At 65.0% G+C, this 55,246-nt stretch carries 55 protein-coding genes and 2 pseudogenes (2 of these 57 cut by a window edge); 20 read left to right on the top strand and 37 right to left on the bottom strand.

Features of this window, described 5'->3' with window-relative positions; translation table 11 throughout:
* The 6 genes from ACVWY3_RS38425 to ACVWY3_RS38400 form a co-directional block, all read right to left on the bottom strand.
* Positions 1 to 2,342, bottom strand: the 5' portion of a protein-coding gene (locus ACVWY3_RS38425; protein WP_456843100.1) for a DUF4118 domain-containing protein. Its footprint begins 382 nt before the window's first position; the window shows 2,342 of its 2,724 coding nt (coding positions 1-2,342); it begins with the start codon at positions 2,340 to 2,342; its stop codon lies off the left edge, out of view.
* A 40-nt stretch (positions 2,343 to 2,382) separates the two neighbouring features.
* Positions 2,383 to 2,988: a K(+)-transporting ATPase subunit C gene (locus tag ACVWY3_RS38420; RefSeq protein WP_456843099.1), complete on the bottom strand. Its 606-nt coding sequence runs from the start codon at positions 2,986 to 2,988 to the stop codon at positions 2,383 to 2,385.
* A gap of 175 nt (positions 2,989 to 3,163) precedes the next feature.
* Complete coding sequence (kdpB, locus tag ACVWY3_RS38415; protein ID WP_456843098.1) at positions 3,164 to 5,278, bottom strand: potassium-transporting ATPase subunit KdpB; 2,115 nt, start codon at positions 5,276 to 5,278, stop codon at positions 3,164 to 3,166.
* Between the two features lie 19 nt (positions 5,279 to 5,297).
* On the bottom strand, positions 5,298 to 7,001 hold the full coding sequence (gene kdpA, locus ACVWY3_RS38410; RefSeq protein ID WP_456843097.1) for a potassium-transporting ATPase subunit KdpA: 1,704 nt from the start codon (positions 6,999 to 7,001) through the stop codon (positions 5,298 to 5,300).
* A 112-nt stretch (positions 7,002 to 7,113) separates the two neighbouring features.
* Positions 7,114 to 7,203, bottom strand: coding sequence for a K(+)-transporting ATPase subunit F (locus ACVWY3_RS38405; protein ID WP_456843096.1), 90 nt, complete (start codon positions 7,201 to 7,203; stop codon positions 7,114 to 7,116).
* A gap of 11 nt (positions 7,204 to 7,214) precedes the next feature.
* Positions 7,215 to 7,367 (bottom strand): hypothetical protein, encoded by a 153-nt coding sequence (locus tag ACVWY3_RS38400; protein ID WP_456843095.1) that lies wholly within the window; start codon positions 7,365 to 7,367, stop codon positions 7,215 to 7,217.
* A gap of 311 nt (positions 7,368 to 7,678) precedes the next feature.
* Between ACVWY3_RS38400 and ACVWY3_RS38395 the strand changes: the two genes are divergently transcribed.
* The 6 genes from ACVWY3_RS38395 to ACVWY3_RS38370 all read left to right on the top strand — a co-directional run bounded on the left by ACVWY3_RS38395 (position 7,679) and on the right by ACVWY3_RS38370 (position 11,258).
* Entirely contained in the window at positions 7,679 to 8,146 is a 468-nt protein-coding gene (locus tag ACVWY3_RS38395) for a hypothetical protein (protein WP_456843094.1), read from the top strand.
* A 176-nt stretch (positions 8,147 to 8,322) separates the two neighbouring features.
* A complete protein-coding gene (locus ACVWY3_RS38390; RefSeq protein ID WP_456843093.1) occupies positions 8,323 to 8,511 on the top strand; it encodes a hypothetical protein in 189 nt (62 codons plus the stop codon).
* A gap of 17 nt (positions 8,512 to 8,528) precedes the next feature.
* On the top strand, positions 8,529 to 8,660 hold the full coding sequence (locus ACVWY3_RS38385; protein WP_456843092.1) for a hypothetical protein: 132 nt from the start codon (positions 8,529 to 8,531) through the stop codon (positions 8,658 to 8,660).
* An 84-nt stretch (positions 8,661 to 8,744) separates the two neighbouring features.
* Positions 8,745 to 8,873, top strand: a complete 129-nt coding sequence (locus ACVWY3_RS38380; protein WP_265441509.1) for a hypothetical protein — start codon at positions 8,745 to 8,747, stop codon at positions 8,871 to 8,873.
* Between the two features lie 147 nt (positions 8,874 to 9,020).
* On the top strand, positions 9,021 to 9,653 hold the full coding sequence (gene upp / locus ACVWY3_RS38375) for a uracil phosphoribosyltransferase (RefSeq protein ID WP_456843091.1): 633 nt from the start codon (positions 9,021 to 9,023) through the stop codon (positions 9,651 to 9,653).
* A 33-nt stretch (positions 9,654 to 9,686) separates the two neighbouring features.
* The gene (locus ACVWY3_RS38370) at positions 9,687 to 11,258 is read left to right on the top strand and encodes an AMP-binding protein (RefSeq protein ID WP_456843090.1); all 1,572 of its coding nucleotides are present in this window, start codon (positions 9,687 to 9,689) and stop codon (positions 11,256 to 11,258) included.
* A gap of 56 nt (positions 11,259 to 11,314) precedes the next feature.
* Here ACVWY3_RS38370 and ACVWY3_RS38365 read toward each other — a convergent pair whose 3' ends face one another.
* The 5 genes from ACVWY3_RS38365 to ACVWY3_RS38345 form a co-directional block, all read right to left on the bottom strand.
* Positions 11,315 to 12,559, bottom strand: a complete 1,245-nt coding sequence (locus tag ACVWY3_RS38365; protein ID WP_456843089.1) for an acetyl-CoA hydrolase/transferase family protein — start codon at positions 12,557 to 12,559, stop codon at positions 11,315 to 11,317.
* Between the two features lie 7 nt (positions 12,560 to 12,566).
* Positions 12,567 to 13,733, bottom strand: coding sequence for an acyl-CoA dehydrogenase family protein (locus ACVWY3_RS38360; protein ID WP_456843088.1), 1,167 nt, complete (start codon positions 13,731 to 13,733; stop codon positions 12,567 to 12,569).
* A gap of 133 nt (positions 13,734 to 13,866) precedes the next feature.
* A complete protein-coding gene (locus tag ACVWY3_RS38355) occupies positions 13,867 to 15,156 on the bottom strand; it encodes a TRAP transporter large permease (protein WP_456843087.1) in 1,290 nt (429 codons plus the stop codon).
* A gap of 12 nt (positions 15,157 to 15,168) precedes the next feature.
* Positions 15,169 to 15,723, bottom strand: a complete 555-nt coding sequence (locus tag ACVWY3_RS38350) for a TRAP transporter small permease (RefSeq protein WP_456843086.1) — start codon at positions 15,721 to 15,723, stop codon at positions 15,169 to 15,171.
* Positions 15,724 to 15,749: 26 nt separating this feature from the next.
* Entirely contained in the window at positions 15,750 to 16,775 is a 1,026-nt protein-coding gene (locus ACVWY3_RS38345) for a TRAP transporter substrate-binding protein (RefSeq protein ID WP_456843085.1), read from the bottom strand.
* A 230-nt stretch (positions 16,776 to 17,005) separates the two neighbouring features.
* Here ACVWY3_RS38345 and ACVWY3_RS38340 point away from each other — a divergent pair, with 230 nt between their 5' ends.
* From ACVWY3_RS38340 to ACVWY3_RS38325, 4 genes are read left to right on the top strand one after another with little or no spacing between them, the layout of a single operon-like run.
* Positions 17,006 to 18,208, top strand: a complete 1,203-nt coding sequence (locus ACVWY3_RS38340) for a CaiB/BaiF CoA transferase family protein (protein ID WP_456843084.1) — start codon at positions 17,006 to 17,008, stop codon at positions 18,206 to 18,208.
* 17 nt (positions 18,209 to 18,225) lie between these two features.
* Complete coding sequence (locus ACVWY3_RS38335; RefSeq protein WP_456843557.1) at positions 18,226 to 18,705, top strand: MaoC family dehydratase; 480 nt, start codon at positions 18,226 to 18,228, stop codon at positions 18,703 to 18,705.
* On the top strand, positions 18,705 to 19,556 hold the full coding sequence (locus ACVWY3_RS38330) for an HpcH/HpaI aldolase/citrate lyase family protein (protein ID WP_456843083.1): 852 nt from the start codon (positions 18,705 to 18,707) through the stop codon (positions 19,554 to 19,556). The genes ACVWY3_RS38335 and ACVWY3_RS38330 overlap by 1 nt, the downstream gene beginning before the upstream one ends.
* A gap of 14 nt (positions 19,557 to 19,570) precedes the next feature.
* A complete protein-coding gene (locus ACVWY3_RS38325) occupies positions 19,571 to 20,314 on the top strand; it encodes an IclR family transcriptional regulator (RefSeq protein WP_456843082.1) in 744 nt (247 codons plus the stop codon).
* A 10-nt stretch (positions 20,315 to 20,324) separates the two neighbouring features.
* On the opposite strand, the gene ACVWY3_RS38320 is transcribed toward ACVWY3_RS38325, so the two are convergent.
* From ACVWY3_RS38320 to ACVWY3_RS38300, 5 genes are all read right to left on the bottom strand, one after another.
* Complete coding sequence (locus ACVWY3_RS38320) at positions 20,325 to 20,741, bottom strand: hypothetical protein (RefSeq protein WP_456843081.1); 417 nt, start codon at positions 20,739 to 20,741, stop codon at positions 20,325 to 20,327.
* Between the two features lie 193 nt (positions 20,742 to 20,934).
* On the bottom strand, positions 20,935 to 22,050 hold the full coding sequence (locus tag ACVWY3_RS38315) for a trypsin-like peptidase domain-containing protein (RefSeq protein ID WP_456843080.1): 1,116 nt from the start codon (positions 22,048 to 22,050) through the stop codon (positions 20,935 to 20,937).
* A 156-nt stretch (positions 22,051 to 22,206) separates the two neighbouring features.
* Positions 22,207 to 22,542 carry a hypothetical protein gene (locus tag ACVWY3_RS38310; RefSeq protein ID WP_456843079.1) on the bottom strand — a complete coding sequence of 112 codons (336 nt, stop codon included), beginning with the start codon at positions 22,540 to 22,542 and terminating at the stop codon, positions 22,207 to 22,209.
* 86 nt (positions 22,543 to 22,628) lie between these two features.
* On the bottom strand, positions 22,629 to 23,120 hold the full coding sequence (locus ACVWY3_RS38305; RefSeq protein ID WP_456843078.1) for an Hsp20/alpha crystallin family protein: 492 nt from the start codon (positions 23,118 to 23,120) through the stop codon (positions 22,629 to 22,631).
* Positions 23,121 to 23,195: 75 nt separating this feature from the next.
* Entirely contained in the window at positions 23,196 to 23,657 is a 462-nt protein-coding gene (locus tag ACVWY3_RS38300) for an Hsp20 family protein (RefSeq protein ID WP_456843077.1), read from the bottom strand.
* A gap of 338 nt (positions 23,658 to 23,995) precedes the next feature.
* On the opposite strand from ACVWY3_RS38300, the gene ACVWY3_RS38295 reads away from it, so the two are divergent.
* The gene (locus ACVWY3_RS38295; RefSeq protein ID WP_456843076.1) at positions 23,996 to 25,543 is read left to right on the top strand and encodes a hypothetical protein; all 1,548 of its coding nucleotides are present in this window, start codon (positions 23,996 to 23,998) and stop codon (positions 25,541 to 25,543) included.
* Between the two features lie 7 nt (positions 25,544 to 25,550).
* Here ACVWY3_RS38295 and ACVWY3_RS38290 read toward each other — a convergent pair whose 3' ends face one another.
* On the bottom strand, positions 25,551 to 26,852 hold the full coding sequence (locus ACVWY3_RS38290; protein ID WP_456843075.1) for an MFS transporter: 1,302 nt from the start codon (positions 26,850 to 26,852) through the stop codon (positions 25,551 to 25,553).
* A gap of 476 nt (positions 26,853 to 27,328) precedes the next feature.
* Here ACVWY3_RS38290 and ACVWY3_RS38285 point away from each other — a divergent pair, with 476 nt between their 5' ends.
* From ACVWY3_RS38285 to ACVWY3_RS38275, 3 genes are read left to right on the top strand one after another with little or no spacing between them, the layout of a single operon-like run.
* A complete protein-coding gene (locus tag ACVWY3_RS38285; RefSeq protein WP_456843074.1) occupies positions 27,329 to 28,543 on the top strand; it encodes an ABC transporter substrate-binding protein in 1,215 nt (404 codons plus the stop codon).
* Between the two features lie 8 nt (positions 28,544 to 28,551).
* Positions 28,552 to 30,285 (top strand): FAD-dependent oxidoreductase, encoded by a 1,734-nt coding sequence (locus tag ACVWY3_RS38280; protein ID WP_456843073.1) that lies wholly within the window; start codon positions 28,552 to 28,554, stop codon positions 30,283 to 30,285.
* Positions 30,286 to 30,306: 21 nt separating this feature from the next.
* On the top strand, positions 30,307 to 31,101 hold the full coding sequence (locus ACVWY3_RS38275; protein WP_456843072.1) for an IclR family transcriptional regulator: 795 nt from the start codon (positions 30,307 to 30,309) through the stop codon (positions 31,099 to 31,101).
* 157 nt (positions 31,102 to 31,258) lie between these two features.
* Here ACVWY3_RS38275 and ACVWY3_RS38270 read toward each other — a convergent pair whose 3' ends face one another.
* The 6 genes and pseudogenes from ACVWY3_RS38270 to ACVWY3_RS38245 form a co-directional block, all read right to left on the bottom strand.
* On the bottom strand, positions 31,259 to 32,038 hold the full coding sequence (locus ACVWY3_RS38270; protein ID WP_456843071.1) for an SDR family NAD(P)-dependent oxidoreductase: 780 nt from the start codon (positions 32,036 to 32,038) through the stop codon (positions 31,259 to 31,261).
* Positions 32,039 to 32,249: 211 nt separating this feature from the next.
* Positions 32,250 to 32,954, bottom strand: a complete 705-nt coding sequence (locus tag ACVWY3_RS38265) for a GntR family transcriptional regulator (protein ID WP_456843070.1) — start codon at positions 32,952 to 32,954, stop codon at positions 32,250 to 32,252.
* Between the two features lie 109 nt (positions 32,955 to 33,063).
* On the bottom strand, positions 33,064 to 33,807 hold the full coding sequence (locus ACVWY3_RS38260) for an aspartate/glutamate racemase family protein (protein WP_456843069.1): 744 nt from the start codon (positions 33,805 to 33,807) through the stop codon (positions 33,064 to 33,066).
* Between the two features lie 10 nt (positions 33,808 to 33,817).
* Positions 33,818 to 35,084, bottom strand: a pseudogene (locus ACVWY3_RS38255) (NAD(P)/FAD-dependent oxidoreductase).
* Positions 35,085 to 35,087: 3 nt separating this feature from the next.
* Positions 35,088 to 36,749, bottom strand: coding sequence for a thiamine pyrophosphate-binding protein (locus tag ACVWY3_RS38250; protein WP_456843068.1), 1,662 nt, complete (start codon positions 36,747 to 36,749; stop codon positions 35,088 to 35,090).
* Between the two features lie 156 nt (positions 36,750 to 36,905).
* Entirely contained in the window at positions 36,906 to 37,823 is a 918-nt protein-coding gene (locus tag ACVWY3_RS38245) for an NAD(P)-dependent oxidoreductase (protein ID WP_456843067.1), read from the bottom strand.
* 116 nt (positions 37,824 to 37,939) lie between these two features.
* Between ACVWY3_RS38245 and ACVWY3_RS38240 the strand changes: the two genes are divergently transcribed.
* Positions 37,940 to 38,776, top strand: coding sequence for a transporter substrate-binding domain-containing protein (locus tag ACVWY3_RS38240; protein WP_456843066.1), 837 nt, complete (start codon positions 37,940 to 37,942; stop codon positions 38,774 to 38,776).
* A 73-nt stretch (positions 38,777 to 38,849) separates the two neighbouring features.
* Here the strand turns inward: ACVWY3_RS38240 and uxuA are convergent, their stop codons facing one another.
* The 6 genes and pseudogenes from uxuA to ACVWY3_RS38210 form a co-directional block, all read right to left on the bottom strand.
* Positions 38,850 to 40,040 carry a mannonate dehydratase gene (gene uxuA / locus ACVWY3_RS38235; protein ID WP_456843065.1) on the bottom strand — a complete coding sequence of 397 codons (1,191 nt, stop codon included), beginning with the start codon at positions 40,038 to 40,040 and terminating at the stop codon, positions 38,850 to 38,852.
* A 72-nt stretch (positions 40,041 to 40,112) separates the two neighbouring features.
* Positions 40,113 to 41,162, bottom strand: a complete 1,050-nt coding sequence (locus ACVWY3_RS38230; protein ID WP_456843064.1) for an L-idonate 5-dehydrogenase — start codon at positions 41,160 to 41,162, stop codon at positions 40,113 to 40,115.
* A pseudogene (locus ACVWY3_RS38225) lies at positions 41,159 to 42,564 on the bottom strand (TRAP transporter large permease). Before ACVWY3_RS38225 ends, ACVWY3_RS38230 begins: the two are co-directional and overlap by 4 nt.
* Before the next feature lie 4 nt (positions 42,565 to 42,568).
* A complete protein-coding gene (locus ACVWY3_RS38220; protein ID WP_456843063.1) occupies positions 42,569 to 43,147 on the bottom strand; it encodes a TRAP transporter small permease in 579 nt (192 codons plus the stop codon).
* A 133-nt stretch (positions 43,148 to 43,280) separates the two neighbouring features.
* Positions 43,281 to 44,243 (bottom strand): sialic acid TRAP transporter substrate-binding protein SiaP, encoded by a 963-nt coding sequence (locus ACVWY3_RS38215; RefSeq protein ID WP_456843556.1) that lies wholly within the window; start codon positions 44,241 to 44,243, stop codon positions 43,281 to 43,283.
* A gap of 90 nt (positions 44,244 to 44,333) precedes the next feature.
* Complete coding sequence (locus ACVWY3_RS38210) at positions 44,334 to 45,158, bottom strand: FadR/GntR family transcriptional regulator (protein WP_456843062.1); 825 nt, start codon at positions 45,156 to 45,158, stop codon at positions 44,334 to 44,336.
* A 143-nt stretch (positions 45,159 to 45,301) separates the two neighbouring features.
* Between ACVWY3_RS38210 and ACVWY3_RS38205 the strand changes: the two genes are divergently transcribed.
* Both ACVWY3_RS38205 and ACVWY3_RS38200 read left to right on the top strand, forming a co-directional pair.
* Positions 45,302 to 46,786 carry a mannitol dehydrogenase family protein gene (locus ACVWY3_RS38205; protein WP_456843061.1) on the top strand — a complete coding sequence of 495 codons (1,485 nt, stop codon included), beginning with the start codon at positions 45,302 to 45,304 and terminating at the stop codon, positions 46,784 to 46,786.
* A gap of 93 nt (positions 46,787 to 46,879) precedes the next feature.
* Positions 46,880 to 47,287, top strand: coding sequence for a nuclear transport factor 2 family protein (locus ACVWY3_RS38200; RefSeq protein WP_456843060.1), 408 nt, complete (start codon positions 46,880 to 46,882; stop codon positions 47,285 to 47,287).
* A 52-nt stretch (positions 47,288 to 47,339) separates the two neighbouring features.
* Here the strand turns inward: ACVWY3_RS38200 and ACVWY3_RS38195 are convergent, their stop codons facing one another.
* Positions 47,340 to 48,065 (bottom strand): HAD family hydrolase, encoded by a 726-nt coding sequence (locus ACVWY3_RS38195; RefSeq protein ID WP_456843059.1) that lies wholly within the window; start codon positions 48,063 to 48,065, stop codon positions 47,340 to 47,342.
* 142 nt (positions 48,066 to 48,207) lie between these two features.
* On the opposite strand from ACVWY3_RS38195, the gene ACVWY3_RS38190 reads away from it, so the two are divergent.
* Positions 48,208 to 49,056, top strand: coding sequence for an SDR family oxidoreductase (locus ACVWY3_RS38190; RefSeq protein ID WP_456843058.1), 849 nt, complete (start codon positions 48,208 to 48,210; stop codon positions 49,054 to 49,056).
* A 32-nt stretch (positions 49,057 to 49,088) separates the two neighbouring features.
* Here ACVWY3_RS38190 and ACVWY3_RS38185 read toward each other — a convergent pair whose 3' ends face one another.
* Positions 49,089 to 49,331, bottom strand: a complete 243-nt coding sequence (locus ACVWY3_RS38185; protein WP_456843057.1) for a hypothetical protein — start codon at positions 49,329 to 49,331, stop codon at positions 49,089 to 49,091.
* A 187-nt stretch (positions 49,332 to 49,518) separates the two neighbouring features.
* Between ACVWY3_RS38185 and ACVWY3_RS38180 the strand changes: the two genes are divergently transcribed.
* Positions 49,519 to 50,094: a MarR family winged helix-turn-helix transcriptional regulator gene (locus ACVWY3_RS38180; RefSeq protein WP_456843056.1), complete on the top strand. Its 576-nt coding sequence runs from the start codon at positions 49,519 to 49,521 to the stop codon at positions 50,092 to 50,094.
* Positions 50,095 to 50,108: 14 nt separating this feature from the next.
* Here ACVWY3_RS38180 and ACVWY3_RS38175 read toward each other — a convergent pair whose 3' ends face one another.
* Positions 50,109 to 51,083 carry a hypothetical protein gene (locus tag ACVWY3_RS38175; RefSeq protein ID WP_456843055.1) on the bottom strand — a complete coding sequence of 325 codons (975 nt, stop codon included), beginning with the start codon at positions 51,081 to 51,083 and terminating at the stop codon, positions 50,109 to 50,111.
* A gap of 818 nt (positions 51,084 to 51,901) precedes the next feature.
* Between ACVWY3_RS38175 and ACVWY3_RS38170 the strand changes: the two genes are divergently transcribed.
* On the top strand, positions 51,902 to 52,678 hold the full coding sequence (locus ACVWY3_RS38170) for a response regulator transcription factor (protein WP_456843054.1): 777 nt from the start codon (positions 51,902 to 51,904) through the stop codon (positions 52,676 to 52,678).
* Between the two features lie 147 nt (positions 52,679 to 52,825).
* On the opposite strand, the gene ACVWY3_RS38165 is transcribed toward ACVWY3_RS38170, so the two are convergent.
* The 5 genes in view from ACVWY3_RS38165 to fliR are tightly spaced (at most 39 nt apart) and all read right to left on the bottom strand, a layout consistent with a single transcriptional unit that may run on beyond the window.
* Entirely contained in the window at positions 52,826 to 53,281 is a 456-nt protein-coding gene (locus ACVWY3_RS38165) for a hypothetical protein (protein WP_456843053.1), read from the bottom strand.
* Positions 53,278 to 53,790 (bottom strand): flagellar biosynthesis protein FlgN, encoded by a 513-nt coding sequence (locus ACVWY3_RS38160; RefSeq protein WP_456843052.1) that lies wholly within the window; start codon positions 53,788 to 53,790, stop codon positions 53,278 to 53,280. The genes ACVWY3_RS38165 and ACVWY3_RS38160 overlap by 4 nt, the downstream gene beginning before the upstream one ends.
* 39 nt (positions 53,791 to 53,829) lie before the next feature.
* Complete coding sequence (locus ACVWY3_RS38155; protein WP_456843051.1) at positions 53,830 to 54,312, bottom strand: rod-binding protein; 483 nt, start codon at positions 54,310 to 54,312, stop codon at positions 53,830 to 53,832.
* Positions 54,309 to 54,728 (bottom strand): hypothetical protein, encoded by a 420-nt coding sequence (locus ACVWY3_RS38150; RefSeq protein WP_456843050.1) that lies wholly within the window; start codon positions 54,726 to 54,728, stop codon positions 54,309 to 54,311. The genes ACVWY3_RS38155 and ACVWY3_RS38150 overlap by 4 nt, the downstream gene beginning before the upstream one ends.
* Before the next feature lie 6 nt (positions 54,729 to 54,734).
* Positions 54,735 to 55,246: the 3' portion of a flagellar biosynthesis protein FliR gene (gene fliR / locus ACVWY3_RS38145; protein ID WP_456843049.1), read on the bottom strand. It continues 241 nt past the right edge of the window; the window shows 512 of its 753 coding nt (coding positions 242-753); the start codon falls outside the window, past its right edge — the gene reads right to left on this strand; its stop codon occupies positions 54,735 to 54,737.

The following is a 55,246-nucleotide window of genomic DNA, read 5'->3' as shown; positions in this document are numbered from 1 at the left end:
AAATCGGCGGCCAGCACCAGCTCCACCTTGTGGGCGGTCAATATCTTGCTCGCGCGCCTGAGCGCGCTGCCGACGATCTCGCCGAGATCGTGCAATGCAGTGTTCGGCACGATGGCGCCAGACTCGAGCTTGGTCATATCGAGCAGGTTGGCGATGAAGCGGTTGAGCCGCTCGGATTCGTCGATCACGGTCGCGAGCAAATCGCGCTTCTCGGTGTCGGACAGCGCGCCGGCGAGATCGCGCATGGTCGAGGCCGCGCCCAGCACGGAGGCGAGCGGCGTCTTCAAATCGTGCGAGATCGATGTCAGGAGCGCGGAGCGCAAGCGCTCGGACTCGACGGTGCGCCTGACGCGGTCCATGTCCTCGACCAGCAGCACGCGCTCGATCGCGAGCGCGCCCTGGTCGACCAGTGCATCCAACAGCCGGCGCTGGTCCGGCGTCAGCAGCGGGCCGGTGCGATCGTTGTCGATGCCGATGACCCCGATCGGACCGCGCCCGGTGCGCATCGGCAGGAACAGCCGCTTGGCGCCCGGCAATGTGTCCGAGCCGCGGCCTGCCGGGCGATCATTGCTCCAGGCCCAGTTGGCGGCGGCGAGGTCGGCCTGGTCGAGCTGGTCCTCTGGCGGATAGCCTGACTTCACCGTGAGCAGGCCGTCCTCCGGCAACAGCAGCACGACGCGGACCTTCAGCATCAGCGCGATCTGATAAGCCGTTGCCCACAGCACGTCGTCGAGCGTGGCCGTGCCGGCGAGCTTGCGGCTGAAGGCATAGAGCTGCTCGGTGGTCCTGATGCGGCCGATCGCGGTATCGGCCTGCGTACGCACCCGTCCCGCGACGTTCGAGACCACGAACGCAATCAGCATGAAGAAGAAGAAGGCCGCGACATTGGTTGGATCGGTGATGGTGAAGGTGTAGACCGGCGGAAGGAAAAAGAAGTTATAGGCCAGCGACGCCGCGATGCTCGCAAGCAGCGACGGCCACAGCCCGTAGCGCACGGCGACGGCCACCACCGCCGTGAGGAACATCAGGTCGACGTTCTCGACACCGAAATACGGCTTGATGACCACCGCTGCGGCGAGGCCAAGCGCGGTAATCCCGAGCGCCTTCAGATAGGGACGCGCGTCGAACGGCTCCGAGCGCGCCGCGGTCTGCACCGCAGTCTTCGGTGGCGGCTCACTCGCGAGCTCATCGCCCGGAATGACGTGGACACTGATATTGCCGGCCCGGCGCACCAGATCATGCACGACGGAGCCGCGCGTGATCTCGAACCAGCGCGAGCGCGTGGATTTGCCGATCACGATCTGGGTGACGTTGTTGCCTTGCGCAAAATTGACGACATCGTCGGCGATGCGGCGGCCGACGGCTGGAATGGTCAGTGCCTCGCCGCCGAGCGATTCCGCGAGTCGCAGCGTATCGGCGAGCCGGTCGCGCTCCTCGTCGGACAATTGCAGGGACCGCCGCGTCTCGATCGAAACCGCGGTGAACGGTGCATGCAGCCGGTCGGCCAGCCGCTTGGTGTAGCGCACGAGGCCGGCCGCGCGCGGATCCTCGCTGACGCAGACGAGGATGCGCTCGCCCGCGGCCCAGGGGCCGGCGATGGCGTTCGCCTGCATATGGTTGAGCAGCTGCTCGTCGACCCGTTCGGCGGTGCGCCGCAACGCGAGCTCGCGCAGCGCGGTCAAATTGCCAGGCGAGAAATAGTGCTCCAGCGCCCGCTCGGCTTGCTTGGGGACGTAGACCTTGCCCTCCTTCAGGCGCTGGATCAGGTCGTCCGGGGTGAGATCGATCAGCTCGATCGCATCGGCGCGGTCGAAGATGGAATCCGGCACGGTCTCGCGCACGCGGACATGCGTGATCTGGGCGACGACGTCGTTCAGGCTCTCGATGTGCTGGATGTTGACGGCGGTGTAGACGTCAATGCCGTGCGAGAGCAGCTCCTCGACGTCGAGATGGCGCTTGGGATGACGGCTGCCTGCGGCATTGGTATGGGCGAGCTCGTCGACCAGCGCGATTTGCGGGCGGCGCGCGATCACGGCGTCGAGATCCATCTCCTCGACCGTCTGGCCGCGGTAATCGAGCCGCTTGCGCGGGACGACCTCGAGGTCGCGCACCAGGGCCTCGGTCTCGGCGCGGCCATGGGTCTCGACGAAGCCGACCACGACGTCGATGCCGGCCTTGCGCCGGGCATGGGCGCTTTGCAGCATCTCGTAGGTCTTGCCGACGCCGGGAGCGGCACCGACGAAGATCTTCAGCTTGCCGCTCGCGCTCTCCTCCCGCCGCGCTGCCTCCAGCAGCGCCTCGGGCGAGGGACGTTGTTCGGAATCGCGGCGCTCTCGGACCATCAGGGCAATATAATCATCCTGATGCCACGGGCATAGACTGCTACTTCGCCGTCGCGCGATCGAGTGCGAGGTTCAGCGCGAGAACGTTAACCCGGGGTTCGCCGAGCAGGCCGAGCAGGCGGCCCTGGGTGTTGGCGGACACGAGCTGCTTGAGCTGGTCTTCCGGCATATTCCTGGCCTTGGCGACGCGCGGCACCTGGAATTGCGCGGCCTCGGGCGAGATGTCGGGATCGAGGCCGCTGGCCGAGGTCGTAACCAGATCGACCGGCACGGCGGCATTCGGATTCTCCGCCTTGAGCTTGTCGACATCCTCCTTCATCCGGTCGGCCAGCGCCTTGCTGGTCGGGCCGAGGTTGGAGCCGCCGGAGTTGGCGGCGTTGTAGGGCGCGGGGACCGTCTTGGTCGAATCATTGGGGTCCGGCGCCAGCGTCGCCGAAGGGCGGCCGTGGAAATATTGGTCGTCCCTAAACTCCTGCCCGATCAGGGCGGAGCCGATCACCTTGCCGTCCTTCTCGATAAGGCTTCCGTTCGCCTGCGCGGGGAAGATAGCGCCGGCAATGGCGGTCATCGCGAGCGGATAGGCCAGACCCGTGATGGCGGTGAGCACCAGCAACAGGACGATCGCGGGGCGGATTTCTCTGAGCATGTGATTTCTCCGATTACGTTCGTCATTGCGAGCGAACCATCCCTGCCGTCGTTCCTGGGCGATGCGCAGCATCGAACCTGGTGCGCACTTGCGCACCTGAGAACCTCGAGATTTCGGGTTCGCCTCTCCGAGGCGCCCCGGAATGACGGAGAGATTTGCTCCTCGCAGTGAGCGGTTAGGCCAGATGCAAGGCGACCACGACGAGATCGATCGCCTTGATGCCGATGAAGGGAATGACGATGCCGCCGAGGCCGTAGATCAACAGATTGCGGCGGAGCAGCGCGCCGGCGCCGACGGCGCGATAGGCGACGCCCTTCAGCGCCAGCGGGATCAGCGCGATGATGATCAGGGCGTTGAAGATGATCGCCGACAGGATGGCGCTCTGCGGGCTCGACAGGTTCATGATGTTGAGCACGTTGAGCTGCGGGTAGAACGCCAGGAACATCGCCGGGATGATCGCAAAGTACTTGGCGACGTCGTTGGCGATCGAGAACGTCGTCAGCGCACCGCGCGTCATCAAGAGCTGCTTGCCGATCTCGACCACCTCGATCAGCTTGGTCGGGTTGGAGTCGAGATCGACCATGTTGCCGGCCTCGCGGGCCGCTTGCGTGCCGGTGTTCATGGCGACACCGACGTCGGCCTGCGCGAGCGCCGGCGCATCGTTGGTGCCGTCGCCGCACATGGCGACCAGCTTGCCCTTGGCCTGCTCGTCGCGGATCAGCTTGAGCTTGTCCTCGGGCGTTGCCTGCGCCAGGAAGTCGTCGACGCCAGCCTCCGCCGCGATCGCAGCTGCGGTCATCGGGTTGTCGCCGGTGATCATGATGGTGCGGATGCCCATGCGGCGCAGTTCGGCAAAGCGCTCGCGGATGCCGCCCTTGACGATGTCCTTGAGCTGGATGACGCCGAGCAGCTTGCCGTCCTTCGCGACCGCGAGCGGCGTGCCGCCGGCTTTCGAGATCTCGTCGGCAATGGCCTGGATCTCGCGGCCAACCTCCGAAAGCGGCGCGGGCTGGATGACACGGGCCGCATTGCCCGAGGCGACGGCCAGCGGCGCGCCGCCGCTGACGTAGTTGAGCATGGCATCGACCGCGCCCTTGCGCACCGACGAGCCACCGGCATCGACGCCGCTCATGCGGGTCTGCGCCGTAAACGGGATGAAGGTGGCACCAAGCTCGGCCATGTCGCGACCGCGGATGCTGTATTTCTCTTTGGCGAGCACGACGATGGAACGGCCCTCCGGGGTCTCGTCGGCAAGCGAGGCGAGCTGGGCTGCGTCGGCGAGCTCCTGCTCGGTGACGCCGCGCACGGGGCGGAACGCGGTGGCCTGGCGGTTGCCCAGGGTGATGGTGCCGGTCTTGTCCAGCAGCAGCGTGTCCACGTCGCCGGCGGCCTCGACTGCGCGGCCCGACATTGCCAGCACGTTGAACCGCACCAGGCGATCCATGCCGGCGATGCCGATCGCCGACAAGAGCGCACCGATGGTGGTCGGGATCAGCGTCACGAACAGCGCGACCAGCACGATCACCGAGATCGAGCCGCCGGCATAGGCTGCATAGCTCGGGATCGTGACGGTTGCGAACACGAAGATGATGGTGAGGCCGGCGAGCAGGATGTTGAGCGCGATCTCGTTCGGCGTCTTCGCGCGCTCGGCGCCCTCGACCAGCTTGATCATGCGATCGATGAAGGTGGAGCCCTGCGCCGCCGTGATGCGCACGCGGATCCAGTCGGACAGCACCTGCGTGCCGCCCGTCACCGCCGAGCGGTCACCGCCGGATTCGCGGATGACGGGCGCGGACTCACCGGTGATGGCGGCCTCGTTGACGGAGGCGACGCCCTCGATCACCTCACCGTCGGAGGGGATGGTATCGCCGGCTTCGACCAACACGACGTCGCCGACCTTCAGGCTGGTGCCGGGCACCAGCTTGAAGGCCTCGCCTGCACCGGTCAGCAGCTTGGCCTGGCTCTCGGTGCGCGTCTTGCGCAGCGAGTCGGCCTGCGCCTTGCCGCGGCCTTCGGCGACCGCTTCGGCGAAGTTGGCGAACAGCACCGTGAACCAGAGCCAGAGGATGATCTGGAAGGTGAAGCCGAGGCCGGCACCTCCCGTCGCGACATCGCGCAGGAAGATCACGGTGGTCAGCGCGGCCACGATCTCGACCATGAACATCACCGGGTTCTTCACCATCAGCCGCGGATCGAGCTTGGTGAAGGAGGCGCGGATCGCCGGGAGCACGATCTTGGGATCGAGCATCGCCGACATCGGGGCGCGCTTTTGCAGTTTCATCGTTTCCATGGAGGTCACTCCGAACCAATCAGAAGACGTTGCCGGCGTTCATCGCGAGGTGCTCGACGATCGGGCCGAGCGCGAGCGCCGGGAAGAAGGTCAGGCCGCCGATGATCAGGATCACGCCGACGACGAGACCGACGAACAGCCCGCCCGTGGTCGGGAAGGTACCTGCCGACGGCGGGATCGATTTCTTGGCCGCGAGCGAGCCCGCGATCGCCATCGCCGGCACGATCATGAAGAAGCGGCCGACGAACATCGCGGATGCGAGCGTGAGGTTGTAGAAGAAGGTGTTGCCGGTGAGGCCCGCAAACGCCGAGCCGTTGTTCCCCGTTGCCGAGGTGAACGCGTAGAGCACCTCGGTGAAACCGTGCGGGCCGGCATTGGCCATCGAGGCCACCGCTGCCGGGTAGACCACGCCGACCGCGGTCCAGCCGAGATACATCAGCGGCAGCACCAGGATCGCCAGCATCGCCATCTTGACCTCACGCGCCTCGATCTTCTTGCCGACATATTCCGGCGTGCGGCCAACCATCAGGCCTGCGACGAAGATCGCGAGCACGACGAACAGCAGCATGCCGTAGAGACCGGCGCCAACGCCGCCAATGATGATCTCGCCGAGCTGCATGTTGATCAGCGGGATCATGCCGCCGAGCGCGGTGAAGCTGTCATGCATGGCGTTGACCGCGCCGCAGGAGGCTGCTGTCGTGATCACCGCGAACAACGAGGACGCGACGATGCCGAAGCGCACCTCCTTGCCTTCCATGTTGCCGCCGGTCAGACCCAGCGCCTGCATGGTCGAGGTGCCGTGCGCTTCCGCCCAATAGGTCACGGCGACGCCGGCCACGAACAGCACGCCCATCACGGCCAAAATCGCCCAGCCCTGGCGCTGGTTGCCGACCATGCGGCCGAACACGTTGGTCATGGCGGCGCCGATCAGGAAGATCGACAGCATCTGTACGAAATTCGACAGCGCGGTCGGGTTCTCGAAGGGATGCGCAGCGTTGGCGTTGAAGAAGCCACCGCCATTGGTTCCCAGCATCTTGATCGCAACCTGCGAGGCAACGGGACCGACCGCGATGGTCTGCTTGGCGCCTTCGAGCGTCGTCGCCTCGACATACGGGCCGAGCGTCTGCGGCATGCCCTGCCAGACGAGAAACAACGCGTAGACTACGCAGATCGGCAGCAGCACGTAGAGCGTGATGCGGGTGACGTCGACCCAGAAATTGCCGACGGTGCGCACCGAGGCGCGCGAGAAGCCGCGGATCAGGGCCACCGCGAGCGCGATGCCGGTTGCGGCCGACAGGAAGTTCTGGTGCGTCAGGCCGAGCATCTGCACGAGATAGGACAGCGTGCTCTCGCCGCCGTAGTTCTGCCAGTTGGTGTTGGTGATGAAGGAGATCGCCGTGTTGAAGGAGAGATCCTCGGCAACCGCGCCCTGGCCTGCCGGATTGAACGGCAGCATCGCCTGAAGCCGCATCACGCCGTAGATGATCAGGAAGCCGCCGACATGGAACAGCAGCATGGCGACCGTGTAGGTCAGCCAATGCTGCTCGCGCCTCTCGTCGACGCCGGAGATCCAGTAGATGCCGGCCTCGATCGGGCGCAGCACCGGCGACAGGAAGGTCCGCTCGCCATTGAAAACGCGCGTCATGTAGCCGCCCAGCGGCTTCGTGAGCGCGACGATGATGAGGCAGAAGAGTATAATCTGGAGCCAACCGATCATGGTCATGGAATCAACCTTTCAGGCTTTCCGTCCTGCGCAGCAGCGGCAGGAACAGCACGAGCAGGCCGGCGACGAGGAGGACGTCGGCCAGCAGCAATTCGACAAGCAGCAACACGGCTCAGAACCGTTCCGGCTGCAGCAGCGCATAGGTGAGATAGACCAGGAGGCCGAACGAGACGGCGCCGGCGAGGATATAGTCGAAGATCATGGTCCGCTCCCTCACAGCCGTTCGCAGGAATAGGTGTAGCCGATCGCAAGGGCGAAGAAGACGAAGCCCAGCGCCAGCATGAGAATGTCCATCATGGGATTGCTCCTCGTTGCGCGACGAATATCCGGCCCTCTCTGGATCCGGCCGGCGCCGCGCCAATGCAATGCATGACTCCGGCGATCGGCCGGAGCTTTCACCGCATCGAGGTGCCATCACGCGCATAGGTTTTCGAGATGAGCCTTCTCGCGACCTTATAGGAATCCCATAAAGACCGGCCGTGGCTGAGCTGGCCGAAATGACACTGGCGAGGCACTCCGGTATTGGCCGGAGACGGCCGCGCGCCCGGTCCGGCGGTCCCCGTGCCTTTATGAAATGCCTATATCTCTCGCCTCCTCCTCATCTCGTTTTCAAATGCCGTTCCAGCCATCTTGGAGAGGCCGGCCGACTGACCGACGCCCATTCCAGGAGGCCTGACATGATCGCCGCTTCCCGCCATTACGACCCGCCGTCGCTCGGCAAGCGTCTGGGCAATGCACATGCGATGACGCGGCTGTTGATGCTCGACATCATTGACCACGCCTGCAGGCAGCTTCCTTCGCTCGGCCGGAGCCAGCGTACCGCGCGCCTCATGCGCCTGATCGACGCGGAGGCCTGGACCGATGCCGCGCTCGCACTGATGGAGATCGAGCTGCCGCTTTGGCAGGTCCGCCGCATCGCCTATGATGAAGGTGAATGGCATTGCGCGCTCTCGCGCGAACGCGTGCTGCCTGACTGGCTGGACGCGGCCGTCGAGGGACGCCACGGCGATCTTGCGATCGCCCTCCTGTCCGCGTTCGTCGAGGTCCAGGCGCTGCAACTCGAATCGTCCCGGCCGAGCGTTCCCTCGGTGCGCCAGACCCTCGATCCGGTCTACGTGCCGGCCGCGTGTGAAAACTTCGGCTAGACCGACGGGTTCAAGCTTGCCGCAATCCCCGAACACGCCGCGGCGGCGGTCGGCGTCTTTATGCGATTCCTATGCCGGCACCCCGGCGGTCATCTCGCAATCCTACGCAGCGCTGGACATCATAAGCGGCAGATTGGAGCGGCCGTCTCGCCGCGCCAAGGACAAGGACTTCCAACATGTCGATGCTGACACATGGCCTTGACCGGCCCTTCCACGTCGAACGCCCGGCGCGGCTGTCAACCGAACGCAAGGCGCAGCTCAAGCGCCTCGCACTCGGCGCGCTGACCCTGCTCTCGATGGCTAGCGTGCTCACCGCGCTGATTGCGCTGAAGACGGCAATCTACGTCTGGCACCTGCACGCCTGAGCCGCGGGGAGGTCTCCATGACCTTGCAAATGTGTGAGCCCACCGAGACGATCGAGCTCGACGTCGAGAACCGCGGCAATCTGCTGATCGCGCTGGCGCAGGGAGCCATGCGGCACCTGGCGCGCATGACCAGGAGGCAGCCGACATGATCGAACTCAAGATCGCCATCCTGGTTGCGCTGATGAGTGCGCTGCTGCTCGGTGTGCGCCTCACCGCGGTGGCGGACGGCTAGCATGCAGCTCCTCAAGGGAAATCTCGAGCACGCGGTCACGACGACGATCCTGACCATGACCCTGAGCCTGATCTGGGGCGCGGTCCTGACGCTCGTGATCACGCTTCTGGCCCGCGGGCTCGGGGTCTAGGATCTCGACCGCGAATTGACCATGGCTGCCTACGAGGCAAGCAGCCGCGCCTGCATGGCGGCTGCGATGCCCGCCTGGGGCCGCGTATCCCGCGGAAAAAACCCGGCCGATCTGGCGCAATTTCACGGAACCGTGTAGAGCGGTTTCATGAGCAGCAACGTCCATGTCGTCGCCCACCCCCTGGTCCAGCACAAGCTCTCCCTGATGCGGGAGAAGGACCGCTCGACCAAAAGCTTTCGCGAGATCCTGAACGAGATCGGGATGCTGCTGTGCTACGAGGTGACGCGCGATCTGCCGCTGGAGCTGGTCGAGATCGAGACGCCGATCGCGCCGATGCGGGCGCCGAAGATCGCCGGCAAGAAGCTCACGCTGGCGCCGATCCTGCGTGCCGGCGTCGGCTTCCTCGATGGCATGCTGGCGCTGATGCCATCGGCGCGCATCGCCCATATTGGGCTGTATCGCGACCCCGAGACATTGCAGGCCGTGGAATATTACTTCAAGGCGCCGCAGGACCTGTCCGACCGTACCGTGATCCTGATGGATCCGATGCTGGCGACCGGCAACTCGGCCTGCGCCGGCGCCTCCCTGCTCAAGGCGCGCGGCGCCCGCGACATCCGCTTCGTCTGCCTTCTGGCGGCGCCCGAGGGCATCGCGCAGTTCCAGAGCGAGCATCCCGACGTGCCGGTCTGGACCGCCGCGATCGACGAGCGGCTCAACGACCACGGCTACATCGTGCCGGGCCTGGGCGACGCCGGCGACCGGATGTTCGGCACCAAGTAGACAGCTGCACCCCGCCGGGTTACTCCGGTTGCCATGAGCGCCAACGATTTTTCGCTGCAATCGCTGATCCGCCCTGCGGCTGCCGAGCCCGCCATCGTGTTCGACGACACACCGATCTCGCGCGCGGAATTCTCGGCGAAGGTCGAGCAGGCCGCTGCGTGGCTTGCCGCGCAAGGCATCGGCAAGGGCGATGTCGTTGCGGTCTGGCTGGTCAACCGGGTCGAATGGATCGCGCTTTTGTTCGCCGCCGCGCGGCTCGGCGCAATCGTCGCCGCCGTCAATACGCGCTACCGCAGCGCGGAGGTCGCGCATCTGCTCAACGTCTCCGGCGCGAAGCTAATGGTGGTCGAGGCCGCGTTTCGCTCGATCGATTTCGCCGCCATCCTCGCCGGCATCGCCAAGGACGAGGTCCCCGCGCTGCAACAGCTTGCCGTGGTCGGTGCGGACAGGATTCCCGCGCAGTGGCCGTGCGTGCGCTTCGATGCCTTCGATAAGGTCCATCCACCTGCCCCGCCGGCTCAGGACAACGTCGACCTACCGGTGCTGCTCTACACCACATCGGGCACGACCAAGGGGCCAAAGCTCGTTGCACATTCGCAGCGGACGCTGGCGAGCCACGCCGTCTCCGTTGCCAATGCGCTCCAGCTCGATCCGCAGCGCCATTCGCTGCTGGCCATGTTGCCGTTCTGCGGCACCTTCGGCATGACGAGCCTGCTCGGCTTCATCGCCGCGGGCGCGACCATCCATGTGCTCGACGCTTTCGAAGCGGCACCGGCGCTGAAGATCCTCAGTGAGCACAAGATCACACATTCATTCGGCTCGGACGAGATGTTCCGCCGCATCCTCGCGCTGACCGAGGCACCGCGGCCGTTCCCGCATCTCGAAATCTGCGGCTTCGCCGCATTCCAGCCCGGCTGGCGCGAGCTGGCCACAGAGGCCGAAGCGCGCGGCATGAAGCTGTTCGGCCTCTACGGCTCGAGCGAGGTACAGGCGCTGTTCTCGATTGCCCGCGGCAGCGATACCTTCGCCGACCGCATCGAAGGCGGCGGCTGGCCAATGTCGCCTGACGCAAAAGTGCGCGTGCGCGACACCGAGACGGGCGAGCTCGCCGCCCACGGCGTGTCCGGCGAAATCGAGATCAGCGCGCCCTCGCGCTTCCTCGGCTATTTCAACAATCCCGAGGCCACGGCGGATGCGATCACCGCGGACGGCTTCTTCCGCACTGGCGACATCGGCCGCCTGCGCGGCCACGGTGCCTTCGTCTATGAGACCCGCGCGGGCGACGCGATGCGGCTCGGCGGCTTTCTCGTCGCGCCCGGCGAGATCGAGGACGAGCTCAAATCCTGCCCAGGCGTGGCCGATGCCCAGGTCGTCGCGGTGGATCTGAAGGGCCAGGCGCGCTGCGTCGCCTTCGTGATTGCGGCTGCAGAGCCGCCGCAGCAGGCGGCGCTGGCCGCGCGGCTACGCGAGCGGCTCGCCGGCTACAAGGTGCCGGCCCGGATCTATCTCGTCGACGCATTCCCGGTCACCGACAGCGCCAATGGCGTGAAGATCCAGCGCGCCCGGCTTCGTGCCATGGCGATGGAACGGATCGCGGCCGAATAGGCGGTCACCTCCTCGACGATCTCGTCTTGGACTCTCGCCATACTCAAGTGAGGCGCCTAGCCCGCGGCGCGAAGCAGTGCCGACAACGCGTCCCGGTGCCCGGGCGCCGCGATTGCGATCAGGCGGCGCGCACGCTCGGCAAGGTCGCAGCCGCGCAACTCCGCGATGCCCCATTCGGTGACGATGGCGTCGACATCGGCACGGGGTGTCGTTACCGTCTCGACATGGGCGACGATACGGCTGGTGCCGTCGGACGCCCTCGCCGGCAGCGCGATGATGGCTCTGCCGCCGGGAGACGCATTGGCTCCGCGCACGAAATCGAGCTGGCCGCCGATCGCCCCGATCGCAACGCCGTTGAGCGTCTCGGAATTCACGGCGCCATCCAGCCCGACTTGAAGTGCCGAATTGATCGCGACCAGCCTGTTGACCCGCGCCAGCACGATCTGGCCGTGCGTGTAGGACGTCGGCCGCACCGAAACGAACTTGTTTTCGTGAACGAAGCGATAGAGTCGCTGCGTGCCGATCACCTGGTTGGTGACCGTGGTCCCGGCATCGATCCCCTTCTCCGCATTCGTCACCGCGCCGCACTCGACGAGGTCGACAACGGCGTCGTTGATCAGCCCGGAATGGATGCCGAGATGGCGCGCATGGGTTAGCGAGGACAGGATCGCATCCGGAATCCGGCCGACGCCGAACTGGAGCGTGCTGCCGTCGGCGATCAAGCTCGCGGCATGGGTGGCGATGCGCCGCGAGACGTCATCCGGAGGCGGTGAGGCCAATTCCACCGGCGGACGGCGAGCAGGCACACGCACATGGATCGGCACGTCCTCCGGCCAGTCCGCGCCGAACGTGAAGGGTGCATCCGGATTGATCTCGGCGATGACGAGGCGCGCGCCGCGCGCGGCATCGATGACGTAATCGTTGGAGAGGCTGGCGCTGAGCCGTCCCCCGGACTCCGCAAGTTGCACCAGAACGACATCGGCTTGATGGCGGCGCGCGGCGAAGTCAGCACAGAAGGCGCTGTAGTTGCTCGGAATCACGTCGAGGCGCCCAGCCTTCGCGAGCCGCCGCGCATTGCCGATCACGCCATAGCTCCGGAACGAGATGTTCGGCGCGCAAGCCGCGGAGAACGTCTCCGAGAAGATCGGTCCGACCATCACGCGGAAGGCGGGCAGATGCCCGGCCTGCGCAACCAGCGCCTCTGTCAGAGTGGTCGGCTCCGCCGTCGCCTGTCCGCATACCACGAGATCGCCTTCGCGGATCAGGCCGATAAAGTCGATCGGCGACGCCTTCTCGGGCATCGTAGCCTCAATACGACTTCGCCAGCCCCAGCACCTTTTCCGCAATGAAGCTGAGCGCGAGCTGCGGGCTGACGGGCGCGATGCGTGGGATCAGCACTTCACGCAAATAGCGCTCGACGTGGAATTCCTTGGCATAGCCAAAACCGCCATGAGTCATCACCGCCTGCTCGCAGGCCGAGAAGCCCGCTTCGCCCGCCAGATATTTCGCGGCATTGGCCGCGGCGCCGCAGGGCATGCCCTTGTCGTATTGCCACGCTGCCGACATCACCATCAGCCAGGCCGCCTCGAGCTCGACCCAGTTCACCGCGAGCGGATGCTGGATGCCTTGGTTCTTGCCGATCGGACGGCTGAACACGATGCGCGTCTTGGCATATTCGGTCGCGCGCGAGAGCGCGAGCTTGCCGAGCCCGACGGCTTCCGCCGCGATCAGGATCCGCTCGGGGTTCATGCCTTCGAGGATGTACTGGAAACCCTTGCCCTCCTCGCCGATGCGGTCCTCCATCGGAATTTCAAAGTCTTCGAAGAACAGCTCGTTGGAATCGACGATCTTGCGGCCCATCTTCTCGATCTCGTGGACCTTGATCCTGTTTCGGTCGAAATCGGTGTAGAACAGGCTGAGGCCATGGGTTGGCGAGCGCACCTCCTCCAGCGGCGTGGTGCGCGCCAGCAGCAGGATCTTGTGCGCGACCTGCGCGGTCGAGATCCACACCTTCTGGCCGTTGACGATGTAGCGGTCGTTCTTGGCAACAGCGCGGGTCTTGAGCTGGGTGGTGTTGAGGCCGGTGTTGGGCTCCGTGACGGCGAAGCACGCCTTCTCGCGGCCCTCGACCATCGGCGGCAGCATGCGCTTGCGCTGCTCCTCGGTGCCGAACACGACGACGGGATTGAGGCCGAACACGTTGATATGCACCGCGGAGGCGCCCGACATGCCGGCGCCGGATTCCGCGATCGTGCGCATCATGATCGCCGCCTCGGTGATGCCGAGCCCGGAGCCGCCATATTCCTCCGGCACGCAAATGCCGAGCCAGCCGGCATCGGCCAGCGCCTTGTGGAAATCGTGCGGGAAGCCGCCGTCGTGGTCCTTCTTCAGCCAATAGGCATCGGGAAAGCCTTCGCAGATTTTCGCGATGGCATCGCGAATAGCTTCCTGCTGATCGGTGAGCGCGAAATCCATGTTCTTGATCTCCTTCTGGGGAGCCGGGCTCCGATCCTAAAGCATGATCCGGAAAAGTGCGCAGCGGTTTTCCGGATCATGCGCAAACAACAAGCTAAAGCGCGATGATGATTCATCCTGATCTCGTCGCGCTTCAGCGCCCCATCTGCGAGGGCAGCCACAGGATGATGGACGGAAACGCCACCAGAATCGCAATCGCGATCAGGTGCGCGACGAAGTGCGGAAAGGTGCCGTGGAACACCTCCGCCACCGGCCGCTTGGCGTAGCGGGCGACGATGAAGCAGTTCAGCCCGACCGGCGGCGTGATCATGCCGACCTCTGCGGTGACGATCTTGATGACGCCGAACCAGATCGGGTCGAAGCCGAGCGTCTTGATCAGCGGCAGCACGATCGGCACGGTCAGCACCAGGATCGCGATCTGGTCCATGAACGAGCCGAGCACGATGTAACCGCACAGGATCAGCGTGATGATCACCCAGCGCGAGGTCGGCAAGCTGCCGATCCATGCGACGAGATCCTGCGTCACATGGGTGAGCGTGAAGAAATAACCGAAGATCGAGGCGCCGACGAGGATCATGATGATCATGCAGGTGCCGTGACATGCGCGCAGCAGCGTCTTGTAGAGCGAGGTCGGCGTGATCTTGCCCTTGGCGATCGCGAGCAGGAAGGCGCCGAACGCGCCGAAGGCCGACGCTTCCGTCGGCGTCGCGACGCCGAGATAGATCGTGCCCGTCACGATCGAGAACAGCACCACCATGGGCGAAACCTGCCACAGCAGTGCGAATTTCTCGCGCCAGGGCACCGACTTCGCGGCCGGTGCGCGCGAAGGATCCTGCCAGACCAGGAAATAGATCGTCGCCATGATTGTGATGGTGACGAGGATCGCCGGGATGATGCCGCTGATCAGCAGCTTGCCGATATTCACTTCGGCCAGCAGGCCGAAAATGACGAGCGCGACGCTGGTCGGCAGCAGCATCGACAGCGTGCCTGAGATCGCGACCACGCCCGCGGCCATCTTGGGCTCATAGCCCTGGCGGATCATTGCAGGCAGGCTGGTCGAGGACAGCGTCGCGGCGGAGGCTGTCGAGGTGCCGCAGATCGCGCCGAAACCGGCGCCGGCGAGCGCGGTCGCCATGCCGAGGCCGCCGGGAATGCGGCCGACCCAGGCCGAGGCGGTCTTGAACAGATCGTCCGCCACGCCCGACAGCAGCACCAGATCCGCCATCAGGAGGAACATCGGGATGGTGATCAGCTCATAGGACGAGACGGTCGAGAGCGGCGCGGTTTGCAAGATGCCGAACAGCGTGGACCAGCCGCCGACCATGACGAGCCCGACCGAGCCGGAAAAGGCCATGGCAAAGCCGACGGGCGTGCCGAGCGCGAGCAGGCCAAACAGCAGGGCGAGAACGATGAAAGGTGTCATGGAGGCCTGCCGTTACTCGAAACTGCGTGCTTCGCCGACGCCGGTCACCGGCGGCAGCGGATAGAGGTCGCGGCCGCTGACGAGGCTCAGCACGTTGCCGACGAGCTGGAGCGCCAGCCGCAGCACCAGCACGCCGCAGCCGAACGGCACCAGCGCCGCCGAGATCCAGGTCGGCCAGGGGATCGCGCCCGAGAGCACGTCGTGCTGCTCATAATTCTCCAGCGCGCGCTCGAAACCGACCTTGCAGATCAGGACGAACACGAACAGGCCGGCGAGCGCGGTGACGATCTCGGACAGCCGCCGTCCCGACGGCGAGAAGCGCGACAGCAGGATGTCGACGCCGACATGGGCATGCTCACGCAAGGCATCCGACAGCGTGAAGAAGAACACGCCGGCGAGCAGATAGAGCCCGATCAGATCGTAGGTGAAGGCGAACGGGCTGTTCAGCACGTAACGCATGAACACGTCGGTCCCGACCAGCAGCATGATCACGAACAGGAACACCACCGCGATCACCGTCAGCGCGCGCTCCAGCGCGCCGAGCACTTGCCCTGCCCGTTCGATCACTTCGCGCCTCCCTCTTCGTTGTGGGATTACTTGCTGCCGGCGGCGAGCAAGTCGTCGAACTCCTTCAGCGCCGCAGAGGCCTGCTTGCCGCGGCTGTCGAGCCCGCCGGCCCACTGCTTGCCGACGTCCTTGAGCTTGTCCTTGATCTCGGCACGGGTCGCCTCCGGCAGCGGATCGAAGCTGACGCCTTCGTCCTGCATGTGCTTCTTGGTGACTTCGCCTTCCTTGTCGACGTCGGCGCAGGCTTTTGGCGTGATCGCCTCCGAGGCCTCGTTCATCGCCTTCTTGACGTCGTCGGGCAGCTTGTCCCAGACCGACTGGTTGATCGAGTAAGCGACGATGAAGCTGCCGAAGCTGACGCCTTCGGTGGCGTGCTTGACCAGCTTGTCGAGGCCGTAGGACACGACGCTGTCGAGCGGGAACAAGAGGCCATCCATGGTGCCGCGCGACAGCGACTCATAGGCATCGGGCGCGGCCATGCGCACCGGCACGGCGTTGAGCGCACGCAGCGTCAGGTCCTGCGCGCCACCGGTGGTGCGCAGCTTGAGGCCCTGGATGTCCCTGGTGGTTTCGACCTTCGATTTGACGGTCCACACCTGATAGGGCGGCAGCACCACGGCCATCAGCAGCTTGATCTTGTTCGGGGCGTATTCCTGCTTGGCCAAGATGCCGTCGCGCGCGGTCTTCCAATAGGCGAGCGTGCCCTGACAGCTGGTCGCGAACGCGCCCGGCAATTGCGCGACTTCCGACAGCGGCATCTTGTCGGAAACATACGACGGCCCGATGTAGCCGATGTCGACCACGCCCGACTGTGTCAGACGCAGCATGTCGGCCGCCTTGCCGATCTGCTGGTTCGGATAATAGGTGAAGGTCACCGCGCCGTTGGTGCGTTTCGTGACGTCGTCCATCCAGGGCTTGAGCAGCAGGCGGACGAGATAGTGGCCGGCGGGGAAGCTATCGGCGACCTTCAGCTCGAGCGCCCGCGCCTGAAATGTCGAGACCGGCAGCGAAAGCGCGAGCGCGGCTACAGCCCAGACCAGGTTCTTCCTCATTTGGTTCTCCTTGACGCGTCCCCACGCCGAAGGCGGCAGCAGCCCGCTGCTGCACCGTTCGGCTCCCTCGTCCGTTTCTTGCTTGAGGAAAACGTACATATATGTGAATTTGTCTGTCAAGCATATGAATTCAGCATGGCGCTATGCATTCGCTGGGAATGCCCGCCGAATTGACACTGCGCTTTTCTGAACTCTAACTCCACGTATGTGAATTCATCCAACGGGGACCCATGGGACCGCTCGCCGGCTTCACCATTCTCGACCTGACCTCGGTGCTGATGGGCCCGTACGGGACCCAGGTGCTGGCGGACATGGGTGCCGACGTCATCAAGGTCGAAAGCCCCGAGGGCGACATCGTTCGCCAGATCGGTCCTGGCCGCGTGCCTGGAATGGGCGGGATGTTCCACAACGCCAATCGCGGCAAGCGCAGCATCGTGCTCGACCTCAAGAAGGCGGAAGGCCGCGACACGCTGCTGCGGCTGGCCAAGCGCGCCAATGCGCTCGTGTACAATGTGCGCCCGCAGGCGATGGCGCGGCTCGGGCTCGATTACGAGACGCTGGCCGCGATCAATCCGTCGCTCATCTATGTCGGCGCATTCGGCTATGGCCAGTCGGGTCCCTATGCCGCCAAGCCTGCCTATGACGACCTGATCCAGGGCGCCGCCACTATTCCAACACTGTTGGCTGCGGCCGGCGACGGCACGCCGCGCTACGTTCCCGTCACCATCGCCGATCGCATCGTCGGGCTGATGATGGTGAATGCGATCATGGGCGGGCTCATGCATCAGCAGCGCACCGGCCAAGGCCAGCGCATCGACGTGCCGATGTTCGAGTCGATGACCGAGTTCGTGCTGGTCGATCACCTCGGCGGCCTCACCTACGATCCCCCGCTCGATCATGGCGGCTACGCCCGCCTGCTCTCACGCTATCGCCGCCCCTACAAGACCAGCGACGGCTATCTCTGCGTGCTCATCTACAACGACAAGCATTGGCGCAGCTTCTTCGAGGCAATCGGAGCGCCGCATTTCCTCGACCAGCCGCGCTTTGCCAACCACGCCGCACGCGCCGAGCACATCGACGAGATCTACGAGGAGATCGGCCACATCTTCCTGACGCGCACCACGGCGGAATGGCGCGAGTTGCTGGAGCGCGCCGACATTCCCGTGATGCCGATGCATACGCTGGAGACTGTTCTGGACGATCCGCATCTGAAGGCGACCGGTTTCTTCAGGACGATCGATCACCCCGTGGAAGGCCGCATCCGCCAGATGCGGGTGCCCTCCACCTGGAGCGTGACCCAGCCGGAGCCGGCCGGTCCCGCGCCCACACTCGGCCAGCACGGGCGCGACATTTTGCGCGAGGCGGGCCTCTCGGCCGAGGAGATCGACAAGCTCGCAGAGCAAAGAGCAGTTCACCTCGCCGCGCCGCCTTAAGCGCAGGCGCGGGCCAAATCGCAAGACACAGGGAGGAAACCGCGATGGCCGGACTTTATTTCGAGGACTTTTCCGTGGGCCAGGAATTCAGGCATCCGCTGACCCGGACGGTCACGGAGATGGACAACACCATGTTCAGCCTGCTGACGCTCAACCCGCAGCCGCTGCACATCGACGCGCATTTCTCGGAAAAGACCGAGTTCGGCCAGCGCATTTTCAACAGCCTTTACACCCTCGGCATCATGATCGGCATGACGGTCTATGATACGACCTTGGGCACCACCGTCGCCAATCTCGGCATGACCGACGTGACCTTTCCGAAACCGGTCTTCCATGGCGACACGTTGCGGGCGACGACAAAGGTGCTCTCGGTGCGGGAATCCAAATCGCGGCCCAAAGCCGGTATCGTCGAATTCGAGCATCACGCTCTGAACCAGAACGACGAGATCGTCGCCAAATGCCGCCGCATGGCGTTGATGCACAAGAGGCCGGTCTGATGCGTTCGATGCTGTTCGTGCCGGGCGATTCCCCGCGCAAATTCGAGAAGGCTAGCGAAGGCAAGGCCGACGCGCTGATCATCGATCTCGAGGATTCCGTCGTCACCGAGAAGAAGCCGGAGGCGCGCACCCTCACGCGGGCGATGCTGAAGAGCCGTCCCGGCCCGCACCAGCTTTATGTCCGCATCAACGCGCTCGACACCGGCATGACGCTCACAGACCTTGCTGCGGTGATGCCGGGCAGGCCCGACGGCATCGTGCTGCCGAAATCGCAAGGCGGCGACGACGTGCGGCAGGTCGCCACTTGGCTCGAAGCCTTGGAAGCGGCATCCGGCATCACGGTCGGCGCGACGCGCATCGTCTGCGTTGCGACGGAAACCGCAAGCGCGATCTTCGGCCTCGGCAGTTACAAGAACTGCTCCCCTCGCCTCGCCGGCCTGATGTGGGGCGCGGAGGATCTTTCGGCATCGCTCGGCGCGACCGAGAAGGCGAGCGATGGCGTGTTCCACAGCCCTTATCGCCTCGCGCGCGATCTGTGCCTGATGGCAGCAGCCGCGGCCGAGGTGGCACCAATCGACACCGTCTATACCGACATCGACAATCTCGCCGGCCTCGAGCAGGAAACGCGCGCCGCGCGGCGCGACGGCTTTTCGGCGAAGGCGCTGATCCATCCCAAGCATGTCGAAATCGTCAACGCGGCGTTCGAACCGACCGAGGCCGAGCGCGCCTGGGCGGAGAAGGTGATCGCCGCCTTCGCGAACAATCCCGATTCCGGAACGCTGCGGCTCGACGGCCAAATGATCGACAAGCCGCATCTTCGCGCAGCGAAGAAGATCCTCGGCCAACCCTAGGACGCAAACCTCGCATGATCGTTCGCCAAGCCGCAAACGTCCTGGAGATCATGGAATTCTTCGCACAAGGGAGGAAGCCGGCGACGCTTGCCGAGATCGCCGATCATTTCGGCTGGCCGCGCTCGTCGACGTTCAACCTGCTCGCGACGCTGTCGGAGAAGGGCTATCTTTACGAACCGCGGCCGCGCGCCGGCTTCTATCCGACGCCGCGGTGGCTGGCGATGGCGCGGATGATCTCGGAGGTCGAGCCGCTGCCGCCGTGGACGCATCAGCTGATCGCCGATCTCTCGGCGGAGACCGGGGAGACTGCCTCGATCGTGGCGCCGGCCGGCGTGATGGCGGTGTTCATCGACGTCGTCGAATCAAAAGCTGCGATCCGCTATTTCGCGACCATCGGCCATCGCGTGCCGATCCACGCCACCGCGAGCGGCCGCGCGCTGCTGCTGCAATATTCGCAGGAGGAGCGTGACTCGGTCTATCGCAAGATCGAGTTCAAGCAATACGGCCCCTCGACCCCGATCAGCATCGAAGCGGTCGAGACCGAGCTGCGCAACTCGATCGCGCGCGGTTACTGCCAGAGTTTTGCGGATTACAGCCGCGATCTCGCCGGCGCGGCGATCCCGTTGCCGATCGGCGATCGCAGGCTTTCGGTGGTCGTTGCGGGGCCGGAGTTTCGGATTGGGCCAAAGGTGCCGGAAGTGGCCGCGCTGATCGCGCGGACGGTCGACCGGTTGCGGCCGAAGACCACCGCGGCCTAAGCCGCCGGCCTTAATCGAATCCCTGAACGGGCGGCGGCGTGGTCTCCGCGGGCGCCACAGGCGCTGCTTGAGCCGGTGGCGCCGCCGGGGCGGCTTGAACCGGCGGATTGCTCGCAGCTCTCATCTGACCATTCGCCTCCATCGCCTGGTACGTGTGCGGTGGAGCGGTGGTCGCCGCCACCGGGGTCGCCTCCCGTCGTGACGGCTGCCGATGTCGCGCTGATCGCGAACCGCCGACGCCCCAGGACCTCGCGATCGAAGGTCCGGCGGTATAGCCGATCACCGCGCCCGCAACGGCACCGACAGGACCGAGCACGACGGCACCGGACACGGCGCCTAACGCTGCGGAGCCTGCGCGCTCCTGCGCAGCGGCACTCGCCGGCACGCCAGCCAGCAGCACGATGGCAGTGATCAAAGCTTTGTTCATCGGAGCGCCTCCCTCACGGAAGATCACTCTTACGCAAATATGGCCGCAGCGGGTTTGTTCGTGGCCCAATGCGGGGCAATCGCGGATGGAACTCCGGCAATTCAAGGGCCTCCGCCAGCGCAGCCGGCCGCCGCTCATCCTGCAATTGCAGCGGTTGCAGGACGCGCGATGACGACCTTGTGGTCCCGCGCCCTCAACGGACGAGGCGATTGCCGTCTACCAGAGCGCCGCTCGATTGCAGCGCGGGCGCAATCCTCACGATCGCAGTCAACGGAGCGCCATTGCGCAGCAGTGACAGCTTTACTTCCTCACCAATGCGCGCGAGGCCAATGGTGTTGCGGAGCTGTGCGGCGGTGCGGATCGGGCGATCGTCTGCTCGGATGATCAGATCACCTTTCCGCAGGCCGGCCTTCTCCGCGGGGGAGTCCGCGGCCACCTCGGCGACAACGGCGCCTTCGGTGACCCCCTTGCTGACCGACGGGTGGAGCTCTTTCAGCGAGATGCCGATGCGACCGCGCTCCACGCGGCCATTGGCGATGATCTGCTCCATCACCTTGCGCGCCATGTTGACCGGAATGGCAAAGCCGATGCCGACGTTGCCGCCGCCGGGCGAGATGATCGCCGAGTTGATGCCGACGAGTTCGCCGCGCAGGCTGACCAGCGCCCCTCCGGAATTGCCGGGATTGATCGCGGCGTCGGTCTGAATGAAATCCTCATACCCCTGCTTGCCGAGGCCGGTGCGGCCCAGCGCACTGACGAGACCTGACGTCACGGTCTGGCCGAGACCGAAGGGATTACCGATCGCGAGCACGAAGTCGCCGACCTCGAGCGCGTCGCTGTCGCCGAAGGCAAGCGCCTTGAGCCCGGCCGGGTTCTGGACCTGAAGCACCGCCACATCTGTGGGGGGATCACGGCCGATCACCTTGGCGGAGAACTGCCGGCCGTCCTTGGTCGTGATCTGAACGGCGGACGTGCCTTCGACCACGTGATTGTTGGTCAACACATAGCCGCGCTGGGCATCGACAATGACACCCGAGCCGGTCGCGTTGACCTCCTTTTCGATCTGCCTGGGGACGTCGAAGAATTCGCGGAAGAGCGGATCGCAATACAGCGGATTGTCCTCGCGCACCCGGCCGTGCACGGAAATGTTGACCACGGCCGGCGTCACCTGGCGCACCAGCGGCGCCAACGTCGGTACCGAGCCGCCCGTCTTCAAATCGGGAATTTGGCCGGCGGCAGGCTGTGGCGCCGTAGACGTCAGCACCAGCAGTGCCAGCAAGAACAAACGCACAGCTTTCACCTTTCTCACCTGCCGCCTTGTCTTGGATGGATATGTCGGAGAACGCGGGGCTTCACTCAGGGCAGCGTGACGCGGCGATCCAGCCTTGCATGGCCAGAAGCGGCACGGTCCATGCGGCCGAAGCTTGGCCGAACAGGACGAGCCCCAGAACGGTGGGCGTGAACATCATGCGCCTTGCCCCTCTGCGGCGGCCCAGGGCCGCCGCAGCCGCATCGGCACGCCGCCGCCACGCGGCGGGTCGTCATTGTCATTGTCGCCGTCGAGCTTGCGCAGGGCGGTCAGGATATCGGCGAGCCTGACCGTGTGGCTCATGCCGGGAATCTCGCGCAAGGCGGGACAGGATTCGACCGCGTACATGTCGGACGCCCAGGACGACAGGATGATGCGCTTCTCCGGCGTGGAGAGCTCCGCCGCATCCAGCACGTCGGCAGGCGAGTCGTAATGGGCCGCAGGATGAAACAGCGGATTGAGAGTGCCGGCGTTGGTATTCACGTTGGACATTGGTCTTGCCTCCCTCAAGCTCCTTTCCAAGGGACGGGGTTGTTGACAAAGAGACGGCGGCGAAGATCGCCGCCGCCGGTTTGACGCTAGTGCGTATTGATCGCGATGCGCTTGACGTCTTCGCGCGCCTTCTCGGATTTCGGCAGCGACACGGTCAGGACACCGTTCGTGAACGACGCCTCGGCCTTGTCTTCCTCAACGCCCTCGAGCCGGATCTGCCGCTCGAAGGCGCCGTAATAGCGCTCGGTGAAGTACCTGCCTTCGCCGTTGCGCTCCGCTTTCTTCTCGCCGCGTACGGTCAGGACGCCATTGGCGATCTCGACCTGGACGTCCTTCTCCGTCAGGCCGGGAAGCTCCGCCGAAACGGTCAGCGTCTTGTCGGTCTCGCTGAGCTCGACTTTCGGCCACCCGAAACGGCCCTCCATCAGCGGCGAGAGGCTGGTCCCGCCGAAGCCGCGGAAGACGTCGTCGAACAGACGGTTCATCTCGCGATGAAGCGTCAGGAAGGGATCGAAACTGTCGCGCGTCGGCGCGATCTCCTGGTTTCTGGACCAGGGAACGAGATCACGAAAACCCATGATTGTCTCCTCCATGCATCGGGAGCGCGGGCGCGCATCCGCGCGCCGCGTTCCGCCATTGGCCTGATCAAGCGCTTAGGCTGCTTTCTTCTGCTCGATCTGCGATGCCGCGGGAGCGCCGCTCGTGATCGCGATCCGGCGCGGCTTCATCGCCTCCGGAACCTCGCGGACGAGGTCGATTATCAGGAGCCCGTCCTGGAAGGACGCCTGCTTCACTTGGACATAGTCGGCGAGGTTGAACACGCGCCGGAAAGGACGCGCGGCGATGCCCTGGTACAGATATTCGCGCGCCGCGGTCTCGGGCTTCCTGCCCTCGATGCTGAGCGCGTTCTGTTCGGCCGTGACGGTGATGTCGTTGGCGCCGAAACCCGCCACGGCGAGGCTGATCCTGTAATGGTCCTCGCCGGACCGCTCGATGTTGTAGGGGGGATAGTTGTCCTCGGTCGCCTGGCGCAACGTGCTGTCGACGAGGTCGGCCAAGTGATCGAAACCGATGGTGGAGCGCCACAGAGGCGCGAAGTCAAAACTGGTCCTCATAACCAAGTCCTCCAAAGAGCAAGATGGATACGAAGGAGCGCAGGACAGGGTATCAGACGGATCCGACGACCAGTCCGGCGCCCGCGCCGGACCCGATATGGCGTCCGGCACACCGCTCTCGCGGCGAAAAACGACTTAGAAAAACCGGTATCGATTTCAAGGGGGGCCAGCACAATTTTTTTCGGGGCTCCGGGCTGGTTATCGGCAGTCAGGTTCATCTCGGCTCCCCCCAGAAGTATCCAGGCGCCTTGGCGCGGGTGCTCCGGAAGTTCCCGGCGACGGCGGTGAGGTCAATTAAGGTAGAATTGTCGGTAGAGACATGTGGACCCGCGGCGGGCATGAAGAGACGCCGAGCCGTGCATGACCGGCAAATATCCCGACCGCACCGGATCGGTCGCGAAGCAACAGGCGCGGTGACGATTGCGCTGATCGCGGCGGCAACCTTGGGCATGGCGCCCGCCAGCGGCGAGACCGTCGCGGCGGCCGAATTGAAGGCGATCGGCACGATCGACGCGCGCTTCCAGTCCTACAACATCGAGATGGTGGAGGTGACCGGCGGACGGTTCTGGAAACCCTATGCGCAAGGAGGCGGCCGCGGCGATCGCTATGCTCATCGAGTGCCGATCGATCTCGCCAACACCCGCCTGCGCAAGCTGGCCGCGGCGCTTGGGCCCGCCTATTTGCGCGTGAGCGGCACCTGGGCCAACGCAACCTTTTTCGCCGACACCGACAATGCGCCGGCCGCTCCGCCTGCCGGCTTCGATACCGTGCTCAGCCGCACGCAATGGCGCGGCGTCGTTGAGTTCGCGCGTGCCGCCAATGCGGAGATCGTGACGTCTTTCGCGATCAGTCCCGGCAGCCGCGACGCTGACGGCGTCTGGTCGCCGGACCAGGCACGGCGCCTCCTCGATTTTACGAGAGCTCTGGACAGCCGCATCGCCGCCGCTGAATTCATGAACGAGCCGACGCTCGCGGCGAGCAATGGCGCGCCGGCCCGGTATGACGCGAATGCATATGGCCGCGACTTCAGGATCTTTCGCACATGGATGAAACGCGCGTCGCCGCAGACATTGATCGCGGGGCCCGGCTCGGTCGGCGAGCCCGCCTCATCCTCGGCAACCGCCATCAGCACACGCGATCTGCTCGCCGCATCGGGCGTGGGCCTCGATCGCGTCTCCTATCACCATTACAACACGCTCTCGCTCCGCTGCGGCGTGCACGATGATCCGGCCCAGGCGCTATCCAATGAGTGGTTGTCGCGGACCGACACCGCGCTCGACATCTATCGCGCCCTGCGCGACGAATTCGAGCCGGGCAAGCCGATCTGGCTGACGGAGACCGCAGATGCCGCCTGCGGCGGCAATCCGTGGGATGCGACCTTTCTCGACAGCTTTCGCTATCTCGACCAGCTCGGTCGCCTGGCCAGGGCCGGCGTGCAGGTGGTGATGCACAACACACTCGCAGCGAGCGACTACGGCCTGCTCGACGAGACGACGTTTCGGCCACGGCCGAACTACTGGGCCGCGCTGCTCTGGCATCGCCTGATGGGAACCACCGTGCTCGACGCGAGCATGGCCTCGACGCGCGCGATTCACGCCTACGCGCATTGTCATCCCACGACGAACGGCGCGGCGTCCGTGCTCCTCATCAACATGTCGCAACGTGGATCGCACGCCGTGACGCTGGCGGCGCAGGCCCGCCGCTACACGCTTCGGGCGCGCCGGCTCCAGAGCGCGAGCGTGCAACTGAACGGCACGACGCTCGCCCTGACTGGCCGCGACGATCTGCCCCGCCTCGCGCCGCGAGTTGCACCCGCAGGACGTATCCGCCTGCCACCCGCCAGCATCACCTTTCTGGTGATGCAGGACGTGGCCGCCTGCCGCTAAACTATCCTCAGGATTTCAGCGCATCGCGCGCCGTCTCCGGCGCCATCAAGGTCGCGAAGATCGTGATGATCGATAGCGCGATGATGTAGACCGACACCGCCCAGTAGGAACCGGCCCATGCCAGCAGCGCCGTTGCGATCAGCGGCGAGAAGCCGCCGCTGATGGCGGCTGCGACATTGGCACCTAATGAGGCGCCGCTGTAGCGCACCTGGGTACGAAACAGCTCCGGCATGAACGCGGCTTTCGGCCCGAACAGCAACGCATGCGTCAGCGTCATCGTCACGACCAGCGCGAGCGTGATCAGCGCCGGCTCTTTTGTGTCGAGAAACCAGAATAGCGGGAATGCCAGCGCCACCGAGAACACGCCGCCGGCGAGATACAGCGCCTTGCGGCCAAAAATGTCGGAGAGCCAGCCGGCAAGCGGCAGCGTCGCAAACTCGACGATCGCGGCATAGACCACGGCGTTCAGGATCACCTGCCGCGGCAGGCCGAGCTTTGTGGTCGCGTAGACAACAGTGAAGACCGTGAGCAGATAAGCGAGCCCGACCTCCGACACCGTGATACCGATCGCCAGCAGAAAGCTGCGCCAGTCCCGGCGGAGCACTTCCCACACCGGCTGCTTCAGCACCTCCTTGCGCTCCACCACCTCCTTGAAGTGCGGCGTCTCAGCGAGCTTGAGCCGCACGATGAAACCGATGCCGACCAGCAAGATGCTGATCCAGAACGGCACGCGCCAGCCCCAGCTCTGGAAGTCCGCCTCGGGCAGCTGCGTCATCAGGCCGAAGATGCCGGTGGAGGCGGCAACGCCGACGGGAAAACCGATCTGCACCAGGCTGCCGTAGAAGCCGCGCCGGTTGCCGGCATGCTCGATCACCATCACGACCGCGCCGCTCCATTCGCCCCCGAGCCCGATGCCCTGGATGAAGCGCAGGAGGATGAGCAGGATCGGCGCCCAGATGCCGATCTGACTGTAGGTCGGCAGGCAGCCGATCAGGAAGGTGCCGAGCCCCATCGCAATCATGGTCGCGACCAGCATCTTCTTGCGCCCGAGCCGGTCGCCGTAATGCCCGATGATGGCGCCGCCGATCGGCCGTGCCACGAAGCCGACCGCGTAGGTCGAGAATGCCGCGAGGGTGCCGACGAAGGGATCGAAGCTCGGGAAGAACAGCTTGTTGAGCACCAGCGCGGCCGCCGTGCCGTAGATCAGGAAGTCGTACCACTCGATCGCAGTGCCGAGCGCACTCGCCCACACCACATGCGCCGTCGTCGATTTCTCCGCCGAAGCAGAGAGCCCCGCTGCTGCCGTCATGCCATGCCCCACACGTTCCGGAAAACATCATGGCCAATCGCGAGGACGGTTGCAACCTGAGGGAGCATTTGATCGCTCTCGCCCGGACGCTGCGTGATGCGCTGCAGAGCCGGGGCCCATGCTTTCTTGGGCAATTCGGGCGGCATGGGTCCCGGCTCTGCGCCGCAACGCTAAGAGCCGTTGCAGCGCGTCCGGGACACGAACGTGTTGGACTCCGCTGCTCCCCACCCGTCATTGCGAGGACCTCTTGCGACGAAGCAATCCAGAATCTCTCCGGTGAAAGACTCTGGATTGCTTCGCTGCGCTCGCAATGACGGGTGTTGAGCAGGCTGCGCACGTGTTTCCGCGACGCAGCCGGCAGCATGGAACCTCCGTCGCCGGCCATCATTCGCCATTGACAAACTCATTCGCCATTATCTAATTTGCCGCTGGAAGACCGGGCGCGCCAAGCGGCCCATAAAAGAGAGGAAACGACGATGAGAGGGCTTTGGGCCTGCGCCATCCTCGCGGCCATGACATCGGCCGCCATGACCACGGGCGCTATCGCGCAAGTCTCCGACGATGCGGTGCGGATCGGCGTGCTGACGGATCTGTCGAGTTGGGGCCGCGACAATTCAGGGCCGGGCTCCGTCGAGGCCGCGAAGATGGCGGTGGAGGAATTCGGGCCGACCGTGCTCGGCAAGCCGATCGAGATCATCAGCGCCGACCACCAGATGAAGACCGACGTCGGCGTGCAGATCGTGCGCGGCTGGTTCGACAATGGCAAGGTCGATGCCGTCGTCGACATCCCCAATTCCGGCATTGCGATCGCCGTGCACAACATGGTGCGCGAGCGCAACAAGATCGCCCTGCTCTCCGGCCCCGGCGCGAGCTCGCTGACCGACGAGCTGTGCAGCCCGAACACCGTGCACTTCACCTACGACACCTACGCGCTGTCGAAGGTGACGGCCTCCGCCGTGATCAAGGAAGGCGGAAAATCCTGGTACTTCATCACGGCGGATTATGCATTCGGTCAGCAGCTCGAGAGGGACGCCACGCGCTTCATCAACGAGATGGGCGGCAAGGTGCTCGGCGGCGTCAAGCATCCGACCAACACCGCGGACTTCTCATCCTTCGCGCTGCAGGCGCAGAGCTCGAAGTCCGACGTCGTGGCCTTCGCCAATGCCGGCCAGGACACCGACAACGCCATCAAGCAGTCCGGCGAGTTTGGGCTGGTCCAGGGCGGCCAGAAACTCGTGGGCTTGCTCATGTTCGACACCGATGTGCACGCGATCGGTCTGAAGGCCGCGCAGGGCACCTACATGACCACGGCCTCCTACTGGAACATGGACGAAGCGACCCGTGCCTGGTCCAAGAAGTTCTACGAGCGCACCAAGGTGATGCCGACCATGATCCAGACCGGCGTCTATGGCTCGGTGCTGCATTATCTCAAGGCCATCAAAGCGGCCGGCAGCGACGATCCGGCCAAGGTGATGGCCAAGATGCGCGAGCTGCCGATCGAGGACACCTTCGTGCACGGCGGCAAGTTGCGCGAGGACGGCCGCGTCATCCGCGACATGTATCTCGCCAAGGTGAAGACGCCCGAGCAGTCCAAGGAACCCTGGGACTATCTTGAGATCGTCAAGACCGTGAAGGGCGAGGACGCCTTCCGCCCGGTCTCCGAGTCCAAGTGCCCGCTCCTGAAGAAGTGAGGTCCGATATGGCCGGCAACGAGCGCAACGCAAGCGAAACATACGAGTGCGATGTGCTCGTGGCCGGATCGGGTTGTTCCGGCATGTCGGCCGCGATCACCGCGCGCTACCGCGGGCTCGACGTGCTGATCGTCGAGAAGGAGGCGCGCTTCGGCGGCACCACCGCCCGCTCCGGCGGCTGGCTCTGGATTCCCGGCACCTCGCTGGCGAAGGCCTATGGCATCGAGGAGACGCCGGAGCAGGCCCGCACTTATCTGCGGCACGAAGCCGGCAACAATTTTGACGCCGCGCGCGTCGATGCTTTCCTGAGCGCCGGCCCTGAAGCCGTCGATTTCTTCACCACCAAGACCGCGCTGCGCTTCGACATGCCGCTGGTGTTTCCGGACTATCACGCCGAAGCGCCCGGCGGCGCGCAGGGCGGCCGCTCGATGGTGACGCGCCCGTTCGACGGCCGCGAGCTCGGCGACCAGATCAAGACACTCGGGATGCCCCTGCCCGAGCTCACCGTGTTCGGCATGATGCTTGGCTCCGGCAAGGAGATCATCCACTTCATGCGCGTGACGAAGTCGCTGACCTCGGCGGTGTACGTCGCAAAGCGGCTGTCGCGGCATCTCATGGACGTGCTGCGCTACGGCCGCGGCATGACGCTGACCAACGGCAATGCGCTCGCAGGCCGTCTTGCGAAATCCGCGCAGGATCTGAAGATTCCGATGTGGCTGTCCTCGCCGGTGCGCGAGCTGACGGTCGAGAACGGCACGGTGACCGGCGCGATCGTGTCGCGCGAGGGACGCGACGTGCGCGTTCGCGCGCGACAGGGCGTCGTGCTCGCCTGCGGCGGCTTTCCGCATGACGTCGAGCGCCGCAAAAGGATGTTCCCGCACGCGCCGACCGGCAAAGAGCACTTTTCCCCCGGCCCCACCGGCAATACCGGCGACGGCCTGCGCTTGGCGGAAAGTGCCGGCGGGCATATCGAGGACCGCCTGCCGAACGCGGCGGCTTGGGTGCCGGTGTCGCTGACCACGCGCAAGGACGGCTCGAAAGGCGTGATGCCGCATTTCATCGACCGCGCCAAGCCCGGCGTGATCGCGGTGATGCGCGACGGCAAGCGCTTTGCCAATGAGGGCAATTCCTATCACGATTTCGTCCAGGCCATGACCAAGGCCGCGAAGCCCGGCGAGGAGATCGCGGCGTATTTGGTTTGCGATCACCAGACGCTGCGAAAGTACGGCCTCGGGTGCGTGCCGCCATTCCCGATGCCGCTCGGCCGTCACCTTGATACCGGCTACCTCCTGCGCGGCGACACCCTGGAGGCGCTGGCGGCGAAGGCAGGCATCGACGCCAAGGCCTTCGTCGAGACAGTCAGGCAATTCAATGCAACAGCGCCGCAAGGCCAGGATGCCGCCTTCGGCAAAGGTTCAAAAGCCTATAACCGTTACCAGGGCGATGCGCTGCACGGCCCCAACCCCTGCGTCGCCCCGATCGAGAACGGCCCGTTCTACGCCATCAAAATGGTGGTCGGCGATCTCGGCACTTATGCCGGCATCGTCACCGACGAGAACGCGCGGGCGCTCGACGCCGACGGCCGGGTGATTCCCGGGCTCTATGCCGTCGGCAACGACATGGCGAGCATCATGGGCGGCAATTATCCCGGCGCGGGCATCACGCTTGGGCCGGCGCTGACCTTCGGCTACATTGCCGGCCGTCATCTCGCCGACAGCGCCGCCAAGCGCGACGCGGCGTAAACCTGAGCGCATTGGAGGCGCATGAAGAGAGAAAGCCGCGGCATCCAGTCGATCGAGGTCGGCGGAGAATTGCTGCGCGCGCTCGCCAGGAGCGGCGAGCCGATGATGCTGCGTGATCTCGCCCGCGAGGCCGGCATGACGCCGGCCAAGGCGCATCCTTATCTCGCCAGCTTCTCCCGCATCGGATTGATCGAGCAGGACGAGACCACCGGCCGCTACGAGATCGGCGCGCTGGCGCTGGAGCTCGGCCTGATCAGCCTGCGGCGCCTGTCCGGCGTGCGCATCGCACGGCCGAAGATCGCGAGCCTGGCAAGCCAGATCGGCCACGCTGTCTCGCTCGCGGTCTGGGGCACGCACGGACCGACCGTGGTGCAGCTGGAAGAGCCCGGCCAGCCCGTGCATATCGTGATGCGTGCAGGCTCGGTGATGGCGCTGCTGGAGACCGCGACGGGGCGCGCCTTCGCCGCCTTCCTGCCGGAGCAGACCATCAATGCCGCACTCGAGAGCGGGCTCGACCGCCACGGCGTCGGCTACAATCCGAAACGCGCGGTGAAGGGCACGAAGGTCGCGGAGATGTTGGCCGAGGTCCGCAAGCACGGGCTCGCCCGCGCGCTCGGCGATCCCCTGCCCGGCGTCAATGCTTTCTCCGCGCCTGTATTCGACCATTCCGGCCACGTCGCGCTGGTCATCACCGCGATGGGCCCGGAAGGCACATTCGACGCGCGCTGGGACAGCCCGATCGCGCACGCGCTGCGCGATTGCGCGACCGGGATCTCGAAGCGGCTGGGTTATGGGATGACGGTTGCGGCGGAGTGATCAGGGGCACAGAGCCCGCGCAGCAACCGCTGTCATGCTCCGCGAAAGCGGAGCATCCAGTACGCCGCGGCCGATCGAGTCAATCACTCCTGTCTCGGCGTACTGGATCGCCCGGTCAAGCCGGGCGATGACAGCGAGTGTGGGGCAACTGCATGCCCTACTGATCCTTCACCGGCACCGTGTAGTTCAGGATGAGCCGGCCGCCATCGGGATAGATGGTCTGCCCCGTGATATACGACGCATCGTCGCTGGCAAGGAACGCGACCACCGAAGCCACCTCGCTCGGCTCGCCGCCGCGCCCCGCAGGCGTACGCGACATCACGGTCTTGCGGGCATCCTCCGACGTGTAGATCGACGACGCCACCATGTCGGTCAGGATCGTGCCCGGCCCGACGGCAACGACGCGGATATTGTGCGGGGCGAGCGCGACGGCGGCGACCGAGGTGAGCTGCTTCATGCCGCCCTTGGACATCGCATAGGTCGCAAGCGACGGGATCGCCAGCAGCGCGTTCACCGAGGACATGTTGATGATGACGCCACCGCCGCCCTGCGCGATCATCTGCTTTGCAGCGGCCTGCACGCCGAAGAACGCGCCTTTGAGGTTGATGCCGATAATCTCGTCGAACTCCGCTTCGGAGATCTCGAGGATGTCCCGGTTGCGGGCGACGCCGGCATTGTTGACCATGATGTCGAGCCGGCCGAATTCTTTGACGGCGGTGGCAACGAGCTGGTCAACATCGGCGCGCTTGGCGACATTGCCGACAACGGTGCGCAACGCATCCGGCCGCCCGAGCTCGGCGGCCGTCGCGGCCAGACCATCGGCATCGACGTCCGAGATGACGACCTTGACGCCGTCGTCGAGGAATCTCTTTGCGCAGGCCTTGCCGATGCCGCGCGCCGCGCCGGTGATGGCGGCGACCTTGCCGGATAGTTTCATGGTCTTACTCCAGGATAGCTGCTCGCGGCAAGCCGGCCTGGAGCGAGAGCTCCGGGTCAGGCCGCCGCGCGGAGATGAGCACGGAACCGGTTCTTGATAAAGACAGCATCGCGCGAGGGCAGCGAACGCGGCGCATGGCCGGGCTTGCCCGGCCATGACAACCTGTTTCAAATGCGTCGACGGCGCCTCAAACAGGCGAGGTGACGCAAGCTCAATTGGCCGCAGACCTCACTGCCGCCGGCATATAGATCTGCGCGTAGCCTTCCTTGATCGCGGCCGTGATGCGGTCGAGACGGCGGTCGATGTGCTTCTCCAGCACGGAGACGCAAGCCTCCTCATCCCGCGCCTTCAACCCCTCGACCACGGCGCGGTGCTCGGCCTGCGTGTTCGAGCGGTTGACGCGGTCCATGTCGATCCAGCGCACGAAACGGATGCGGGCGTTGACGTTGCGCAACACGCGCAGCATCTCGGCATTGTTCGACATCGCCATCAACCGCTCGTGGAAGGTCTCGTCCAGCTCGACCAGCTCTACCGAGGAACGCTCGCCGGGATCGGGACCGGTGGCTTCGAGGAATTTCAGGAGCGCGTCGATGTCCTCGTCCTTGGCGCGCTTGACGGCGAGGCGGACCGCGGCGACCTCGATCGACTTGCGCAGCTCGTACAGATCGAAGATCTCATGTGCGTCGAGCTCGCGGCAGAAGAAACCCTTGCCGGGCGTGAAGCGCAGAAAGCCTTCGGTGTTGAGACGGTTGAGTGCTTCACGCAGCGGCGTGCGGCTGACGCCGAGCCGCTTGGCGAGCTCACCCTCGTTGAGCCGTTCGCCCGGCTTGAACTCATAGCTCACGGCCATCGCCTTGAGCTGCTCATAGACGCGATCGACGATACTATCGGAAGCCAGTTCCACGTTGCTCATCATCAAGTGCATTCATGCTCGAACACGATCCAATATACCGGGGCTGTGCGGACCGTGGCAATGCAAACGACTCGTTTAGCAAAGCCTGTTCAGACCTTTACGACAGCCAGAATCAGGCAAAGGCGCGCGGGCGCAGTCCAGCATGAAACCAGGTGATCATGGAATAGATGTCGTAGACCGGCAGCCCGACCTCGGCCTGCAACGCGGCCGCATAGGGCGGCATGTTGGTGCATTCGAGCACGATGGCGCCGACATCGGGGTTCTTGGCGACGAGCTCCTTGCCCGCCTCGACCACGTCGCGCTCGGCCTGCGCGACGTCCATGTCGTCCTTCTCGGCCTTGATCAGGACGCGGAAGAATTCCTTGCCCTGCTCGGTACCGACCAGCGGCGTGTCGAGCGGCACGCCGGCGCCTTCGAGATGGGCCGGCGAGAGCGTCGAGCCTGACACCGTGACGAGGCCGACGCGCTTGCCCGGCGGCAAGGTCGCCTGCACCCACGGCACCTGCATCAGGGATGAGGTCGCAACGGGAACGCCAACGGCCGCCGCGATCTCCTTCTGGAACAGCGAGAGAAAGCCGCAATTGGTGGTGATGGCCTCGGCGCCGAGCCGCACCAAATCCTTCGCCGCATCGATGAAATCAGGCAACAGGCCGGGGGCGCCCTTCAGCACCACCTTCTCCGGCGAGGCGCCGCTCACCACGCGATAGAGCACGGGGAATGGCCAGGTCGTGCCGTTGCCCATGTCGCCGGGAATGCGCGGGAAGCGCGCTTCCAGCATCAGGATCCCGAGCGGCGCGCCGTAAACCGCCTTGCCGCCACGGACGATGCGGGAAGATGCGTTGGCTGGACTGGTCATTGATGCGACCTCAGAGGAAGCGAGTGGGCGAAAACGGCGCCAGCGGAATCTCCGGCGGCTTGCCGCTCAGGAGCTGAGCGACGAGACGGCCGGTGCGGGCCGAGCCGACCAGGCCGACATGGCCATGGCCGAAGGCGTAGACGATCTCGCGCGAGGCGCGCGCGTAGCCGATGCAGGGCAGCCCGTCGGGCATGCTCGGGCGATGACCGAACCAGGTCTTGATACGCGAGGGCGGAATGTCCCTCGGCAGCTTCGGGAACATGCTGAAGAGATTGTCGCGCAAAATCTCGGCGCGCTTCCAGTTCGGCGCGGCCTCGAGGCCCGCGATCTCGACCGTGCCGGCGGCGCGCAGGCCCTTGTTGGTCCAGTTCACCACCATCTTGGCGTCGGACGCCATCATCGAGCTGCGCGGACCCGATTCCGGGTTCTCGATCATGACGTGATAGCCCCGCTCGGTCTCGAGCGGCAGGGGATCGCCGACCGACGCGGTGAGCTGCTTCGAGCGGGCGCCGGCCGCAACCACCGCCGCATCGCAAGCGATCTCGCCGGTCTCGGTGATGACGGCGACGAGCTTGTTGCCGCTGAGCTTAAGCCCTGTCGCCTTGGCCCGCACGTGCTTGGCGCCACTGGCGATCGCATGATTGGCAAGGGCTGCGACATAAGCGCCGGGATCGCGGCAACGGCCCGCCTCTTCCAGTACGACACCAAAGGTGTAGCGCGGATGCAGGTCCGGCTCGCGTTGACGCATCTCGTCGGCATTGAGCTCCAGCCATTCGACGCCGACCTTCTTGCGCAGGCGCCAGCCGAGATCGTTGTCGAAATTGCCGCGCGAGGGGAAGACATGCATCACGCCGTTGCGCTCTATGAGCTCAGGGACACCCGCCTCTTCCGCGAGCTTCCGGTGCAGCAGCGGCGCGTCCTTCAGCAGATCGCGCAATGCGAAGGCCGTCTTCTCGACGCGCGCCGCGGTCCAGCCCGACAGCAGATACCTGATCAGCCAGGGCAGCGCCTTCGGCAGATACGACCAGCGGATCGCGAGCGGGCCGAGCGGATCCATCAGATAGCCCGGCACCTTCTTCCAGACGCCCGGCTCGGCCGGCGGGATCACCGAATGCGAGGAGAGCCAGCCGGCGTTGCCATAGCTCGCAGCCTGCTCGCCGCCAGGCTCGCCCGGATCGATCAGCGTGACGCGATGGCCCCTCGCGCAGCGCCTCGATGGCGCTGATCACGCCGACCGCGCCGGCGCCGATGATCGCAACGTGGCGGCCCTCCGGCATCGCCTACGCCTTCACCTGCGGCACGAAATCCTTGCCGACCGAGATCGCGCGTGGATCGATGATGCAGTGGAGGATCGCCGGCTTGCCCGAGGCCAGCGCCCGCTCGAACGCCGGCGCGAATTCTTCCGTGCGCTCGACCCGCTCGCCATGGCCACCGAACGCTTTTGCGTACATCGCAAAGTCGGGGTTCTTGAGCTGCGTGCCGACGACGCGGCCGGGATAATCGCGCTCCTGGTGCATGCGGATGGTGCCGTATTGCGAATTGTCGACGACGATCACGATCAGCGGCGCGTCGTATTGCACGGCGGTCGCGAACTCTTGACCGTTCATCAGGAAGCAGCCGTCGCCGGCAAAGGCGACGACGACGCGATCCGGATATTGCCGCTTTGCGAGCACGCCCGCGGGCACGCCGTAGCCCATCGAGCCCGAGGTCGGCGCGAGCTGGGCAGCAAAGCTGTGGAAACGGTGGTGGCGATGGATCCAGCCGGCATAGTTGCCGGCGCCGTTGCAGACGATCGCGTCCTTCGGCAGGCGGTCGCGCAGCCAGGTCATGACCTGGCCGTATTGGAACGTGCCCGGCAGCTCGCGCGCCTTCTCGGTCCAGGCGAGGTAATCGGCATGCGCCTTGGCCGCCTCGCCCTTCCAGGCGACGGCGCCTGACGGCTTCAGCGTCTCGACGGCAGCGGCGAATGCGGCCGGCGTCGCCTGGATCGCGAGCGCCGGCTGATAGACGCGGCCGAGCTCTTCCGAGCCCGGATGGACGTGGATCAGCTTCTGCTGCGGGGTCGGAATATCGAACAGCGTGTAGGATGAGGACGGCATCTCCGACATGCGGCCGCCGATGAGCAGGATGACGTCGGCGTTTTCGATGCGCGCCTTCAGGCCCGGACTCGGCCCGATGCCGAGATCGCCGGCATAATGCGAATGATCGGCGTCGATCAGCGAGGCGCGGCGGAAGGACGTCGCGACCGGCAGGTCGAACCGTTCGGCAAAGCGCGCGATGCTCTTTGTCGCCTCATCAGTCCAGCGCGAGCCGCCGAGGATGACGAGCGGCGCCTTGGCGCTCGCAAGCATCGCGCCGACACGCTCGATATCATTAGGCGCCGGCCAGGTCACCGCCGGCTCGATCCGCAGGGCATCGGCGACGGCGGCGGTCTCGGTCAGCATGTTCTCTGGCAGCGCGATCACGACGGGACCGGGACGGCCCTGCATCGCAACGCGGAAGGCGCGCGCGACCAGCTCCGGAATGCGGTCGGGACGATCGATCTCGACCGCCCATTTCGCCATGGAGCCGAACACCGCCTTGTAGTCGAGCTCCTGGAACGCCTCGCGCTCGCGCATGCCGGTGTCGACCTGGCCGACGAACAGGATCATCGGAGTCGAATCCTGCATCGCAATGTGGACGCCATGGCTGGCATTGGTCGCACCCGGGCCGCGGGTGACGAAGCAGACACCGGGGCGTCCGGTGAGCTTGCCATAGGCCTCCGCCATCATCGCAGCGCCACCTTCGGCGCGGCAGATCACGACGTCGATCGGGCTGTCATGCAGCGCATCGAGCGCGGCCAGATAGCTCTCGCCCGGCACGCAGGTGACGCGCTCGACGCCCTGCGCGACCAGCTGATCGATCAGGATCTGGCCCCCGGTGCGGGTGTTGCGAATGGTCATGACGGCTCCCTGCTGGCTCTGGCGGTGCGTGCGGCGCGTTACGGAAATCTTGGCACAATCTCGTTCGGAGGTGGGTAGGACAGGCGGGCAGAGCACGCAAGATCGAAAGGCCCCTCCTCTCCTGCGCGGGCATCATGCCCGGCTTCGATGATTGCACTACCGGCCGCCCGCGATGATGCGGCGGCAGTGATTGAGCGCCGCGCCGATCAGATTGTCGCTCGCCTCGGGGGTGCGGAACGCCGAATGCGCCGACAACGTCACGTTCGGCAGCTTCGTCAGCAGATGGCCCGGCGGCAGCGGCTCGACGGTGAAGACGTCGAGGCCGGCATGGGCGATGTGACCGGAGCGCAAGCCATCCAGCATCGCGTCCTCGTCGACCAATGCGCCGCGCGCGGTGTTGATCAGGATGCTGCCCTGGCGCATCATCGCGATGCGCTCGCGCGACAGGAACCCTTTGGTCTCGTCGTTGAGCAGCAGATGCAGCGAGACGACATGGCTTTCGGCGAGCAGCTTCTCCAGCGCAACGAATTCGACGCCCCGATGCGTCTTCGGCGACCTGTTCCAGGCGATCACCTTCATGCCGCAGCCTGCCGCCATGCGCGCGGCCTCCGCCGCGATGCCGCCAAAGCCGATCAGGCCGAGCGTCTTGCCCGTGAGCTGCACTGCGTCGCGGCGCAGCCAGTTGCCCTCGCGCATGCCGCGATCCATCTCGCCAAAGCTCTTTGCCGAGGCCCACATCAGGGCGATCGCGCATTCGGCGACCGCAGTGTCGCCATAGCCCTTGATGGTGTGAACCGAGATGCCGTGCTGGCCGAGCTCTTCCGGATTCATGTAGCTGCGCGCGCCGGTGCCGAGGAACACGACATGCTTCAGGCCGGCACATGTCGCGGCAATCGCCGTCGGCACCGCAGTATGATCGACGATCATGATCTCGGCGCCATCAAGCAGGCGCGGCAGGTCCTCGGGCGAGATCGCGGGATTGCGGTTGATGACGACCGGGAGGTTTTCCGCAAGCAGCAGCTTCTCAGTCACCGCGGCAAGGGTGTCGTTGGCATCGACGAAGAGGGCACGCACGTGCTTTTCTATCCCGTTTCAATTCAAAATACCGTATTGCATTTTAAACTGAATACAGAAATAGTCCAGACGCCGGGTTTGACCGTTCACCAGAAGCGACTGCCCAGGAGACTGCCATGAATCGCAGGGACGCACTCACCACCGTGGCCCTCGCCGGCGCCGCGATCGCCGGGGCCGGCTCGGCCAGGGCCGACACCGCGCCGGGCTCGACGCTCGAACGGATCAAGAAGAGCGGCGTGCTGCGCGTCGCCGTCATCGCCGGCCAGGATCCCTATTTCCACAAGGACCTCACCACCAATCAATGGTCGGGCGCCTGCATCGACATGGCGAACGACATCGCCGCCAAGTTAGGGGCCAAGGTCGAGACGCTGGAATCCACCTGGGGCAACCAGATCCTGGACCTGCAGGCCGACAAGATCGACCTCGCCTTCGCGGTGAATCCAACGCCGGAACGTTCGCTGGTGATCGACTTCTCCACGCCGATCCTGGTGCACTCCTTCACCGTGATCACCAAGAAGGGTTTTGCCAAGCCGCAGACCTGGGCCGAGATCAACAAGCCCGAGGTCAAGATCGCCGTCGACATCGGCTCGACCCACGAGACCATCGCGCGGCGCTATTGCCCGAAGGCGAACATCCTCGGCTTCAAGGAGCGCAACGAGGCGATCCTCGCGGTTGCAACCGGGCGGGCCGATTGCAACATCTCGCTGGCGGTGCTCTCGGTCGCGACCTTGAAGAAGAACCCGACTCTCGGCGAGCTCGCGGTACCGCGCCCGCTCTTGACGCTGCCGACCAACATGGGCATCCGCGCTGAAGCCGACCGGCGCTACAAGGATTTCCTCAGCGCCTGGGCCGACTACAACCGATCGCTGGGCCAGACCCGCGAATGGATGCTGAAGGGTTTTGAGGCCGTGGGCCTCGGCGCGGACGACATTCCCGGCGAAGTGCAGTTCTGACTCCTTGCCGCTCGGGTTGCCGCACCGCAAGTCGGGCGATGACACCGAAAATGGAGCGGCATCGCTGCCCTCTCTATCGATGCTCGATCGCGCGGATCGCACCGCGCAGCTCGGCGAGGCCGCGGAGGCGGCCGATCGCGGTATAGCCGGGATTGGTGCGCTTGGTAGCGGCGAGATCGTCGAGCATGCGATGGCCGTGATCGGGACGGAACACGATCCGCCTGTCGGGCGCGCGCCGCGCGTTCTCCTTGAGCAGCGCCTTGAGCACCGCGATCATGTCGACGTCGCCATCGAGATGATCGGACTCGTAGAACGACAGGCCGTCCGCCTCGCGCCTGGTCGCGCGCAGATGCGCAAACGCGATGCGCGGGCCGAAGCGCTCGGCCATCTCAGGCAGATTATTCTCGGCGCGCACGCCGAGCGAGCCCGTGCACAGGCAGATGCCGTTGGCCTTCGACGGCACCGCATCGAACAGCGCCTGATAGTCGTCGGCAGTCGAAGCAATGCGCGGCAGGCCGAACAACGGACGCGGCGGATCGTCCGGGTGCAGGGTCAGCGACACCCCGAGCTGCTCGGCGACCGGCGTCACGCGCGCCAAAAATTCCGCGAGATGCTGCCGCAGGATCTTTGGCGTGATGTCGCGATATGTCTCGAGCCGATCGCGGAATTGCGGGATGGTCATCGGCTCAGTGGTCGAGCCCGGCAGCGCGCTGGCGATGACCATGACGAGATAGTCGATGTCGGCCTGGCTCATCTTCTCGAACAGCGCTTTCGCGCGCGCCTGCTGCTCAGGCGAATATTCCTGGACGGCGGCCGGCCGCTTCAGGATATGCAGCTCGAACGCCGCAAAGCGGTCCTGGTCGAAGCGCATGGCGCGGGCGCCATTCGGCAGCTCCCATTCAAGATCGGTGCGGCACCAATCGACCACCGGCATGAAGTTGTAGCAGATGATCTTGATGCCGCTGGCAGCCACCGCCTCCAGGCTCGCGATCCAGGCCTCGATCGACTTCGTCGCCTTGCCGCCGAGGCGCTTGACATCGTCGGGGATCGGAATCGATTCCACCACCGACCAGGTCAATTGCGAGCGACCGGGCTGGCCGTTCTCGATGAAATTCTTGCGCTCCTCGACCGCCTTGCGCGTCCAGGCCTCCCCGATCGGCACCTGATGCAGCGCCGAGACGATATCGCTCGCCCCGGCCTGCCTGACGTCATCGAGCGAGACCGGATCATCGGGCCCATACCAGCGCCATCCCTCGAGCATCATGGGCGTTCTCCTAAAGCGTTTTCGAGCGAAGTGGGTACCGGTTCGCGTGAAGAAAACGCGTCAAAACAAAAGTCAGTTCGCAGTCAGCACGACCTTGACGCTCTGCGAGCGGTCGAGGGCCAGCCGCAGCGCATCCGGCGCGGTCGACAGCGGCCGTTCGGCGGTGACCAGCGACAGCACGTCGACGCTGCCGGATCCGATCAGTTCCACTGCGGTCATGAACTCGAAGCCGAAGCGGAACGAGCCGCGCAGATCGATCTCCTTGGCCATCACCGCGTTCGACGGCGTCGGGATCTGGCCGCCCGGCAGGTTGCCGATCTGCACCACGACACCGCCACGCCGGACGATACCAATCGCGCTCGCAAGTCCAGCCGCCGTGCCCGAGACTTCGAAGGCTACGTCAAAGGGACGCGACGCGGCCTGCGCCTTCAGGCCCTCTTCCCCACCCGAGACGTTCTCGACGTGGGAAGCACCAAGCTTGGTCGCGAAAGCGAGCGGCGCCGGCGCGATGTCGGCCACCGTGACGTCGGCCATGCCGGCGCGGTGCGCGGCAAGCATGGTCAGCAGCCCGATCGGACCAGCGCCGAAGATGATGCCGCGCTTGCCCTCGATGTTGCCGGCGCGCGCGACCGCGTGCAGGCAGACCGCGAGCGGTTCGGCGAGAGCCGCGGCCTGATAAGAGACGTGGTCTGGAATCTTCACGCACTGAGCCGGGATCGCGTCAAAATAGTTGGCAAAGCCGCCCTGCATGTGCGGCGTCTTCGAGGCCGAGCCCATGAAGTAGATGTTCTCGCACAGGTTCGGCCGGCCCTCGCGGCAGGCGACGCAATGACCGCACCAGCGCGACGGATTGACGGCGACGCGGTCGCCGACCTTCAGATTGGCAGCGGCGCCAGAGATCTCCACGACCTCGCCCGAGATCTCGTGGCCGAGCACCAGCGGCGACTTCACCACGAAATCGCCGGTGCGAGCATGGCGGAAATAATGCATGTCCGAGCCGCAGATGCCGCCGGCGCCGAAGCGGACGCGCACCATGCCGTCCGCCAGCTTGTCGAGTGGATGCTCGATCATGCGCAAATCTTCGGGGCCGAACAGGGTCGCGGCGAGAGCGGTCGAGGTCATTTGGAGAGTCCCATATATTTAGGCAGCCAGAGGGTCAGTTCGGGAATGTAGGTGATCGCGATCAGCGCGAGCAGCAGCGGCACCAGCCAGGGCAGGATCGCGACTGTCGTTCGCTCGACCGAGAGCTTTCCCACGCGGGCGAGCACGAACAGCACCATGCCGAGCGGCGGATGCAACAGGCCGATCATCAGGTTCAGCGTCATGATCAGACCGAAATGGATCGGATCGATGCCGAGCTTGAGCACGATCGGCAGCAGGATCGGCACCAGGATGGTGATCGCTGCCGTGGTGTCGATGAAGCAGCCGACGAACAGGATCAGGACGTTGGCGAGCGCCAGGAACACCCATTTGTTGTGGGTGATGCTGAGCATCCAATCCGACAGCATCTGCGCGGCCTGCGACACCGTCAGCAGCCAGGCGAAGATCGAGGCCGCCGTGACGATGAACAGCACCGAGGCCGTGGTCTCGATGGTGTCGAAGGTCGCCTTCGCCACCGTCTTCAAGGTCATGGTGCGGTAGCGGATAAGGCCAAGGAACAGCGACCAGATCACGGCGGCGACCGCGGCTTCCGTCGGCGTGAACCAGCCGAGCGTCATGCCGCCGATCAGGATCACCGGCGCCATCAGCGCCATCACCGCCGAGAAGTCGAAATACCAGTCGATGATCAGCAGCGTGCCGAGGCCGATGACGACCGCCATGTTGACCGACATGCCGGCCATCACCATCAGCCAGATCGCCATCGGGAACGCCAGCACGATCGCGATCTCGAGCCCGGCCGAGCCGAGCTGCGGCCAGGAGAACGGCGTGTCGCTGCCCATTTGTTCTTGTGCGCGAAATAGGTGACGGTCGCCATCATCAGCAGCGTCATGACGATGCCGGGAATGACGCCGCCCAAAAACAGCGCGCCGATCGAGACGTTGGCCATCATGCCGTAGATGACGAAGGGCAGCGACGGCGGGATGATGGGGCCAAGCGTTGCGGAAGCCGCAGTGACGCCGACCGAGAATTCGGTGGAGTAGCCGTGGTCCTTCATCGCCTTGATCTCGATGGTGCCGAGGCCGGCGGCGTCCGCAATGGCGGTGCCGGACATGCCGGAGAAGATTACTGAACCGATGATGTTGACGTGACCGAGGCCGCCGCGCATCCAGCCGACCAGCGCGACCGCGAACTTGTAGATGCGCCCCGTCACGCCGGCGATGTTCATGAGATTGCCGGCCAGGATGAAAAAGGGAACGGCGAGCAGCGGAAAGCTCTCGACGCCGGCGATCATTCGCTGCGCCAGCGTGACGTCGGGCGTCACGCCGCTGACCAGGATGTAGAGCAGCGACGACGCGGCCATCGCGATCGCCACGGGAACGCCGATCAGCATCAGGATGAGAAAGCCCCCAAGCAGCAACAGCATGACACTATCCCTCAAAACCGTCGTAGGCGCCGGGGCGTTCGAGGATCGAATAGCCCTGCCGCAAATGTTGTATGGCGACCTGCACCGAGCGTGCGAACATCAGCACGAAGCCGGCCAGAACGGCGTAATAGACGTAGTCCTTGGGCAGATTGATCGTGGTCATGGACTCATCGCCGATGATCTGGATGTAGACCCAGACCAGCTTGATGGCATAGCCGAAGAAGGCGATCCGGATCAGGTCGATCAGCGTGGACATCGTGCGCGCCACCATGCGCGGCAGGTAGCGATAGATCAGGTCGACCTGAATATGCCGCGACAGCCGCACGCACATCGAGGCGCCGATGAAGACCACACCGATCAGGCAGTAGGTCGCGATCTCCTCGGTCCAGGCATAGCTGTCGTTAAGCACGTAGCGGGTGAAGAACTGGAGGAAGACCGCGAGCGCCATCACCCAGAAGATCACCAGCGCCACCCAGTCCTCGAAAGCATAAATTCCGAGATCGACCTTCGGCGTCGCCTCCTCCTCGAAGGTATGGGCGATCTCGTCCGCGGTGATCTGCCGGTGTATTTCGGCGGTGGACATGGTGGGACTCCTTGGAAACTCGCTCACGTCGTTCCGGGGCTCGCGAAGCGAGAACCCGGAACCTCGAGATTCCGGGTTCGGTGCTCGGACCGTGCTCTGCACGGTCCTGCGCGCCGCCCCGGAATGACAGTCGTTATGACTTGACCTCCTGAATCCGTTCCCAGTCGACCTTGCGATAGCCAAAGGTCTCGAATGGGACGTTCTTCAGCACGATGTCGCGGAATTCGTTCTTGTCGACCTCGGTCACGGTCAGGCCCTTGTCCTTGAAGAAGGCGACCAGCTTGGCCTCGTTCTGCTTGATCTCGGCGGTCGCTTTCGCAGCGGCCTCCTGCGCGACGTCGGTGAAGATCTTCTTGTCCTCGTCGGAGAGCTTCTTCCAGAGCGCGCCCGCCACCACCGTGTTGAGGTGATCGACAATGTGCCCGGTGAGCACGATGTGCTTCTGCACCTCGTAGAACTTCTTGGCTTCGATCGTGGTCAGCGGGTTCTCTTGCGCCTCGACGGTGCCATTCTGGAGCGCGAGATAGACTTCGGCAAAGGCAATCGGCGCGGTGTTGGCGCCGCAGGCGCGCGGCATGGCCAGATAGGCCGGCACGTCAGGCACGCGCATCTTCAGGCCTTTGAGGTCGGCGCAGCTCTTGATCGGCTTGTTCGACGAGGTCTGGCGCACACCGTAATAGGTCACTGCAACGATGTGGTGGCCGCTCTTGTCCTCATAGCCCTTGGCGAGCTCCTTGAAGATATCGCTCTTGGTATAGGCGAGGAGATGATCGGCATCACGGAAGGTATAGGGATAATAGGTCACGCCGATCGGCGGAAAGCTCTTCGCCGCAAAGCTCGAGCCGGAGATGATGATGTCGACCGAGCCGAGCGACAGGCCCTGGTTGATGTCGGCCTCCTTGCCAAGCTGCGAGGCCGGATAGACGTCGATCTGGTAGCGCCCTTTGGTGCGCTTGCCGATCTCCTGCGCGGCCCACACCGAGGCGGTATGGAACGGTTCCGAGGTCTCGTAGACATGGGCCCATTTGAGCTTGGTCTGCGCCATGCCGGGACTGGTCGCTGCGACCATCGCCGCGACCGAAGCCGCCAGCACCATCGTCATCTTCTTCAACATCGACTTATCCTCCACTGACTAAAGTCTGCTTCTTGTTCGCCCGCCCCTGAACCGGATGCGGGCCGCCCAATCTCATCGCCGCCGCGCGCTGGAGCCCTTGGCCTGCTTGGCCTGCTTCTTCGCCGCTCGCGTTGCTGTTGCCGGCTCGGCCTGATGTTGCGCCACCCCGTCCCGCGCTGCAGGCGAAGCTCCTGCGAGGGTCTCGGCGCCAAAATTCTGCGCGAAGCGCTCCTGCGAGCGCGCCAGATGGTTTCGCATGGCCTCGCGCGCACTGTCCGGATCGTGCGCCGCGATCGCGTCGCGCACGGCGCGGTGCTCGTCGAGCGCGGTGCGCCAGGTGCCGGGGCTCTCGAAATAATGCGCAAGCTGCGCGAAATAGGGATTGAGGCGCTGGTCGAACAGCTCGCCGACCACGCGCACCAGCACGGCATTGCCGAGGCTTCCGGCGATCGCGATGTGGAACGCGCGGTCATGCACCATTGAGGCTTCGCCGGGATGATCGACGTTCTCCATCGCGACGAGGGACGCGTCGATCCGGGCGACGTCGTCCTTCGTCGCCACGCGCGCGGCCTGTTCGGCGATGGCACTTTCCAGGAATTCGCGGGCGCGCAGCAGCTCGAACGGGCCCTCGATGACGGCGGCAGCCGGCGCCGGCGCGGCGTCCGCGGCCTCGATCACATAGATGCCTGAACCGACACGGATACGTACGCGGCCTTCGACCTCGAGCGCGATCAGGGCCTCGCGCACCGTCGGCCGCGACACCTTGAGCTGCTCGGCGAGCTCGCGCTCGGTCGGCAAGCGGCTGCCGACCGCGTACTCGCCGCTGTCGATCAGGCTTCGCAATTGATCGGCGACCTGGCGATAAAGCCGTCTCGCCTCCACAGCTTCCAGCGGCACGCTGGCCTCCCCGAAAAGGTCGCGCGGGGTCGTCCCCGACCCGCGGCCCGCCAATTTTGGAAAATTGGTCTTACCAATTGACCGAAGCATTGACCGAGGACGGGGGCCATGTCAAGCAGCGGCAAAGCAAAGGGGAGACGTCCATGCGCCCAGGTTCGATGCGTCTTGGTAGCGCCAATCTCGGCCGGTTGGCACCTCGCATCCGCCGCCCGGCCTATGAGCGCTCGCGCGTCACGCCAGGCTTCGTGCATCTCGGCCTCGGGGCTTTTCATCGCGCCCATCAGGCGGTCGTCATCGACGATTGCCTTGCCAGCAGCGGCTCGTCCTGGGGCATCGTCGGCGCCAGCCTGCGCAGCCCTGACACGCGCGACGCCCTCGCCCCGCAGGATCATCTCTATACGGTTGCGGTACGCGCCGCCGAAGGCACCGAGCACCGCGTCATCGGCGCGCTGCTCGACAGCGTGGTCGCGCACGAAAAGCCGGCGGCACTGGTCGAACGGATGGCCGACCCCGCCATCCGCATCGTCTCGCTTACGGTCACCGAGAAGGGCTATTGCCACACGCCGCAGACCGGCGACCTCGACGAGCGGCATCCCGATGTCGTGCACGACCTGAATAATCCCGACGCGCCGCGCTCGGCGCCCGGCTTCATCGTGGCTGCGCTGGCGCGCCGGCGCGCGCAGGGGCTGGTCCCCTTCACCGTGCTTTGCTGCGACAATCTCGCCGCCAACGGCCACACCGTGCAGCGGATCGTGACGCAGTTCGCCGCACTGCGCTCCAAGGACCTCGGCAAGTGGATCGCGGACAATGCCGCCTTCCCCTCGACCATGGTCGACCGCATCGTGCCGGAGACGACCGACGCCGATCGCGATGCGGTGTCGTCCGCGCTCGGCCTGCGCGACGAATGGCCGGTGATGACCGAGCCCTTCACGCAATGGGTCGTCGAGGACCGCTTTACGGCGGGACGGCCCGATCTTGCCGCCGCCGGCGTCGAGCTCGTCGCCGACGTGAAGCCGTTCGAGCTGATGAAGCTGCGCCTGCTCAACGCCAGCCATTCCGCGCTCGCCTATCTCGGCTATCTCTCAGGTTACGAGACCATCGCCGACACCATGACCGATCCGCATTTCGCGCGGCTCGCCGCGCAGGTGATGGAAGAGGCCGCAGTGACGCTGACGATGCCTGCGGGCACTGACCTTGCCGCCTATCGCGCCTCGCTGCTCAAGCGCTTCGCCAATCCGGCGCTGCATCACCGCACCTGGCAGATCGCGATGGACGGCTCGCAAAAGCTGCCGCAGCGCCTGCTCGGCGCGATGCAGGATCGCCTGCGCAAGGGCTTGCCGATCGCGACGCATGCGCTCGCGGTGGCCGGCTGGATGCGTTACGTCAGCGCCATCGACGAGCAGGGCCGCGTCATCGACGTGCGCGATCCGCTCGCCGCCGAGTTCGCGGCGCTGGCGCGGGAGGCCGGGCCTGTCGCCGAGCGGCTTGCGCCTGCATTGCTCGGCGTCGAAAAAGTGTTCGGGCCGCTGGGCACCGATCCGCGCCTGCGCGAGGCCGTGACCGCGGCGCTCGCCCATCTTTACAAGGATGGCGCGCGGCGGGCGGTGGAGACGCGCGTTTCGGCGTGATTACAGAGCGAGCAATGCTGCAGTGCGGTCAAAACGCAAAATCAAACGCAAGTCGCGCTTGATTTTTTCGTGTCATTGGCTCACCCGAGAGGCATGGCAAAGGACAGCAAGGTCATCGCCGCCAACGCGGCTTTCTACGCCGCCTTTTCGACCGGCGACTTCGCCGGCATGGAACGGATGTGGGCGGATGATGACGGCATTTCCTGCATCCATCCCGGCTGGCCGGCCATCGTCGGCCGCGCCACGGTGATCGGCAGCTGGCGCGATATTTTGCAAAATCCGCAGCGGCCGCAGATCGTCTGCGCCGAACCGCAGGCCATCGTCGACGGCGACAGCGCCCGCGTGCTCTGCATCGAGATCGTTGATGGCACCGCGCTGGCCGCCGCCAACCATTTTCGGCGCGTTGGCGATGGCTGGCGCCTGGTGCATCACCAGTCGAGCCCGATTGCGCAGATTGTCGAGCAGGTCGAGGACGATAGAGCTAGTCACCGGGTCCACTGACCGCGCCCCTCACGCCGGCGTGATCTACTGTGCATGGGGTTGTTTTCAATTTTTATTTTTGGGCCCCGAGTTCCGACAGCTCATCCAGCACCATCCGCGCCGCGCTGAAGTCGTCGTCCCGGAAATACATGCTGCGCGTAATGAGAACCGGAATGTCAGCCCGCGACGCCGCGATCAGCCCGTTGGCGGAATCCTCGATCGCAATGCAGTCGGACGCGTCCAGCTTCAGCCGCGCCAGGATCTCGACATAGACATCCGGCGCCGGCTTCTTGTGCCTGACGTCGTCGCCGGCAACGATTGCATCGAACTGGCCGGCCCAGCGCGGCCCCAGCGCCTGCGACAGCAGCGCGTCGATGTTGCCGTGGGACGTCGTGGTCGCAATCGCAAGCCGCTGACCTCGCGCCCCTGCAGCGGCAAGGAGGGCCGCCACGCCGGGCCGCAACGGGCAACAGCCGGTTTCGATCAGCTCGGCATAATGCGCGGTCTTGATGCGATGAAGCTCAGCGATATCCGTATCCGACAATGGCGGGGCGGCCGCCAGCCCCGCGTGATAGGCGCGCAGGCGCTCCTTGCCGCCGGTCACCCGCAGCAGGTCCTTGTAGACGGCGCGGTCCCATTGCCAGCCGAGACCGTGACCGGCGAAGGCATGGTTGAAAGCCTGCCGATGCAGCTCCTCGGTCTCGGCCAGGGTGCCGTCGACGTCGAAGATCAGCGCGGCCGCGCTGCGGATCAGCTTCGCCGCGCCAGAGCGGGTTGTGCTGGCCGCTTCCGCCTGCATGGTCCTTGCCTCCCTGTGTCGAGCGACCATTGCCTGCACGGGCCGGCGAGACAAATCGCAATATCTTTTGCCGGACCCAAAAATCTCTTATGAGCGGTACGCGCGGTATCGCGAACGGGAACCTGACCTGCACGGGAGACGCATGCGGCTCTTCATCTTCGGCCTCGGCTACAGCGCCCGGCATTTCGTCCGCAAGTTCGCCGGCACCTTCTCCCATGTCGCCGGCACCGTGCGCGATCCTGCGCAGCGGAACGACCTTGGCGGCATCGAGGTGCATGAATTTTCCGGTGGCAGTCCGGCACGCGAGACGATTGAACGCATCAGGGATGCCGATGTCCTTCTCATCTCGATCCCGCCCGGCAGCACCGGCGATCCCGCCATCGCGGCGTTCGGCGACGTTCTGGCAGCCGGCCGCCGCAAGGTCGTCTATCTCTCCACCATCGGTGTCTATGGCGATCACGCCGGCGGATGGGTCGACGAGAGCACCCCGCCGCAGGCGACGCTCGAGCGCACGCGCATGCGCCTTGCGGCCGAGCAGGCCTGGACCGATGTGACAGGCGGCGATGCCACGATCCTGCGGCTGGCCGGCATCTACGGCCCCGGCCGCAATGCGCTGGCGACGCTGCGCGCGGGCACGGCAAGGCGCATCATCAAGCCGGGCCAGGTCTTCAACCGTATCCATGTCGACGACATCGCAAGTGCGATCATGGCCGCGGTCCGGCGTGAAGGCAGCGGCCTCTGGAATGTCTGCGACGACGAGCCGGCACCGCCGCAGGACGTGATCGCCTATGCCGCGAAGCTGATGAACGTTGCGCCGCCGCCGGAAGAAGCTTTTGACACTGCCGAGATGTCGGCGATGGCGCGCAGCTTCTATTCCAGCAGCGCCCGCGTCTCCAATGCAAAACTGAGGAGAGAGCTCGGCGTCACGCTCGCCTATCCGACCTACTGCCACGGCCTCGATGCGCTGTGGAGCACCGGCGAAGGACGCTAGGGCTCCGGCATCTCGGACGTCGTATGCGGGCATTAACCGTGCGGCCGCGCTGCGTCGCAACATCCATTAACCCAAGATTGCAGTTCTGCTGCCGCGGCCCGCTCGGTCAGAAGCTGCAGACCTGCGGCCGCTTCGCGGTACTCGAAGCGCTCCACCGTAAAATGGGCTGCGCAGCGGCGGCAACGATACATCACGTTGCCGGGGTGTCCCGCGCCGTCGGAATTCATCAGGTCATTTGACTGAAATTTTCCGAAGATTTGAGCCGTCCGATTCACTCGAACTTTCTTTGTGACGCTCTAGTTCCAGCTCCGAAAGTTCCTCCGGGAAACCGGAAAGGCGCCTTCCAAGCGCGCTCCGCCGTCCATCCCCGACGAAGGAGCGCCAGAGATCTTCATTGTCCTCCAGCGAGATTGCGCTGACCAAGGCTCAATTGAATAAAGCTTTATCCGACCTGGAATTGAAATGAACTTGGCTCGTGAATCCATTGAATTGTTGGAGCAGGTCGCGCGAATCCTCTGGTTCGAGGGGACCAAGCACGGCTTGCGCGACCGCGAGTGGATGGCGCTGCGATTCCTCTCCCGCGCCAACCGGTTTTCCCGGACACCTTCGGCGCTCGCAAGTTACGTCGGCACCACGCGCGGCACCGCCTCTTTCATCATCGGCGAGCTCGAGCGGCTCGGCTATCTGGAGCGAAAGCGCTCGGCCACTGACAAGCGGTCGGTGATGCTGAGCGTGACCCATCAAGGCAAGAAGTTCCTGGTGCGCGATCCCGCCAGCGTTCTCGTCGAGGCGATCGCCGTCCTCGACGACGCGGCCAAGGTCCGCTTCCGCGACGCGCTCCGGCACGTGCTGGATCAGTCCGACGCGGCCGAGCAGCGGCACCACACCGATGTCTGCAAGCGATGCATTTTTCTGCGCGAGGATCGCACCACCCCGGACAGCAAGACGGTCGAGTTCAGCTGCCGCCTGTTTCGCGCGCCGATCGCGGAAGCGGAGGTGGATCTGCTATGCACCAGCTTCGAGCATCACCGCCAGTAGAAGGCGGCATTTACTCAGGGCGTCGCCTTGCGTGACGAATAGATGACGCCGCTGCTGGACTCCACCACCAGGCGACCGTTCTCGTTCCTGATCTCCTCGATGCGGCCAAGGCCGGGCACCTGTTGTCCCAGCACGACCTCGATGACGCCGTTCGGGCTTTGCAGGATCGCGATCCCCTCATAGGCCTGGCGAACCGACCAGCCCTTGACGACCTTCCGCGGCGCGGACGGAGGCACCGAGCCCGTGACCTCGGGCGGTGCGAGCGAAGCTAACATCGGTGCAGCCTGTGACGGCGGCTGCGACGCAACGGCCGCGGGCGCCGGCGCCTGAGCCTGCACCTGGGCGAGCTTGTCGAGCTTCGCCGTCGAGGACGAGCTCACCCGCTCGATGCGGTCGAGGTTCTCGGCAAACCTGCCGAAGCGGTCGTTGGTCGCCTTGCTCGATTGATCGACCGCGGTGCGCAGGCCGTCGAGATTTTCAGAGACGCCAGACACCTGCTTGCGCAACTGCGCGACCGTCTCGCGCAGAATCCTGATCTCGGTATTGGCCGCGACGTTGCTCTGGGCGGGCTGCGTCGTGAGATAGGCGATCACGCCGGTGCACGCGCAAACGACCAGGATGGCGGCGACCGCCAATGCTGCGAGCGGCACGACCCAGGCCGGACGCGGCGGCGGCGGCTTGGCCACGATCACGGCCGGCGCGATCACGGCCGGCGCGGGCTTGGGTATCGCCATCTTGTCGAGGCGCGCCTTGGCACGAATGCGCTTCAGTCCTTCGAGCGCCTCTTTCGCCAGCACTTCATCATTCGCCGCCGCCGACGCGCGCTTCGCGCTCGCTGCGGGCTTGGCGCCTGCCGCGAGCTTGGCGTTCGGAGCAGGCTTGGCGTTTTGCGTCGCGTTGTCCTTCATATTGCTTGCCGCCGGAGCTGGCTTCGCCGCCGCGGAAACATCAGCGGTTTCGCTGGGACGAGCTTGTCCATCGGACGACATGTGAAGATGCTCCGTTCAGTTCTGTTGATCGACGAGATTATTTGCCGAAGCTTGCCCGAAACCTGCGCATCGAAAAGCCTTTCAACGCGCACGATGCGACCTCACACGGTTCGAACGCGTCATGCACGCGGCGAGAGTGCGACTCGAAAGACACACACTCGCCAAGATTTCGCCAAGCTGGAGTCCAGCCGCCGCGCATGAGTCGAATTGTCGCATGTGGAACAAATGGGAGGGCGAGTCAATCCCGGGTTGAAAACCCCTCCCGACGCATCACCGGCAGCACCACTCAAAAAAGCTGTGATTATACGGAGATGCGGAACTTAAGAAACGCCAGGGTGCAGAACTAGTTCGAAATTCAAATCAACTGATGCGATTGAAAATACCAAGAAACAACTCGGAACAAATCAACAGCATCAAACATGCATAGCAACCGCTTTGCGGCGCGCGCTTGATCGGAATTAGGCAATTGTTACGGTCCTACTCAAGTGATTCTCTCGCCAGTTGGCGAGGAGATCGACAAGGTTCAGTAGCGTTTCGGGCACATGAGCAACTTGACGCAACTGTACTAGGTCGCTTTCTCAATCCGCTCCGCGGGGTGATCCGTAAGACGCCGCCGAGCATCACACAGTAAGCGTTCAGTATCGAGTCGAAGTAGCAGGCCTGCTCACGCAGGCACTGAATGCGTAGGGCTGCCCGCGAATATCGAGACATAACAACGGTTCGCGGGAAGGAATGTCGTCAAACAGCATGGCTGCCGAGCCGGGGCATCACAATCAACCACCCGGCCGCTGCAAGTGCGAAACAGGGGCGAAAGACTGATGTATATTATCGTTGATGATCGCGAGAGCGTCACGAACAGCTACGTTGTAGGGCTAGTTCGCGAAGGTGTATCGTCGATCGGATTCTCCTCCGGAGAATTCTGGGATTGGCTGCAATCTGCGAGTGAATCGGATCGGGCAGCGGTCGATGCCTTCCTGCTCGGGGACTGCGATGCCCGCGGAAGCCTGCCGCGGGCGATGCGCAAGCGCTCCTCGGCTCCCATCATTGCCATGAGCGGCCAGAAGATGCTCAAGAACACGCTCGAGCTGTTCGAATCGGGCGTCGACGACGTCGTGCACGTGCCCATACACCTGCGCGAGATCCTCGCCCGCACGGCCGCGATCGCGCGCCGCCGGGTTGGCGACCTGCCGAGGCCCTGCGAGAGCCGGATCCAGGTCTTCTTCAACGGACGTGACCCCGAGATCGCGGGCCACGCCCTCACACTGCCCCGCCGCGAACTGCGCATTCTCGAATATATGGTCGCCAACCACGGCAAGTGGATCACCAAGACGCAGATCTTCAACGCGGTCTATGGCATCTTCGAGTCGACTTTCGACGAGAGCGTGATCGAGAGCCATGTCAGCAAGCTGCGCAAGAAGCTTCGCGACCGCCTCGGCTTCGATGCGATCGTGGCCCGGCGCTACGTCGGATACCGCCTCAACATCCCTGCGGGCGAGACCATCGACGTGCCGATGCAGGAGCTCGACGAGGTTGGCATCCTCCTGAACACGGCGCACGCCGCCCCGGCCCCTGCCGCGTACCCCGCCGGAAACTGAGCGGCCGACGCCGCCGCGAAACCGACAATGGCCTCTGCGGAGCATCCTTCGCAGAGGCCGTTGCACGCTTGGGGACCGAGACCGGCTGAAATCAGGCCACACAGCGCGGCGCAGCCGGAGGGCCGCCTCGCGCTTATCCGGCGACGCCTATTGCTTCTGGAATTCTTCCTTCGAAACGTAGTTGAAATCCTCGACTAGGACGTCCTGGACGATGTCGGCCTGCATCCGCTCGTTGACGCGCTGCTTGATCGCCGTCGTGAGGATCGAGAGATCGTAACGGGCGAGCTTCCGGAAATCGAGGCGGTCGTCGGCGTAGATCCTGCGGAAGGCCTCGTCGACGACGAACGGCTCCGGCGGAACGTTGAGCTGGTGCATGGTCCGCGCCTCGATGGTGTAGACGAAGCGCGCCACGATGTAGCCCTGCACGCTCCCGCCCTCGATCATTGGCACGCTCAGCGCTCGCGTCTTCTGGTATTGCAGCCCATCGAGATACTCGTCCTTCGCCGGCAGCAGGCCGCCGTTTTCCTTCCAATAGGCCACGGCATAGCTCGTGCCGGCGGTAAGAATGCAGACCCAGAGGCCGGCCAGCACGAGCCTGATCATTTTCCGCCCTGCGCTGTGCGACCGGTATAGGTGCCGTCCGACTCGGCGTCCTTGATCGCCTTGACGATGATCGACGCGACCTCGCGCACCGCTTCGTAATGCATCTCGAGGACCGAGCGATTCCGCTCGAGCTTCTCGCGCAAGCGCTGAATCTCTTCGGTGATCACAGCCTCGCTGCCGAGATGCATTCGTGCCCGCATCAGGCGCACGAATTCCAGCATGCTCCGGCTCTTGCGGGCGCTGAAGTCGTCGAAATCGATCTTCTTGCGCGTCGTGAGCGCAACCGTCTCCTCCTCGACGATGCTCTCGAGCCGGCGGATCGCCGCCAGCAGGCCGCGCACCTCGTCTGATCTTGCCGCGTCAATGCCGTCGACCACCGCCTCGCCGCCGGCATTCGGCAACAGCGCCGGCAACTGCGCGCCGCCTGTCACAGCTTCCATCGTAATCGCCTCAGTGTCCGCGACCGGCTGCTCCATCACCAGGGCCGCCGCGCTTTCTTGTGCCTGCATAGGAAATTCACCCCTCAACGTCTGTCATCCATTCCCGGATCATGATCCGGCCTTCCCCGTAGTGTTCGCTGCGGTCGGCTGCGCAGCGGCGAGCTGCTTGGCAATGCCGATGCCCTTGCCCTTGGCCAGCTGGTTACCGAGCTGCTCCGCAAGCATCGACTTCCAGACGCCACCGGCCGTGCCTTTGCCGAAGACCTGCTCCGATTCCTTCGGCAACATCGTCTCGACGAAGGTCTGGAGGATAAAGGCTTCGAACTTCCGGTAGACCTCGCCGGAGGCCGGCGCTTTGATCACCTGCACCGGCGCCCCGTTCACGGCCGTCGACTGCGTGTCCGCGGCCTTCGCGGCGGCCTGATCGGCCGTCGCTGCCCTGGCCTTGCCGACTTCCGCGTCCATCGTGGCGGCGAAATCGGCGTCCGATGATTTCAGCGCATCGAGCTTCGCGGTCGCTGCGCGCTGCGTCACGGGATCGGCGGCCTCGAGGACGTCGAGAACGAGGTCGGGCGTCGCTGTCACGATCATGTCTTGTTCCGGCTGGCTGGCCGTGGCGTCCACTCGCGCACGGTGAGGCTTGTTCCCGCGATCTCCTCGAGCGATCGCTTTTCGGCATCGCGAAGCTTGTCCGCGAGCGCCGCCTGGGCGACCTCCTCGAGCTGTTTCACGCGGCGGCTCTCGGCACGGACCCGGTCGAGCTGCTGCAATGCCTGCGCCTGAACCGTGCTGGCGCCGACGCTGGTCCTGTTGAGGCGCCGCGCGATCGACTCGCTCGACGAACCCGCCGGCGGCGTTCCCTCGTTCAGGGCTCCGACCAGCCATTCCTGCTCGTCCTGCAAGCTTTTCTCCTGCTGCCGCAGCTGCGCAAGCTGCCATTCGGACAGCCGGAGCTGGAGCTTCACGAGGGAGACCAATCGAGCGAGCTTGTCAGCGCGCGATCTCATGACCGATCACTCCGCCAGCCACGACGAGACGCCGAGCATGAATTGCGTCATCAACTCGTCGCTAGTGAGGTAGAGCAGCAGGAAGCCGCCGAACAGCACAAAGGGCACCGAGATGAAATAGACCGGAATTGCCGGCGTCAGCTTGTTGATGAAGCCGACCGCGAGGTTGACGATGACCGAGTAGACGATGAAGGGGCTCGTGATCCGCAACGTCAGCACGAACGCCTCCGAGAGACGGCCGACCAGCTGGTCCAGGGCCATGCTGCCGCCGAGCCTGCTGCCGGGATGCCAAACGTCGTAGGAGTTCATCAGCCCGCGCAGGACCTGCCAATGCTGGTCGGTCATGAAGAAGAGCGTGGTGACGGACGCCATGATCAGCGGCACCAAAGCGGGCGCGGGATCGGTGTCGCCGATCGGCGTGCCGGGGATGCTGCTGAGCCCGATCGCACTCGCCATCACGGTTGCCATGGTCTGGAGCGCCAGGAAGAACACGCGCCCGCCGAGGCCGATGACGCTGC

Source organism: Bradyrhizobium sp. USDA 4486, assembly GCF_054057995.1.
This window is presented reverse-complemented; position numbering and strand designations above follow the sequence as displayed.

What these genes read in the sequence shown, in the direction of transcription:
- ACVWY3_RS38190 (WP_456843058.1), top strand. Translation starts at nt 48,208, where the DNA reads ATGCGGCTCTTCATCTTCGGCCTCGGCTACAGCGCCCGGCATTTCGTC.
- upp (WP_456843091.1), top strand. Translation starts at nt 9,021, where the DNA reads ATGAGCAGCAACGTCCATGTCGTCGCCCACCCCCTGGTCCAGCACAAG.
- ACVWY3_RS38405 (WP_456843096.1), bottom strand. Translation starts at nt 7,203, where the DNA reads ATGATCTTCGACTATATCCTCGCCGGCGCCGTCTCGTTCGGCCTCCTG.
- ACVWY3_RS38260 (WP_456843069.1), bottom strand. Translation starts at nt 33,807, where the DNA reads ATGACCAGTCCAGCCAACGCATCTTCCCGCATCGTCCGTGGCGGCAAG.
- ACVWY3_RS38330 (WP_456843083.1), top strand. Translation starts at nt 18,705, where the DNA reads ATGCGTTCGATGCTGTTCGTGCCGGGCGATTCCCCGCGCAAATTCGAG.
- ACVWY3_RS38290 (WP_456843075.1), bottom strand. Translation starts at nt 26,852, where the DNA reads ATGACGGCAGCAGCGGGGCTCTCTGCTTCGGCGGAGAAATCGACGACG.
- ACVWY3_RS38390 (WP_456843093.1), top strand. Translation starts at nt 8,323, where the DNA reads ATGTCGATGCTGACACATGGCCTTGACCGGCCCTTCCACGTCGAACGC.
- ACVWY3_RS38220 (WP_456843063.1), bottom strand. Translation starts at nt 43,147, where the DNA reads ATGTCCACCGCCGAAATACACCGGCAGATCACCGCGGACGAGATCGCC.
- ACVWY3_RS38340 (WP_456843084.1), top strand. Translation starts at nt 17,006, where the DNA reads ATGGGACCGCTCGCCGGCTTCACCATTCTCGACCTGACCTCGGTGCTG.
- ACVWY3_RS38325 (WP_456843082.1), top strand. Translation starts at nt 19,571, where the DNA reads ATGATCGTTCGCCAAGCCGCAAACGTCCTGGAGATCATGGAATTCTTC.
- ACVWY3_RS38180 (WP_456843056.1), top strand. Translation starts at nt 49,519, where the DNA reads ATGAACTTGGCTCGTGAATCCATTGAATTGTTGGAGCAGGTCGCGCGA.
- ACVWY3_RS38170 (WP_456843054.1), top strand. Translation starts at nt 51,902, where the DNA reads ATGTATATTATCGTTGATGATCGCGAGAGCGTCACGAACAGCTACGTT.
- ACVWY3_RS38310 (WP_456843079.1), bottom strand. Translation starts at nt 22,542, where the DNA reads ATGTCCAACGTGAATACCAACGCCGGCACTCTCAATCCGCTGTTTCAT.
- ACVWY3_RS38165 (WP_456843053.1), bottom strand. Translation starts at nt 53,281, where the DNA reads ATGATCAGGCTCGTGCTGGCCGGCCTCTGGGTCTGCATTCTTACCGCC.
- ACVWY3_RS38370 (WP_456843090.1), top strand. Translation starts at nt 9,687, where the DNA reads ATGAGCGCCAACGATTTTTCGCTGCAATCGCTGATCCGCCCTGCGGCT.
- ACVWY3_RS38295 (WP_456843076.1), top strand. Translation starts at nt 23,996, where the DNA reads ATGAAGAGACGCCGAGCCGTGCATGACCGGCAAATATCCCGACCGCAC.
- kdpB (WP_456843098.1), bottom strand. Translation starts at nt 5,278, where the DNA reads ATGGAAACGATGAAACTGCAAAAGCGCGCCCCGATGTCGGCGATGCTC.
- ACVWY3_RS38385 (WP_456843092.1), top strand. Translation starts at nt 8,529, where the DNA reads ATGACCTTGCAAATGTGTGAGCCCACCGAGACGATCGAGCTCGACGTC.
- ACVWY3_RS38360 (WP_456843088.1), bottom strand. Translation starts at nt 13,733, where the DNA reads ATGGATTTCGCGCTCACCGATCAGCAGGAAGCTATTCGCGATGCCATC.
- ACVWY3_RS38355 (WP_456843087.1), bottom strand. Translation starts at nt 15,156, where the DNA reads ATGACACCTTTCATCGTTCTCGCCCTGCTGTTTGGCCTGCTCGCGCTC.
- ACVWY3_RS38160 (WP_456843052.1), bottom strand. Translation starts at nt 53,790, where the DNA reads ATGCAGGCACAAGAAAGCGCGGCGGCCCTGGTGATGGAGCAGCCGGTC.
- ACVWY3_RS38230 (WP_456843064.1), bottom strand. Translation starts at nt 41,162, where the DNA reads ATGACCTCGACCGCTCTCGCCGCGACCCTGTTCGGCCCCGAAGATTTG.
- kdpA (WP_456843097.1), bottom strand. Translation starts at nt 7,001, where the DNA reads ATGACCATGATCGGTTGGCTCCAGATTATACTCTTCTGCCTCATCATC.
- ACVWY3_RS38270 (WP_456843071.1), bottom strand. Translation starts at nt 32,038, where the DNA reads ATGAAACTATCCGGCAAGGTCGCCGCCATCACCGGCGCGGCGCGCGGC.
- ACVWY3_RS38320 (WP_456843081.1), bottom strand. Translation starts at nt 20,741, where the DNA reads ATGAACAAAGCTTTGATCACTGCCATCGTGCTGCTGGCTGGCGTGCCG.
- uxuA (WP_456843065.1), bottom strand. Translation starts at nt 40,040, where the DNA reads ATGATGCTCGAGGGATGGCGCTGGTATGGGCCCGATGATCCGGTCTCG.
- ACVWY3_RS38200 (WP_456843060.1), top strand. Translation starts at nt 46,880, where the DNA reads ATGGCAAAGGACAGCAAGGTCATCGCCGCCAACGCGGCTTTCTACGCC.
- ACVWY3_RS38215 (WP_456843556.1), bottom strand. Translation starts at nt 44,243, where the DNA reads ATGGTGCTGGCGGCTTCGGTCGCGGCGATGGTCGCAGCGACCAGTCCC.
- ACVWY3_RS38240 (WP_456843066.1), top strand. Translation starts at nt 37,940, where the DNA reads ATGAATCGCAGGGACGCACTCACCACCGTGGCCCTCGCCGGCGCCGCG.
- ACVWY3_RS38155 (WP_456843051.1), bottom strand. Translation starts at nt 54,312, where the DNA reads ATGATCGTGACAGCGACGCCCGACCTCGTTCTCGACGTCCTCGAGGCC.
- ACVWY3_RS38280 (WP_456843073.1), top strand. Translation starts at nt 28,552, where the DNA reads ATGGCCGGCAACGAGCGCAACGCAAGCGAAACATACGAGTGCGATGTG.
- ACVWY3_RS38305 (WP_456843078.1), bottom strand. Translation starts at nt 23,120, where the DNA reads ATGGGTTTTCGTGATCTCGTTCCCTGGTCCAGAAACCAGGAGATCGCG.
- ACVWY3_RS38150 (WP_456843050.1), bottom strand. Translation starts at nt 54,728, where the DNA reads ATGAGATCGCGCGCTGACAAGCTCGCTCGATTGGTCTCCCTCGTGAAG.
- ACVWY3_RS38345 (WP_456843085.1), bottom strand. Translation starts at nt 16,775, where the DNA reads ATGAGGAAGAACCTGGTCTGGGCTGTAGCCGCGCTCGCGCTTTCGCTG.
- ACVWY3_RS38195 (WP_456843059.1), bottom strand. Translation starts at nt 48,065, where the DNA reads ATGCAGGCGGAAGCGGCCAGCACAACCCGCTCTGGCGCGGCGAAGCTG.
- ACVWY3_RS38380 (WP_265441509.1), top strand. Translation starts at nt 8,745, where the DNA reads ATGCAGCTCCTCAAGGGAAATCTCGAGCACGCGGTCACGACGACGATC.
- ACVWY3_RS38275 (WP_456843072.1), top strand. Translation starts at nt 30,307, where the DNA reads ATGAAGAGAGAAAGCCGCGGCATCCAGTCGATCGAGGTCGGCGGAGAA.
- ACVWY3_RS38265 (WP_456843070.1), bottom strand. Translation starts at nt 32,954, where the DNA reads ATGATGAGCAACGTGGAACTGGCTTCCGATAGTATCGTCGATCGCGTC.
- ACVWY3_RS38250 (WP_456843068.1), bottom strand. Translation starts at nt 36,749, where the DNA reads ATGACCATTCGCAACACCCGCACCGGGGGCCAGATCCTGATCGATCAG.
- ACVWY3_RS38300 (WP_456843077.1), bottom strand. Translation starts at nt 23,657, where the DNA reads ATGAGGACCAGTTTTGACTTCGCGCCTCTGTGGCGCTCCACCATCGGT.
- ACVWY3_RS38420 (WP_456843099.1), bottom strand. Translation starts at nt 2,988, where the DNA reads ATGCTCAGAGAAATCCGCCCCGCGATCGTCCTGTTGCTGGTGCTCACC.
- ACVWY3_RS38285 (WP_456843074.1), top strand. Translation starts at nt 27,329, where the DNA reads ATGAGAGGGCTTTGGGCCTGCGCCATCCTCGCGGCCATGACATCGGCC.
- ACVWY3_RS38175 (WP_456843055.1), bottom strand. Translation starts at nt 51,083, where the DNA reads ATGTCGTCCGATGGACAAGCTCGTCCCAGCGAAACCGCTGATGTTTCC.
- ACVWY3_RS38365 (WP_456843089.1), bottom strand. Translation starts at nt 12,559, where the DNA reads ATGCCCGAGAAGGCGTCGCCGATCGACTTTATCGGCCTGATCCGCGAA.
- ACVWY3_RS38395 (WP_456843094.1), top strand. Translation starts at nt 7,679, where the DNA reads ATGATCGCCGCTTCCCGCCATTACGACCCGCCGTCGCTCGGCAAGCGT.
- ACVWY3_RS38205 (WP_456843061.1), top strand. Translation starts at nt 45,302, where the DNA reads ATGCGCCCAGGTTCGATGCGTCTTGGTAGCGCCAATCTCGGCCGGTTG.